Raw genomic sequence first — 57,671 nt, forward strand, 5'->3', positions numbered from 1 at the left:
GCCCGGCACACCGAGAGCACGCACCGAACGCCGCTCCTTCTCCCACGGAGATCCATCAGAAGCCCCCTAGACACCGCCTACGCGGTCGACGGCGGCGGATCGGGAACCGGCACTGAACCGGTCGGGCCGAGGCCGGGCAGCAGGTCGGCGATCCGGACGGGGCGTCCGGTGTCGAAGCAGCGGTTCGCGGCGAGTCCTGCGCCGAGGGCGAGCGCGCCGTCCCGTTCGGTGGCGGTGGCGGTGGCGGTGTTCGCAGCGCCGGTCCTGTCGGTGGCGAACAGCGCGTCCAGCATCCGGGCGTCTCCGCCGCCGTGCGCGTCGTGCCGTGTCTCCACCGGGATGTCGGCCGGCGGCCGCCACAGGGGGCGCAGCGTCAGCCGGACGCCGCCCTCGTGCGGCGCGCCGGTGTCGCAGACGGTCCGGGGGCGGGGCGACTGCCAGCGGCTCTCCTCGACCTCCAGCTCCAGGCGTCCGGCGCTGCCGTTCACCATCACCCGGTAGCCCTCCCACGGGGAGTATGCGGTGAGGTGGTAGGTCATCGTGGCGCCCCGGGTGTAACGCACCAGGACGGCCATGTCGTCCTCGATGGTGACGGGCCCGCCGAAGACGTTGCGGTCGCGGTGGTAGCCGTCGTCCCGCTCCGCGTCGAGGTAGAGCGCCCGCAGGGTGTCGTCGGCCGCGAGGTCCAGCGCGAAGGGGTCGTCGGCGGCCGCCTCGGCGCCGTGGGCGCGGTCGTACGGCCGGCGCAGACCGTGGCGGGCGCCGGCCCGGGGGCCGTAGAAGGCGAGGCGGCCGTAGCCGAAGACCTCCTCCGGCGCGTCGCCGAGCCACCAGTTGACGAGGTCGAAGTGGTGCGACGCCTTGTGCACCAGCAGCCCGCCGCTGTACCGCTTCTCCCGGTGCCAGCGGCGGAAGTAGTCCGCGCCGTGCCGGGTGTCGAGCAGCCATTCGAAGTGGACGGAGAGGATCTCCCCGACCGCGCCCTCGGCGAGCAGCCCCCGCACCCGCTCGTGGACGGGGTTGAAGCGGTAGTTGAAGGCGACGGTGAGGGAGTTCCCGGTCTCGCGGACGGCGTCCAGGATGCGGGCGCAGCGGACCGCGTCGACGGTCATCGGCTTCTCCGTCACCACGCGGCAGCCCGCCCGCAGCGCGGGCACGATGTAACGGTCGTGCTCGGCGTCGACGGTGGTGACGACGACCTGGTCGATGCCCTCCTTCACGAGTCGGTCGGCGAAGTGCTCCGGCTGCCATTCGGCGGCGGGCGGCTCCCCGGCCCGGGCGAGAAGCCGGTTGTGGAAGGCCATTCGGGTGCGGCTCGGATCGCAGAGGGCGGCGACCCGGTGGCCGGGGCGGGCGGCGAGGTCCCGGGTGAAGGTCTGGGCGCGGTGTCCGGTACCGACGACTGCCGTACGGAGAGGGGGAGTCGGGCTCATGGGGTGGGCCCTTCCCCGGAGCCGTGCGGTCAGTCCCCGTGACCGGTTTCTTGTCCTCCCCGGGCAGGGCCGAGCGACACAGGCAACCCACAGATCCCGTTTCGCTTCCTTCGGGGTGCGAGGGGCTCCCGGGACGGAGGGGGCTCCCGCGCTCCGAGTATTGAGGAGTGGACCTTGATCCGTGCCCGGCGAATAGGTGTCACCGCCGTGGCCGCGCTCGCGGCCCTGGCGGGAACACCGGGACTGGCACAAGCCCGACAGCCTTCCGAGACAATGCCGTTGACCGCCTCCGCCGACAGCGGGCTGCCCCCGGGGTGGCAGGTCGACGGAGCGGGCGCGGCACGTGAGCTGGTGTGGCGGTCGCCCACCCCCGTGCCCATGGGCGACGCCCGCGTGGAGTTCCATGCGGGCGACCGGCTGCTCGGCGTACCGAAGCCGGGGAAGGACGGACAGACGTTCCGGCTCTCCCTCGCCGACGCCGGCGACGCCCCGCTGAAGGACCTGCAAGTACGGGCGAGCGGACGGCGTCTGGACGCGGCCGGCGACGACTCCGCCACGGGTGAGCGGCGTTCGCTGAAGTCCGAGCAACCCCCGGCCTCGGCTGCGCAGTCCCCGGCCAACTCCGTCGACCCCGGCAAGCCGGGCTCGTACCGCACCACCACCGGCGAGTACGACCTCGACCCGATACGGCTGCCGGGCTACGCCGAGCCGGTCGAGATGCAGGCCGTGGTGGTCGCGCCCGAGGGAGCCACCGGCAAGCGGCCGCTCGCGCTGTTCCTGCACGGCCGCCACTCCACCTGCTACAAGCCGGGGGCCGAGGACGACGTGACCGGTCAGTGGCCCTGCCCGGCCGGCACCAAGGAGATCCCCAGCTACAAGGGCTATCTGAAGGACCAGCAACTGCTGGCCTCCCAGGGCTATGTCACGGTGTCGATCTCGGCCAACGGCATCAACGGCCAGGACTACCTGGCCGAGGACGCGGGCGCACAGGGCCGCTCCTCCCTGGTCCGCAACCACCTCGCCAAGTGGGCCGACTGGTCCGCCCACCCGAGCACCGCCCCGGCCGGGGTGCCCGACGCGACGAAGGCCGACCTCTCGCGTGTCCTGCTCGTGGGGCACTCGCGCGGCGGCGAGGGCGTCAACCGGGCCGCCCTGGACAGCCTCTACCCGGCTCCCGCCGACCAGGACGGCTACCGGGGCCCGGTCCGCTGGAAGATCCGCGGCACCGTGCTCGTCGGACCGACCGTCTTCGGCCAGAATCCGGTCGCCGACGTGCCTTCGGCGACGATCCTGCCCGGCTGCGACGGCGACGTCTCCGACCTCGAGGGCGAGACCTACCTCGACGGGACGCGCGGCATCGGCAACGGGACGGCGCTGCACAGCGCGGTGTACGTGGTCGGCGCCAACCACAACTTCTTCAACAGCGAGTGGACCCCGGGCCAGTCCGAGGCCCCGGCCTGGGACGACTTCTACGACGACCCGGACCAGCCGGACCAGGTCTGTTCGAAGGGCGCGGCGACCCGGCTGACCGCCGACCAGCAGCACCAGGCCGGCGCGACCTACATCGCCGCCGCGGCCCGGCTGTTCGTCGCCGGTGACGACCGGGTGCGCCCGCTGCTCGACGGCACCGGCACGCGCGCCCCCTCCGCCGACCCGGCCCGCGTCCTGACGCACGCGGTCGGCGCCCGTCGCACGGGCGGTTTCGTGCCCGACGGCGGGGTCACGGTGACCGGCGGCCGGGTGTGCTGGGCGGACCCCGACCCGGACAGGGCCTGCCTGGGCGCCGACGCCCTGGGACGGTCCCCGCACTTCGGCTGGTGGGACCTGGAGAAGGACAGCGGCAAGAGCGCGGTGGCCATGCGGTGGTCCGCGCCGGGCGCCCCGACGAGGATCACCTCCACCGCACCCGTCTCCCTCGCCGGCGCCAAGAGCCTGGCGCTGCGCGTGTTCGTACCGCCGAACACCACCGGCACCGCGCTGGACGTGTCCGTGACCGACTCCGCCGGCCGCCGCGCCGCGCTGGGCCGGGTCGAGGTCGACGGGCTGCCGGGCTCCGACCTCACCGCCTCCTACTGGGCCCGCGAGCTGCGCGTCCCGCTGACCGCCGCCACCCGCGCCGGACTCGACCTCAAGCACATCAAGTCCCTTGACCTGACCCCGCGTTCAGGTTCCGGGCAGGCCTGGTTCATGGACGCCTGGGGCTGGTCCCCCGGCACACCCGCGGTGCGGGCGGCGGCGCTGCCGCGCGTCGACATCGGCCGGGTCACGGTCAAGGAAGGCGACTCCGGCACCGCCACCTACCACATCCCGGTCAAGGTGTCCGGACACGGCAGCGGCACGGTCCGCTTCTACGTCGTCGACCAGGACACCGGCGAGGCCGAGGAGAAGGTGGTCCCGGTGCGGGCCGGCAGCACCCCGATCGACGTGCCGGTCGAGGTGAAGGGCGACACCCTCTTCAGCTACGACAAGCAGCACGACCTCCTCGCGAAGGCCGTGCGCGGCGCGGTCGTCGGCTCCTACCGGGGCGGGGTGACGGCGGAGAACGACGACCCGGAGCCGACGGCGACCATCACGCCCGTCGCCGACCGGGTGACCGAGGGCGAGTCGCTGACCTGGCGGATCTCCCTCTCCGAGGTCGCCGCCACGGACGTCCTGCAGCTGGTCCGGATCGTGCCGGTCGCCGAGGGCCCTGAGCTGTCCACCAAGGACGTGGACCCGCAGTGGCTGCTGGACAACACCGGTGAGGAGGCCGACCCGGAGCGTCCCCTGTCGGACGCGTTCGTGTGGCTGTGGATGGACGTCCCGGCCGGGGAGACGAGCATCGACTTCTCGGTGCCGACGGTGCGGGACCAGGTGACCGAGCCGGCCGAGTCGCTGAGCCTCGTGCCGACCGACCTGAACTCCGATCCGCTGCCGGGCCGGCCGGTGCTGACGGGGACCGTCGTGGACGCGCAGTAGCAGCGCGCCGAACCGCCGCTCCACAGCGGAACGGGGGCACGGACCGTACGGTCCGTGCCCCCGTGTCCTTCGTGCTCACAGCGTGATGCGGATCCCGACGGTTCCGTCCAGGCCCCGCCGCAGCCGGCTGCCGAAGAGCGTGAGGCGGCCCGTGACGCCGTATTTGCGGGCGAGGAGCGTGCGGTAGCGGGCCGTGGTCTGCGGGTCGCAGATCTCGGCGGTCGCCGGGACCTGCTCGCCGGTCGGGTTGCCGCGGACGTCGCAGGGGCCGACGAGGACGTCGCCGCGGGCGCGGATCCGCTTCACCTTCCAGGAGTCCACGACGGACCAGGCCCCCAGCGCGTCCCCGTCCCGCACCACCCACACGGGGGTGGCGACACCGGTCCCGTTCTTCCGATAGCTGGTGATCAGCAGATATTTCCCTGCCGCCAGCCGGTCGAGCGCCTTGTCATCCATTCCCGCAGTCTAGGCACCCGCGCACGCCTCACCACCTCGGCAGCAGCAGCTCGTAGTCCGGCTGGAAGCGCCGCATGTACCCGGTGTCGTCGCGGCCCCGCATCCCCGAGTCGAGGTAGCGGCGGTGCAGCCGGTCCAGGGCGTCGTGGTCCAGCTCGACGCCGAGGCCGGGGCCGGTCGGCACCTTCACCGCCCCCTCCTTCAGTTCCAGCACCCCGGGGACGATCACGTCGTCCGCGCTGTTCCACGGGTAGTGGGTGTCGCAGGAGTGGTCGAGGTTCGGGATGGCCGAGGCGACGTGGGTCATGGCGGCGAGGCTGATGCCCAGGTGCGAGTTGGAGTGCATGGACAGGGCGATCCCGAACGCCTCGCAGACGGCGGCCAGTTCACGGGTGCGGCGCAGCCCTCCCCAGTAGTGGTGGTCGGTGAGGAGGACCTGGATCGCGTCCCGCTCGATCGCCGGCCGGAGGTGCTCCCAGGCGATCACGCACATGTTGGTGGCGAGCGGCAGCGGCGAGTGCTCGGCGACCGCCGCCATGCCGTCGATGGTCGCGGTGGGATCCTCCAGGTACTCGAGCACGCCGTGGAGTCGACGGGCGACGTACTTCGAGGTCTCCACCGTCCAGGCGGTGTTGGGGTCCAGGCGCACGGGCTGTCCGGGGAACGCCTCGGCGAGCGCGCGGATCGCGGCGATCTCCTCGTCCGGCGGGAAGACTCCGCCCTTGAGCTTGAACGAGCTGAATCCGTACCGTTCTCGCATCAGCCGGGCCTGCTCGACGATCCCGGCCGGGTCGAGGGCCTCGGGCCAGTCGTCGCCGATGGCCGGGCGGCCGTCCAGCTCCGGGTGCTCGGCCCACTTGTAGAAGAGGTACGCGGCGAAGGGCACCGCGTCACGGACCCGGCCGCCGAGCAGATCGCTGACCGGGCGGCCGAGCAGCTTGCCCTGGGCGTCGAGGCAGGCGACCTCGACGGCCGAGACGGTCCAGCCGCGCTCGTGGGAGCTGGGCACGGTCGGCAGCAGGGCGGCGTCGATCGCGGCGCTGACGGCCGTCGGGTCGAAGACGTCCAGGCCCACGACGGTCCGGGCGGCGATCTCGAGTCGATCGAGCCGTACCGCGCCGCCCGTGGACTCGCCGAGGCCCACCGTGCCGTCCTCCAGGACGAGTTGGAGGATCACGCGGAGCGCGAGCGGTTCGTGGAGGCCGTTCGAGTTGAGCAGCGGCGGGTCGGAGAAGGCGATGGGGGTGACGATCAGTTCGCGGATACGGGTGGCGGGGGTGCTCATGCGGCGACCGCCTCCAGTCCCCGGTCGATGAGCTCGGCCAGTCGGGCGAGGTGTTCCGGGGTGGGGTCGAGCAGGGGCGCCCGGACGCCGCCCACGTCCAGTCCTCGGATCGTCACCCCGGCCTTGACCAGGGCCACGGCGTATCCCGGCACCTCGTCGCGGAGTTCGACGAGAGGGCCGTAGAACCCGTCGAGGAGCCGGGTGACCAGCGCCCGGTCGCCGTCGGCAAGGGCGCGGTGGAACGCGAGGGCGATCTCGGGGGCGAAGGCGAACACGGCCGATGAGTAGAGGTCGACGCCGATGCCCCGGTAGGCGGGGGCGGTCATCTCGGCGGTGGGCAGGCCGTTGAAGAACTGGAAGTCCTCCCCCTCCCCCGCCCGCACGGCCCGCACGATGCGGTGCATCCGCTCCAGGTCGCCGAGGCCGTCCTTGAGGCCGACGACCTTGGGCAGGGCGGCGATCTCGGCGGCCGTGGCCGCGCTGAGGCGGGCGGTGCCGCGCTGGTAGAAGACCACGGGCAGGTCGGTGGCGGCGGTGACCTCCTCGACGTAGCGGACCAGGCCCCGCTGGGGCGCCGTCACCAGGTACGGCGGCAGCAGCAGAAGGCCGTCGGCGCCGGCGCGGGCGACCCGTACGGCGTGGTCGCGGGCGACGGGCGCCGGGCCGCCGGCGGCCGCCAGGACGGGAACGCGTCCGGCGGTCGTCTCGACGGCGACCCGGGTGGCGCGTTCGAGCTCGTCCGGGGCGAGGGCGTGGAACTCGCCCGTCCCGCAGGCGACGAACACCCCGCCGGCCCCGGCGTCGACGCCCGACGCGATGTGCTGAGCGAGCAGTTCCTCGTCCAGTGAGCCGTCCGGAGCGAACGGCGTGACCGGGAAGAACAGCACTCCTTGGAACTTCATGTCTCCCTCGTAACTACGGTGTGGGGGCAGAGCCGCAGGCTCTCAGCCCTTGGTCGCGCCGGCGGCGATGCCGGTGACCAGCGAGCGCTGGAGAAGCAGGTGGACGATCTGCCACAGCATGCGGAACTCGCCGACGCCGTCCAGCCGGGCGGCCTCCTCGATCTCGACGGGGATGTCCTTCATGAACTCGGTCAGCAGCATGACCGAGAAGCCCCAGGCACCGAGCGGCAGGATGACGCCCCACGCCGTGCCCTCGAGGTCGACGCCCAGGACCGGGACGTGGCCGAGGACCAGGGACAACGGGATCGCGATGACCTCCTCGGGGAGCATCATCGTCAGCATGAACAGGGTCAGCACGAGGGCCTGGCCGCGGAACCGGTGCCGGGCCGGCGCGTAGGCGGCGAACACGGACACCGTGAGCTGGAGCAGCAGCGCGCCGCCCGCGATCACCAGCGAGTTGGTCGAACACCCGCTCGTAGGCGGCCGCGGGATCCGGGTTGCTCCGGGTCCAGACCTCCAGCGTGTTCGGGTCACCGCTCCCGGCGCCGTCCGAACCGGAGCCGCAGGCGGCCGTTGCGGACAGCAGTCCCGCGACGGCAAGCGCGGCGGCCGGGCGGCGACTTCGTCGGCGAACCCCCATGGGCACCCTCCGTTCATATCCGTGAACCTGCTTCACGAATCTAAATTGAGGCGCCCAAGCTACGAATCGTTTCGGTCGTATGTCAAGACATGGCCGGTACGGTGCGAGACCGTGACACGGGGTGGGTCGGACGCCCACGTGGCAAGCGGTCCGTGCTCAGCTCAGGGCAGCCGCCATCCGCCGCACGCCCTCGGTGAGGATCTCCGGCGAGGTGGCCAGATTCAGCCGCACGTGCCCGGCCCCGCCGGTACCGAAGGCGAGCCCGGAGTTGAGCGCCACCCGGCCGCGCTCCAGGAAGACCGCGGCCGGATCGTCGCCGAGGCCCAGCGCCCGGCAGTCGAGCCAGGCGAGGAAGGTGGCCCCGCCCGGCCGGTACCGGACGCCGGGCAGATGCTCGGCGAGGAGGGCGGCGAGCAGCCGTCTGTTGTCGTCGAGGCCCGCGAGCAGGGCGTCCAACCAGGGTGTGCCCTCGCGCAGCGCGGCCGTGTGGGCGAGGATCCCGACGTGGCTCGGTCCATGACCGACCTCCTCGGGCAGCAGGGCCAGGTCGGCGGCGGCCTCGGGGCCGGCGACGGCCAGCGCCGCCTTGAGCCCGGCCAGGTTCCACGCCTTGGAGGCCGACATCAGCGACAGCCCGCTCCCCCCGCCCGGAACGGCGAGGTACGGCACGAAGTCGGCCCCCGCGGCGGTGAGCGGCGCGTGGATCTCGTCGGCCACGACCCGGACGCCGTACCGCCCGGCGAGCGCTGCGACGGCCGACAGTTCCCGGGCCGTGTGCACGGTGCCGGTCGGGTTGTGCGGGCTGCACAGCAGGTGCGCGGCCCGGCCACCGCCCGCGACGACCCGCCGGTAGGTTTCCTCCAGCACATCGAGGTCGAGCCGTCCGTCCGCGCCGAGCGGGGCCTCGGCGATCCGCCGGTCCAGGTGCTCGACGAACTGGAAGAACGGCGGATACACGGGCGGATTGACGACCACCGGATCACCGGGCCCGGTCACCAGTTTCAGCATCTCGACGACGCCCAGCATCACATCGGGAACGATCGCCGTCCACTGGGCCTCGAGCCCGTCCCAGCCCCACCGCTTGGCGGCGAACGCGGCCAGCGCCTCGGCGTAGGCCGTGCCCGCCGGATATCCGGTGTCGCCGAGGGCGAGGGCCTCCGTCACCGTGCGGACGATCGGCTCGGCGAGGGGTACGTCCATCTCCGCGACCCACAGCGGCAGGACGTCGGCGGGATAGGCGCGCCACTTCATGCTCGTCCGACGTCGAAGCTCGTCGAGACCGAGGGCCTGCAGCGGGTTCGGCTCACCCGGCGTCTCGTGCGGGATGCTGGTCATGGGGCACAAGATAGGGGGCTGTGGTGTGACCTGGGATCACCTGAACGGGACATTCCTGGAAGTGGCGTGCGACGAGTCGGGATCCGACGGGGAGAACCTCACCGGCGGGAACACGGATGTCTTCGCACACGCCAGTGTCCGGCTGCCTGCGGATTACGCGGCCGCCCAGGTGCAGGAAATCCGCGATCGTATCCGTTCGCCCGCCGAGGAGTACAAGGCGAATCATCTGCTCCGGGAGAAACACCGGCCTGTCCTGGAATGGCTGCTCGCACCATCGGGTCCGCTGTACGGGCACGCCCATGTGCACCTCGTCGAGAAGGCCTTCTTCGTCGTGGACCGGGCCGTCGACCTGCTGCTGGACGATCCGGAGGCGGCCCTCTCCCTCTTTCGGCAGGGCAGGCGGACGTTCACCGCGGTTCAGTGGCGGACATTCCTGGAGGCGGCCAACCGATTGCTGTGGGTGCGGCTGGCAGATGCACCGGACGAGCCCGTCGAGTACTTCTTCCGGACGGTCGAGGAACTGCGGCAGCGATATTCGGGAAAACCCGTCGCCCAGACTCTCTCGCGCATCTCGGCGGAACGCTCCCGCGCGCTCGCCTATCGCACCGGAATTCAGGGCGGGCCCTTTGTGCTCAGCCCGGTCCTCAACCCCCTTCTCCCCTCGATCCTGCATACGGCGGCCCACTGGAGCGACGGCGGACGCCCGGTCCGGCTCGCGCACGACCGGCAGAACATGCTCACCCCGGAACGGATCGCCTGGATCGAGGAGACGGCCCGGCGGCGGGGCATCCGGCTCGCCGGGCTCCGGCTCGTGGTCTCGCGGCAGGACGCCCGGGTCCAGCTCGCCGACTTTCTCGCCGGCATCGCCCGCAGCATCGCCTCCGACGAGCTGGGCGACCGCGGCGACCCGGCGCTCACGGCGCTGCTGCGCCCCTACACCGGCGGGTCGGCGGTCTGGGGCGACGAGCGCAGCGGGGCGCGACTCGGCCAAGCGACGGCGGAAACCAGCGGTCCGGCACCTGACGTCAACTCCCCTGTCTAGATTGCTTGTTGACTGCCCACCTTGCCCTTTGGCCTTCCCGTTCCCTCCGCCTCTCCCGTTCCCTCTGACTTTCCCTTTCCCTCTGACTTTCCCGCCGGAGTCGACCCATGACAGAGCACACCCGTATCGACACCACCCAGCCGCACACCGCCCGCATCTGGAACTACTGGCTGGGCGGCAAGGACAACTACGAGGTCGACCGGGCAGCCGGCGACCGGATCCGTGAGTTACACCCCGGCATCGGCGAGTACGCCCGCGCCGACCGGCTCTTCCTGGGCCGTGCCGTGGAGCATCTGGTGACCGACGTCGGCATCCGCCAGTTCCTGGACATCGGGACCGGTCTGCCCACCGCGGACAACACGCACGAGGTCGCACAGCGGCTCGACCCGGAGGCCCGGGTCGTCTACGTCGACAACGACCCGCTGGTCCTGGCCCATGCCCGTGCCCTGCTCACCAGCACCCCCGAGGGCCGCACCGACTATCTCGACGAGGACCTGCGCAACGTCGACACGATCCTCGAACACGCGGCGAAGACCCTGGACTTCGACGAGCCCGTCGCGCTGATCCTGCTCGGCGTGGTCATCTTCATCGGCCCCGACGAGGACCCGTACGGTCTGGTCCGGCGGCTGGTCGACCGGCTGCCGGCGGGCAGCCACCTGGTGCTGTCGCACACCGTCACCAGCCCGGCGATGCCCGATGTGGACGAGGCCGTGGCGTTCTGGAACGAGCACGGCACGCCGAAGCTGACCCAGCGCGCCCCCGAGGATCTGGCCAGGTTCTTCGACGGTCTGGAGCTGCTGGAACCGGGCGTGGTGTCCTGCTCGCGCTGGCGTCCGCAGGACACCGGGGACGGAACCGAGCCGGCGGAGGTGGCGATGTTCGGCGGGGTGGCCCGCAGACCCTGAGGCGATCGCTCCCGGACTGAACGCTTGCGGGCCGGCGCACGTATGGAGGTCAGGGCGCTCAACGACCGGAGAGCCCCGCGGTGTTGAGTCCGCGCGTTCAGGGTTTCGGGAGCCATGCATGAGGCACGTACGACGACGGACCGTCCGGCGAGCGACACGGCTGGCGGCGGTCGGCGGACTCCTCCTGGGAGGGGCCATGGTCACGCAGGCGGCCATGGCGAGCGAAACGCCCGGCACGTCCGCGCTGCCACGCACCACGGCGGAGTCCGTCGTCACGAATCCGGGGACCGCTCTCGTTCAGAAGCTCGGCACCGCGCGCACGGCGGGCACCTGGCTCGACTCCGACGGGCGTCCGGTCGTCGCGGTCACCGACGAGGAGACGGCCGCGGCCGTCAAGGCGGCGGGCACCGAGGCGAAGGTGGTCCCGCACAGCATGAACGAGCTCAAGTCGGCCACGGCGACGCTGCGTTCGGCGCCCAAGGTGCCCGGCACGGCGTGGGTGATGGACTACCGGACGAACCAGGTGATCGTGCAGGCGGACAGCACCGTGTCGGCCTCGGACTGGGCGCGGCTGACGGACACGGCCGCCGGCATCGGCAGCTTCGTCCGCATGGAGCGCACCACCGGCGAGTTCACCACCCGGATCAACGGCGCGCTGCCGATCCTGTCCACCGCCGGACGCTGCTCGGCCGGCTTCAACGTGACCAACGGAACGAACGACTTCATCCTCACCGCCGGGCACTGCGGGCCGAACGGCTCGACCTGGTTCTCCGACAACCAGGCCAAGCAGCAGGTGGGCCAGACGGTCAACCAGAGCTTCCCCGTCAACGACTTCTCGCTGGTGCAGTACGCGAGCGGCAAGGCGGGCGCGGGCGCCGACGTGGTGGCGGTCGGCAACGGCAACGGGGTGCGCATCACGGGCACCGGTGACGCGGCCGTCGGCCAGCGGGTGTTCCGCAGCGGCAGCACCACCGGGCTGCGCGACGGCGAGGTCACCGGACTGGACGCGACGGTGAACTATCCGGAGGGCACGGTCAGCGGGCTCATCGAGACGACCGTGTGCGCCGAACCGGGCGACAGCGGCGGCCCGATGTTCTCCGAGGGGATCGCCCTCGGCATCACCTCGGGCGGCAGCGGCGACTGCACGTCGGGGGGCACGACGTTCTTCCAGCCGGTGCCGAAGGCGCTGGCCCAGCTCGGCGTCCAGCTGATCGTGGCGGCGCCGTCCGCCGGCGCGCAGGGCGGCGCGGCCACCTCGTCGACCGGTCCCGCGCCGTCCGCCTCCCCCACCCAGGCGGCGCTCGCCCCGGGGTCGGCGTCCCCGGGCTCGACCACGCCCGCGACGGGCGTCGGGGGCAGTGTGGACCTCGCCGCCCGGCTCACCGACCCCAAGAACATCGGCCCGGGTCTGCTGGTCATCGCCGGCAGCATGGTCGCGCTGGTCGCGACCCGGTACATCCGCGCCGAACAGGACCGCAAGGCCTACCAGCAGTACTACTCGGCGACGTGGAGCTGACCTGCGACGGCAGGAAGGGCACCCGGTCGGGGTGCCCTTTCGGCGGGGGAGGTTCGGGGAGCGTCAGGCCGCTTCGCCGGACTGCGGGGCGGCGGCCCACTCCAGGACGAGCCGCCGGTATTCCTCGCGCTGCTCGACGCTAAGTGTCCCGCCCGACCGGAGCCACAGGGCCCGGATCTCGTCGTTTACCTCTGCGGCCGATCGCTCGGAGAGAGATTCAACAGTGGTGGACATGGTGTGAATCTTACGGCGTCCGGGGTGAAGGCCGCGTGAGTCATCACGAATGAACCGGACATATCGGACGTGTTGCTGATCACGTCCATCTGTCGGCCCGCGAACGGGGGTTCACCCCTCCGTCGCCGCCCCCAGCACCAGCACCTGGATCGCCAGCACGGCGGCCCCGCGCGCCCAGTCGTGGAAGTCGGACACCTTGGTCTCCAGGGCCACCGGGGCGGCCAGCGGGTGCCGATGGGCACGGACGGTCGCCTCCACCGTCGCCCCTCCGACGTCCATCAGTCCGACCCCTTCACCGGCCAGCAGGATCTTCTGCGGCATGACGAAGTTGGCGATCTGCGCGACCAGCGCGCCCAGGGCGCGGGCCGCCTCGTCGACGACCCGGGCGGGCATGGGTTCCCCGGCGGCGGCCAGGGCGAGGATCTCCTCGTAGGTCCGCTCCCGGCCGGTGGCGGCCTGGACCTGGTAGCGGATGTTGGGGATGGTCAGCAGCGAGACGGCGCTGCCGCGCTCGCCGTCCGGGGTGAGGGGGCCGCTGGGGTTCAGGATCCAGTGCCGCCCGAAGTCGCGGTCCTCCTCGGCGCAGGGCACCCGCTTGCCCGCCAGGACCAGTCCGTATCCGATGCCCGCGCCGATGGTGAGGACGACGAAACGGTCGAGACCGCGGCCGGCCCCGAACCACGTCTCGGCCTCCACGAGCGCGGCGACGTCGTTCTCGACGACCACCGGCAGCCCTGTGCGCTCCTCGACCAGGGCGGCGAGCGGAACGTCGCGCCACCCCAGGAAGGCCGACTCGCCCACGACGGCACGATCCTGGACGAGCCCGCCCACGCCGATGCCGATCCCCGCGAGGCCGGGGTGCGCGCCGGCCAGCTCGTCCGCCATCTCGCCCAGCACGGCGACGACCTCGTCGGGGTCGTGCGAGGCGAGCGGACGGTCATGACGGGCGACGACCTCGCTCCTGAGGGTGGTGACGACGCCGTACACCATGTCCGCGGTGATCTTGAAGCCGATGAAGGAGCGGGACTCGGCGACCACGTCGAGCGGCTGCGAGGGGCGCCCCTGTCGAGCCTCCGCCGCGACGCCCCCCTCGGGCACCTCGACCAGCAGGCCCGACTCGATCAGCGGTTTGGTCAGCCGGGTGAGACTGCCCGCGGAGAGGTTCAGCCGCCGCGACAGGTCGGTGCGCGAGAGCGGGCCGTGGACGAGCACCTCGATCGCGACGGAGCGCTCCCCCGCGCTCAGCGGCAGCCAGCTGGCGGTACCTGTGGTCATGAGGGTCAGACTCCCACACGATTTCTTCTGCCCGGTTTCTTTTGCCATGGAAGTATCCAGGTCACTATAGGCACCCATCGGTCGACGGGAAAAGATGTTTCCCTACCTCTTGACGGCTGGATTCTTTCGCCTCAAAAGTAAGTGGCGTCGAGCACGAGCCGCCGCAGACGAGGGAGTCTCCCGATGACCATCGCGTCCAGCAGTCCCCCGGCGCGTCGAGAGGGCCAGGGCGACGGGTGGCTCGCCGCGCTGTTCCTGGCCCCGGCCGTGCTGGGGTTCCTGGTGTTCCTGCTCTGGCCGACGCTGCGCGGGATCTACCTGAGCTTCACCCGCTTCAACCTGCTGACGCCGGCCGAGTGGGTGGGACTCGACAACTACGACCGGATGATCCACGACCCCATCTTCTGGGACTCGCTCAAGGTCACCGTCGAGTACGTCGTCATCAACATCGGCATCCAGACCGTCGCGGCCCTCGCCATCGCGGTGCTGCTCCAGCGGCTCACGCAGTCGGCCCTGCTGCGCGGCGTCGTCCTCACCCCGTATCTGATGTCGAACGTCGTGGCCGGTCTCGTCTGGCTGTGGATCCTCGACACCCAGCTCGGCATCGGCAACGAGATCATCAGCGGCCTTGGCCTCGACCGCATCCCGTTCCTGGCCGACGAGACCTGGGCGATCCCCACCATCGCGCTGATCAACGTCTGGCGGCACGTCGGCTACACCGCACTGCTGCTGTTCGCCGGACTCCAGGCGATCCCGGGCGACATGTACGAGGCCGCCAAGGTCGACGGCGCCGGCGAGTGGCGGATGTTCTGGCGGATCACCATGCCGCTGCTGCGGCCGGTCCTGGCGGTGGTGCTGATCATGACCGTCATCGGCTCGTTCCAGGTCTTCGACACCGTCGCGGTGACCACCGCGGGCGGTCCGGCGAACGCCACCAACGTCCTGCAGTTCTACATCTACGGCTCCGCCTTCGGCCGCTTCCAGTTCGGCTACGCCTCGGCGATGTCCGTCGCCCTGCTGGTCGTGCTGAGCGCGATCACCATCCTCCAGTACCGGCTCACCCGGGCCGGCCGGACCGACCTCGGATGACGGAAGGAGTCACCGTGGCTGCCGTGACGACAGCGCCGACCACCCCGCCGACGACCAAGACCGGCATACCGCCGGCCCGGCGCAGGCTCACCCTCGGGCGGGCCGCCGCCTGGACCGTGATGGGCGCGATCACCCTCATCACCCTGCTGCCGTTCTACTGGATCCTGCGCACCGCGCTGTCCACCAACGCCGGACTGAGCGCCGACCCCACCAGCCCGCTGCCGGTCGGCCTCACCACCAGCGGCTTCGAGCGGGCCCTCGGGCTCCAGTCGGCCGAGGAGGCGATCGCGCAGGGCGGCGCGGGCGGCGGACTGGACTTCTGGCGCTATCTGCTCAACTCGGTGATCGTCTCCACACTGATCACCGGCTGCCAGATCTTCTTCTCGGCGATGGCCGCCTACGCCTTCGCCAGGCTGCGCTGGCGCGGCCGGGACCAGGTCTTCGGCCTGTTCCTGGCCGGGCTGATGGTGCCGACCATCTTCACCCTGCTGCCGAACTTCGTGCTCATCAAGCAACTCCACCTGGTGGACTCGCTGTTGGGCATCGCACTGCCCAGCCTCTTCATGACCCCGTTCGCGGTGTTCTTCCTGCGCCAGTTCTTCATGAACATCCCCCGCGAGGTGGAGGAGGCGGCGCTGCTCGACGGCGCCGGAAAGATCAAGATCTTCTTCCGGGTGATCCTGCCGATGGCGTCCACACCGGTCATCACGCTCTCCGTGCTGACGTACATCACCTCCTGGAACGACTACTTCTGGCCGCTGATGGTCTCCTACAGCGACAGTTCGCGGGTGCTGACGGTGGCGCTGGCCGTGTTCCGCGCTCAGACCCCGGCGACCGGCACCGACTGGTCGGGGCTGATGGCGGCCACCCTGATCGCCGCGCTCCCGATGCTGGTGCTCTTCGGACTCTTCGCGCGCCGCATCGTCAGCTCCATCGGCTTCACCGGGATCAAGTGAGGGAACCTTGATGCGACTTCGTACACTGACCGCGCCGGCCGGAGCGCTGGCGCTGTCCCTGTCCCTGGTGAGCGGCTGCGCGACCGGCGACTTGGCCGGATCGTCCTCGGACACGGTGACGTACTGGCTGTGGGACGCCAACCAGCTGCCCGCCTACCAGGCCTGCGCCAAGGGGTTCGAGAAGGCGAACCCCGGACTGAACGTGAAGATCACCCAGTTGGGCTGGAACGACTACTGGACCAAGCTGACCGCCGGTTTCATCGCGGGCACCCAGCCGGACGTGTTCACCGACCACATCCAGAAGTTCGGCCAGTTCGTCGATCTGAAGGTGCTGGAACCGCTCGACGACATCGGCATCGACGAGTCCGCCTACCAACCGGGGCTCGCCGCCAACTGGCTGGGCCAGGACGGCCACCGCTACGGCGCGCCCAAGGACTGGGACACGGTCGCGCTGTTCTACAACCAGAAGATGACCAAGGCGGCCGGTCTCACCGCCGAGCAGCTCAACGGCCTGTCGTGGAACCCCGAGGACGGCGGCACCTTCGAGAAGGCGATCGCCCGTCTCACCGTCGACAAGAACGGCAGGCGGGGCGACGAGCCGGGCTTCGACAAGGACAACGTCAAGGTCTACGGGCTGGCCACCAACGGCGGCGGCGACGCCGACGGCCAGACCCAGTGGAGCCCCTTCACCGGCTCGGCCGGCTGGAGCTACACGGACAAGGCGCGCTGGGGCACCGACTACCAGTTCGACAGCAAGACCTTCCAGTCCGTCGTGAAGTGGTACTTCGGCCTGGCGAAGAAGGGCTACATGGCGCCCTTCACCGACTACAACATCCAGTCGAACCAGTCGAACGTCCAGGTCGCCTCCGGCAAGGCGGCAGCCTCCTTCGACGGCGCCTGGATGATCTCCACGTACACCGGCTTCAAGGGCCGGGACGTCGCCACGGCGCTGACTCCGACCGGGCCGACCGGCAAGCGGGCCACCATGATGAACGGGCTCGCCGACTCCGTCACCAAGGGCGCCCACAACAAGGCGGGCGCCAAGAAGTGGGTGGCGTACCTCGCCTCCGACGCCTGCCAGACGGTCGTCGGGAAGTACGGCATCGTCTTCCCCGCCACCCCGGCCGGTACGCAGGCCGCCGTGGCCGCCTACGAGAAGAAGGGCCTCGACGTCTCGGCGTTCACCGAGCCCGTCGCGGACAAGAAGGCCTCTCGGACCTTCTCGTACCCGATCACCGACTACGCGGCGGACGTCTACGCCCTGATGCATCCCGCGATGGAGGACATCTACGGCAACGGCGCGCCGGTCAGCGGCCTCGACGAGGTCAACAGCCAGATCGACTTCATTCTCGACCAGTGACGACTCGACCAGTAAGAAGGGGCTCCACCCATATGACGTTCTCCCTCGGCATCGTCGGCGCCGGGCAGTTCTCCGGCCAGTTCGCCAAGCTGTTCCTCGCCCACCCGGGCGTCGGCGATGTCCACGTCACCGATCTCCTCCCGGAGCGCGCCGAACAGCTCGCGGCCGCCGAGGGACTGTCGGGAACCTTCCCCTCGTACGAGGCCATGCTGGAGTCGAAGGCGGTCGACGCCGTCGCGATCTTCACCCAGCGCTGGACCCACGGCCCGCTGGTGGTCCAGGGGCTGAACGCCGGCAAGCACGTCTACTCGGCGGTGCCCATGGCGATCACCCGGGACGAGATCGCGGCGATCATCGACGCGGTACGGTCCACCGGACTGACGTACATGATGGGCGAGACCAGCCAGTACAACCCGGCGACCGTGCACGCCCGCAACCAGATCGCCGAGGGCGCGTTCGGGCGGCTCTTCTACGCCGAGGGCGACTACGTCCATGACATGGACCTGGGGTTCTACGAGGCGTACCGGTACAGCGGCGGCGAGAACTGGAAGGCGACCGCCAGCTATCCCCCGCTGCTGTATCCCACGCACTCGGTGGGCGGGGTCCTCGGCGCCTGGCAGACGCACGCGGTGAGCGTGTCCGCGATCGGGGTGAAGGACGAGCGCGGGGACGGCGTCTTCGACAAGGACGTCAGCCAGTTCGGCAACGACTTCTCGAACGCGACCGCGCTGTTCGAGGTGGCGGGCGGCGGCTCGTTCCGGACGAACGAGTTCCGGCGGGTGGGCTATCCGTCGCACATCCGGGAGTCGCGGTTCCGGTTCTTCGGGACGGAGGCCAGCATGGAGCAGCTCGCCACGGTGGCGTTCTGGCAGGACAAGAAGGGGGTGAAGGACATCAGCGAACTCCTCGAGCCCAAGCCCACGATGTCGCCGGACGACCCGTCGCTCCAGCACATCGCGCCCGAGCTGCGGGCCGCCTTCACCTCCGGCTCGGCCCCGGTCCACGACCGCGCGCGGCTGCCGCGGGAGTTCGACCACCTGCACAACGGGCACGAGGGGAGCCACCACTTCCTGGTGGACGACTTCGTCACCGCCGTGAACACGCGCTCACTGCCGTCGGTGAACGCCTGGGCGGCCGCCCGCTACACCCTGCCGGGCATCGTCGCGCACGAGTCCGCGCGGCAGGGTGGGGCGAGGCTTGAGATCCCGGACTTCGGGGACGCGCCGCAGAGCTGAGCCCTGGCCGATGGGGCCGGGTGCCGTCAGGTGCCCGGCTTGCGGCCGTAGACGAAGACGTCGTCGCCGTTCTTCAGCAGCGACCAGTACTTCTTGGCGGCCGTCGAGGTCATGTTGACGCAGCCGTGCGAGCCCGGCGGGTTCCACATGCTGAGTCCGACCGAGTGGAAGGCCTGACCGCCGTCGAAGAACTGGCTGTAGGGCATCGGCACGTTGTAGATGGTCGACACGTGGTCGATGTTCCGCCAGTAGATCTTCTTCAGACCGGTGCGGGTCTCGTACCCGTTACGGCCGGTGCGGACCGGGACGGGGCCGTAGACGAGCTTGCTGCCGTCCTGGATCCAGCTCAGCTGGAGGGTGAGGTTGACGCAGGCGATGCGGCCCTTGTTGGTCGGGCACTTGCCGGCCTTGTTGGGCTTGTTGCCCACCGCCTTCTGCTTGTTCATGAGGTCCATCACGCCCCAGGTGACGGGCCCGGCGTAGCCGATGTTCGGGGTGATGCCGTGCTTGTTCTGGAAGGCCCGGATGGCCTTGCAGTCGGTGGTCGACTGCTTGCCGTCGACGGGCCGGCCGAGGAACTTCTCGACCTGCTTCTGGTACGGCCCGGCCGTCGTCGTACAGCTCGCGGCCTGCGCCGGTGACGCACCCATCACGAGCGTCAGCGGCGCGACCAGGCCGGTGACGCCGAGCAGGACGGCTCCTCGTCTGCGTATGTCCCCCATGGCTGCCCTCTCCCTGGCACAAGTGGTGGCGATCTCGTCCTTACTAGACCGTCCTGTACGGGCATCGGTTGTAGACAGACTCAAGCTGTGACGAAACAGTGAACTATCTGTTCGTCCGGCCCTCGGCCCGGGCACTGTCACCCGTCCGGATCACGGCGGGTCCGGGGAGGCGGTGGGACTCCTGGGGCGGGAGTTCACGGCGGGTGCGGACCGGCGAGAGGAAGACGGGCAGGAAGTTCGCCGTCAGCAGCGCGCCGCCCACCCAGAGCGTGGCCCGTACGCCGGCCAGCTCGCCGATCAGACCGGAGACGGCGGCGCCGACGGCCAGCGCCCCGGTCAGCATGAAGCGGAACGTGGCGTTCATCCGGCCGAGCAGGGCGTCCGGCGTCATCCGCTGGCGCAGGCTCACACCGAGGACGTTGTCCACGCCGGTCTTGAACAGGGTCAGCACCCAGGCCGCCCCGGCGAGCCAGAGCCAGGGCCCTCGGTCGATCAGGGGCACGAGCAGGGCCGCCGGCGCCAGGACCGGGCCGACGAGGCCGAGCGCCCGCCCGTGCCCGAGGCGCCCGGCCAGCGGGCGGGCGCACCAGGCGCCGAGCAGCAGACCGAGCCCGCCCGCTCCCCAGAACAGGCCCAACACACCTGCGGAGAGGTGGAGTTCGCGGACGAAGAGGATCGGCAGCATGGTGGTGACGATCTGCGAGCCGAAGTTGGTGAGGGCTGCGGTGAGCGCGAGCGCGCGCAGTTCCGCGTTGCCCAGGACGTGCCGGACGCCCTGAGCGATCTGGGCGTGCAGCCTGGCCCCGGGCGGCGGGTGGGGGGTGTCGTCGCCCCGGCGGAGCGCGAAGAGCTGGAGCGCCGAGGCGAGGTACGCGCCCGCCGCGCAGATCACGGCCACGGGCGCGGTGAGCAGTTGGACGAGTCCGCCGCCCGCCCCGCGTCCCGCGATGTTGCCCACCGCCTGGAGGCTGACGACGGCCGAGTTGGCCCGCACGAGGGCGGCGGGGCCGACGAGTTGGGGCAGCGCGCTCTGCGAGCCGACGTCGAAGAACACGGTCGCGCACCCGTTGAGCAGGACCACCGCGTACAGGTGGCCGAGGGTGAGCGCGTCGAGCTGCCAGGCGACGGGCACGGACGAGAACAGCGCGGCCCGGGACAGGTCGGCGACGGTCAGGATGCGGCGGTGCCGTAACCGGTCCACCCAGACCCCGGCCGGCAGCCCGATGAACAGGAACGCCACCGTGCTCAGCGTGGCCAGGGCGCCGACCTGCCCGGGGCTCGCGTCGAGCGCGCCCACCGCGACGAGGGGCACCGCGACATAGCTCACGTTCGTGCCGAGCTGGCTCAGTGCGGTGGCCGAGAACAGGACGCGGAAGTCGCGGACGCGCCAGGGCGAGGCGGTGGGCTCGACGGGGGTCGGTTCGGTGGGCGTCGGTTCGGTGGGGGTCTGCACGGTTGAACGCTGCCCGACGAGCTCCGCGCACGACAAGTGAAAAGATCTACACGGACTGTTAAGCGCGCCTACGCGTACGGCTCAGCGGTACCCGGCGGTGTTCGCCGGCTTTCCCGGGTCCTGGACCTCGACCATGTAACGCCAGGCGTCGGGGCGGCTGCCGTCGAGGTCGGTGAAGCCGTACACCGGGGCGAGACCGCCGCTGGAGAGGGACTGCCCGTTGTAGCGGGCCACTTCGGGGTCGGCGGCGAGCGCGGCGACGGCCCGGCCGACATAGCGGGGCGTCTCGGAGATGGCGAAATGCGGGATGCGCTCGACGGCGTCGCGCCAGTTGTCCTCGCGGACGCCGAAATGTTCGAGCATCATCTCCGAGCGCAGCCAGCCCGGGGTGAGCGCCACGGCGGCGGCCCCGCGCGGACCGAGTTCATGGCCGAGGGCGAAGGCCATCCGCAGCACCGAGGACTTGGCGAGGTCGTAGAAGAAGTTCACGCGGTAGGTGTCACGGTTGTAGTCGTTCGTGCCGTCGGTCATCTCGACGACCAGGCCGCCCGGCCGGCGCAGCAGGAGCGGCAGGGCGTGGTGGCTGGTGACGGCGTGGGTCTCCACGGCGAGCCGGAGCAGCCGCAGCCCGTTGTCGAGGTCGTGCTCCCACACGGGGGTGTCCCACTCGAAGAGGTTCTCGCCGCCCCAGACGTCGTTGACCAGGACGTCGAGGCGGCCCTGTTCCTCGGCGATGCGGTCGACGAGGGCGCGGACCTGTGCGGGGTCGAGGTGGTCGGTGGGGACGGCGACGCCGCGGCCGCCCGCCTCGGTGACGAGGTCCGCGGTGTCCTCGATCGTCTCGGGACGGTCGTACTCGGAGCGTCGGTCGCGGGTGCTGCGTCCGGTCACATAGACGGTCGCGCCGGCCGCGCCCAGTTCCACGGCGATGCCCCGGCCCGCTCCCCGGGTCGCCCCCGCGACGAGTGCGACCTTGCCTTGCAGCCTGCCTTCCAGCCTGGCTTGCGGCGTGCCTTCCGACGGCGCTGACATGTCCGGCCTCCTTCGCGTAGTCCCTCGGTGCCTGTTCTCATCGAGGGTCGCGCGCAAGCCGGACATCTACTGTCGCCATTCCCGGGAAATCACCCGGTGGGGCGCAGCCGGTCGTCGAGTTCGCCGTCGTCGGCCACGAACCAGAGCTGGCGGCCGTGGTTCGACTCGTGCACGAAGTCCCGCAGGGCGGAGCTCTCGGCGAGGTGAGCGGAGATGTCTCCGACGACGGCCAGCCGGATCCGGTAGTTCGCGAACTTCTGGACGACCGCGCCCGCGACCCCGGACCGGAGCCGGAAGAACTCCTCCCCGCAGCGCTCCGCGGGGACCACGACGAGTCCCGCGTCGTGTCCCATGGCGTCGCCGATGAGATCGAGCGCGGCGCGCTCGCCGTCGAGCGCCGGTCCCTCGGGGGCGCAGCGCAGGACGCGGGTGTCGTGCAGGGTCACGAGTGTGGTGGTCATGCCCGTAAGACTACGGCCGACCGCAGGCGCGGTGCCTCCCGGTTTCCCGCCCCGCGCCTGCCGGTTCCGGGTCAGTGCCCCCGGGCGATCCATTCCTCCAGGTGGGGCGCCTCCGCGCCGATGGTCGTCGCTTCGCCGTGTCCGGTCAGCACCTTCGTCTCGGGCGGCAGGGCGAGCAGCCGGTCCTTGATGGAGGTGATGATCGTCGGGAAGTGGGAGTAGGAGCGGCCGGTGGCGCCGGGGCCGCCCTGGAAGAGGGTGTCGCCGGTGAAGAGCACCCCGAGCCCGGGCTCGTACAGGCAGACCGCGCCGGGCGCGTGCCCGGGGGTGTGCAGGACGGTGAGGTCGGCGCCGGCGGCCTCGATGACCTGGCCGTCGGCCAGATGGGCATCGGGCTCCCGGTCCGGGTGGGTGAGTTGCCACAGCGGCAGGTCGTCGGGGTGCAGCCAGATCGTGGCGCCGGTCGCGTCGGCGAGGGCGGGCGCGGCGGAGACATGGTCGTTGTGGGCGTGGGTGCAGACGATGCCCGTCAGCCGGCGGTCCCCCACGGCGGCGAGGATGGCGTCGGCGTCGTGGGCGGCGTCGATGACGATCACCTCGTGGTCGTCGCCGACGATCCACACGTTGTTGTCGACGTCCCAGGTGCCGCCGTCGAGGGTGAACCGGCCCGAGGTGACGAGGTGTTCGATGCGCGCGGTCATCACAGCACCACCACCGAGCGCAGGACGTCTCCGTGGTGCATCCGCTCGAACGCCTTCTCCACCTCGTCGAGTCGGATGGTCTCGGTCACGAACGCGCCCAGGTCCAGGCGGCCTTGGAGGTGCAGGTCGATGAGCATCGGGAAGTCGCGGGAGGGCAGGCAGTCGCCGTACCAGGACGACTTGAGCGAACCGCCGCGTCCGAACACGTCCAGGAGGGGAAGTTCGAGCTTCATCTCCGGCGTCGGCACGCCGACCAGGACGACCGTGCCCGCGAGGTCACGACCGTAGAAGGCCTGCTTGTAGGTCTCCGGGCGGCCGACGGCCTCGATGACGACGTCCGCGCCGAACCCGCCGGTCAGTTCACGGATCGCCTCGACGGCGTCCGTGTCCTTGGAGTTGACCGTGTGCGTGGCGCCCATCGAGCGGGCCGTCTCCAGCTTGCGGTCGTCGATGTCGACGGCGATGATCTTCGCCGCGCCCGCCAGGCGCGAGCCCGCGATCGCCGCGTCGCCCACCCCGCCGCAGCCGATCACCGCGACCGTGTCACCGCGGCCCACGTTGCCGGTGTTGATCGCGGCACCGATGCCGGCCATCACCCCGCAGCCCAGCAGCCCGGCCACCTCAGCCGACACCGACGCGTCGACCTTCGTGCACTGCCCGGCCGCCACCAGCGTCTTCTCCGCGAAAGCGCCGATCCCGAGCGCCGGGGACAGCTCGGTGCCGTCGGTGAGGGTCATCCGCTGCTTCGCGTTGTGGGTGTCGAAGCAGTACCAGGGGCGGCCGCGCTGACACGCCCGGCACTGCCCGCACACCGCACGCCAGTTCAGGATCACGAAGTCACCCGGCGCCACGTCCGTGACGCCCTCGCCGACCGACTCCACGACGCCCGCCGCCTCATGCCCGAGCAGGAAGGGGAACTCGTCGTTGATCCCGCCCTGCTTGTAGTGCAGGTCCGTGTGGCACACCCCACAGGCCTGGATCTTCACCACGGCCTCACCGGGACCGGGGTCGGGGATCACGATCGTCTCCACCCGCACCGGCTCGTTCTTCCCCGGCGCGATCACTCCGCGTACTTCCTGCGGCATGGGGCTGCCCCTTTCATCGGCGTCGTCCGTCCCAGGTCCGACCCTACGCGTGACTGATCGGTAAGGGCACGGCGGACAGTCCCGGAAGCCCTCCTTCCGGCCGGCCGGCCAGGCCGTCGACGTAGCCTGGGGGCTCCGACGCACTCCCCGAGGAGCCCCGTGGCCATCGCACAGACCGCCGACGACCGACCCCCGTGGCGGCTGCTCCTCGACTACGTGCGGCCGCACCGCTGGACCCTGCTCGCGGGCGCGGTGCTCTCGCTCGTCACCGGCGCGACCGGGCTGCTGCTGCCGCTCGTGGCCCGGGAGTTGATCGACGACCTGGGCCACGACCGCACGATAACCGGTGCGTTGGTCGCGCTGTCGGCGCTGGTCGTCGCCAACGCGACGGTGGGCGCGCTGGGTTCGTACGTGCTGCGGCGCACGGCGGAGTCGGTGGTACTCGGTGCGCGGCGGGCGCTGTCCTCGTATCTGCTGCGGCTGCGGATCACGGCCGTCGACCGGAGCGAGCCCGGCGATCTGATGGCCCGCATCACCTCCGACACGACGCTGTTGCGCGAGGTCACCACGGACTCGCTGGTGGGTCTCGGCACCGGCGGGCTCACGCTGGCCGCCACGGTCGTGATGATGGGCCTGGTGGACCCGGTGCTGCTGGGGGTCACGCTGGCCGTGATCCTGTGCGCGGGCACGGTCCTCGGGGTGATCGTGCCGCGCATCAACCGGGCGAGCCGGCGCGCGCAGGACGCGGTGGGCGTGATGGGGGCCTCGCTGGAGCGGGTGCTGGGCGCGCTGCGCACGGTGAAGGCGTCGGGCGCCGAGCACCGTGAGGAGGCGACGCTGCACGCGGCGGCCGAGGAGTCCTGGCGGCAGAGCGTGCGGGCCGCCAAGTGGGCGGCCGCGGCGGGCAACACGGCCGGGCTGGCGATGCAGACCGCCTTCATCACCGTCCTCGCGGTGGGCGGGGCGCGGGTCGCCACGGGCGCGATCGAGATCGGCACGCTGGTGGCGTTCCTGCTGTACGTCTTCTATCTGATGTCGCCGATCCAGCAGGTCGTCGGGGCGATCACCCAGTACCAGACGGGTTCCGCGGCGCTGAGCCGGATCCAGGAGGCGCTGCGGCTGCCCGCCGAGCCCGTGTCCCGGCCCGCGCCGCTCCCGTCGCCCGCCGCCGAGCCGGCCTCGCTCGCCTTCGCCGACGTCCGCTTCCGGTACGCGGACGATCTGCCGTACGTCCACCACGGGGTGACGTTCGCCGTGCCCGCCCGGGGCATGACCGCGTTCGTCGGACCGTCGGGCGCGGGCAAGACCACGGTGTTCTCGCTGATCGAGCGGTTCTACGAGCCCGAGTCCGGCACGATCTGCGTCGACGGCCGCGATCTCGTCGACTGGGATCTGTCGCAGCTGCGCTCCTCCATCGGCTATGTGGAGCAGGACGCCCCCGTGCTGTCCGGCTCGCTCCTCGACAACCTGCTGCTGGGGAACGCGGAGGCGGACGACGACACGGTGGGGCGCGTGCTGAAGACGACCCGGCTCGACGGCCTGGTCGCGCGGCTGCCGCAGGGTCTCGACACTCTGGTCGGACACCGCGGGACGAAGCTGTCCGGCGGTGAGCGGCAGCGGGTGGCCATCGCCCGCGCCCTGCTGCGCCACCCCCGGCTGCTGCTGCTCGACGAGGCGACCTCGCAGTTGGACGCGGTGAACGAGGCGGCGCTGCGCGACACCGTCGCCGACGTCGCCCGGACGACGACCGTCCTCGTCGTGGCCCACCGGTTGTCGACGGTCACGATGGCCGACCGGATCGTCGTGATGGACGCGGGCCGAGTCCGTGCGACGGGCACGCACCGTGAGCTCGTGGCGGGCGATCCGCTCTACGCGGAGCTTGCGGCGACCCAGTTCCTGGCGACGGTCGACTGAACCGGCCCGGGCCGCGGTTCGCGGCTGCGCATCGCGCGGCCGCGGGCGGCCGGGGCAACTCCTGGGCGAGTCGGCGCAGGCGTTCGGCGTCGCCGGTGCGCGGGCAGGTTCCGCAGGCCTCGGCCGGCTCGATGGCGTAGTACATGCAGCAGTCGGCGCGGGCGCGTGTCGTGTGCCGACGTCCGTCCCGGTCCGTGAGGTGCCGGAAGCCGGCGCCCGTCGGGTACGGCGTCAGGCCGTGCGGGAGCACCTCGGTGGCCGCGCGCACCCGGCCTCCTCGCTGCCGAGGACCCGGCCCAGGCACCACAGGCCGGAGCCGAGGTCGTCGCCGACCAGGCCCCACAGGGGCGGCGGGTCGCCGTGCTGCCGCGCGTCGACCCGCCGGTGGGGCAAGGGTCGTCGGCGGGCAGCTCGCTCGCGATGGGCGGCCGTCCGACGCCGTCCGGCGTGGACCCCGCCGACGCCGAACGACTGATCCGCGTGCTCGCCGCCGGGACGACGTATCCACACCTCGAACTGCGCGGTGTGCACGCCCACTTGGCGAGCGTGCTGGAGGCCGCCGAGCAACTGGCGGCGGCGGAGGCGGTGGGCTGGGCCACGGGCTCGGGGTGCGGCTCGCGGAGGTGAACGCCGGCGGCGGCATGACCGTCGACTGCGCGCGTCCGGAGCGGCGCTTCGACCGGGCGGCCTACGGCGCGGGGCCGGCACGACCGACCGAGGCGCACCCGGGGCTCACCCCGCGCATGGAGCCGGGGCGGGCGCTGACCGGGTACTGCGGCTGGTACGTCACCGAGGTGCTGGAGGTGAAGGAGAGCCACGGGGAGGATTCGCGGTGGTCCGGGGGCGGGACGCATCATCTGCGGACCCCGGCGACGAGGGCCACGACCAGCCGTGCGCCGTGCCGCCGGTGGAGGACTGGCCGCACCCCGTGGCCCCGGCCCGCCGCGCGCGGAGGCGAGGTCACGCTCGCCGGTCGGCTGTGCACGCCCAAGGACACCCTGGCCCGGCGGGCGCCGGCGCCCGGACTGCGGGCGGGTGACCGGGTGGCGTTCTCGCCGGCGGGGGCATACGCGTGGAACATCTCCCACCACGACTTCCTGATGCACCCGAGGCCCGGCTTCCGCTTCTTGGACGAAGCCCTCGGGGAGACCGGCGAGGGCTGAACGTCGGCGGGGGCCGCCCGGTCGTCCGGACGGCCCCCGCGAGGAATGGCGCCGAGCTCACTGGATCGCAGGCAGCAGCCCGGTGACGGGGGCGGCGAGGTCGGTGACCTGGTGCAGCTCGTTCAGCTTTTCCAGCTGGCTCACGTTCTTGAGCTCGCGCAGCTGACGGGAGACCGGCGGCAGGTCGGCCCGGTGCGCCGCGGGAATCTGGCTCGCGGCGAGCGTGTCCAGCGTGGTGATCGGGTTGAACCGGCCGGCGTCCGGGGCTTCGGCCGCGCTCGCCATGGGCGCCGCGAGGCCGGTGACCCCGGCGGCGAGTGCGGCGATGGCGGCGATGCGTCGAGTGGAGATCATGCCCTCAGCAACGCGGCGGGCACTCCCGTGGACACGGGCGGGCGGCCGCGCTCACCCGACGGGTGGAGCGGGCCCGCTGCGCTTGCCGAGCCCGGCGGGCCGGAGGAGCCTCGAAGGTGAGGGTCCGGCGGCTCCTCCTCCCCTGGGCCGCGACCCTCGGAGGAGGTCACCATGGGCACCACGGCAGGCTCCGCTTTCGACACCGAGACCCTGCGCAGGGGCGTCGAGGGACAGACCCCGACGGCACTGCTGTCGCTCTACGCCGACGACGCCGAACTGCGCGTCATCGACCACAACACCCAGCCCAGCCGCCCCAGGGTGCTGCACGGCCGGGACGAGATCGCTCAGTTGCTCGACGACGTCTACAGCCGGGACATGACCCACAAACTGGAGGAGTGCGTCGTCCAGGGCGACCATGCCGCCTTCAGCGAGTCCTGCCGGTACGCGGACGGTGTGCGCGTGCTCTCCGAGTCGATGATCACACTGCGGGACGGCAAGATCGTCGACCAGACGTTGATCCAGGCATGGGACGAGTAAGGAGGAAGACCGCGGGGATCCAGGTCACCTCCCGGCTGACCTGGACCTTCGCGGTGCGGGCGGGGCTGGGGCGGTCCCGTCCGGCCCGGTCTGCGCTGCCAGCACCAGTGTTCGCAGCAGGTCGGCGAGTGTCTCTCGCTCTGCTGCGGACAGCGCTGAGAGCAGCGCGCTCTCACCCGCCTCCTCCGACGCCGCGTGCCGTTCGAACGCGGTGCGGCCGGCATCGGTGAGCCGTACCCGCACGCGTCGGCGGTCGCCGCGCTCGTGGGTGCGGACGATCAGGCCCGCGTCCTCGAGGGGGCCGAGCCGGGCGGAGAGCGCTCCGCGGGTCAGGCCGAGCAGGTCGGCGAGGTGTGACGGACCGGTCTCGTAGGGCGGGCCCTGGCGGCGCAGCATCAGCAGGATCTTGAACTGGCCGTGGGCCAGCCCGCCCGAGTCGAGGGCGTCCCGGCGGGTCTGCTGCAGGTACCGGCCCAGTACGGCCAGCCGCGCGACGATCTGCTCCTTGACCGGGTCCATCCAGTCGAGTTCCTTCGCCCACACCGCGACCTGCCGGTCGATCGAGTCCTCCATGCGCTGCCCCTCGCTGTTCGCCACAGTAGTTTTCTTGTGGATGGTTTTCCTCCTGACTACCGTCCCCCGCATGCCGATTGCCACCGCTTATCTTCCTGTCGCCGAACTCCTTTCCGCCTCACGCGAGTTGAGCAGCGCGGGCCGTTGGGAGACGGCCGTACGTCTCCTCGACTCGCTGTCGGTCACCGATCCGGACACGCGTGCGCGCGTCGCGGTGACCGCCGCCGAAGTCGCCCTGGAACGGGACTGGTTCAGCGGGACGGACACGGCGGCGGAACGGATCGCCGCTGCGGTCACGGTCGCAGCCGCGGCCGCGATCACGGCCGGGGAGAAGGAGACGCACGCGGCTCCGGGCCGCACCGCCTGGGATCTGGAGTTCGTACGGCTGCGGCACGACTACGCCCGGCTGCTGCTCGTCGACGGCAAGCTGCGGTTCGGGCCCGACGGCAAGGATCCCGAGGCGCTCGACGCGCTGCGCGGCAGGGCGCGCGCCCTGCGCGACGGCGCGCCGGACGGCCTGCGGTGCGGCTGGGCGGCCCTGTACCTCGGCCTGATCACCGACAACCACTTCGCCGAGCGCACGGCCGCGCCCGCCCACTACGCGGCCGCGCTGCGGGCGGCCGAGGCGGGCCCGGACGATCTGCTGGCCCGGGAGGCCCTGCGTCACCTCGGCGACCACGACTGCGGGGACCACGCCCACGCCCTGGACCGCTGGCGCCGGGCCACCGCCCTGGGCGCCCGGGCGGGCGCCGTCCCCGGCACCCTCTCCCAGCAGTTGCTGCTGGCGGTCCTGGCCCGGGACACCGACGACGAACCGGCCGCCCGAGCACTGGCCACGGAGGTGACCCGCTGGGCGGAGGCGATCGGCGCGACCCGGCTCGCGCAGCAGGCGAGCGCGTTCCTGGGCGGCACGGACCCGACGGCCCCGCCGCAGGACAGGTGACGGTCAGGCCTGCGCCAGGGTGTCGGCGCCGCCGGGGGCGTCCTCGGTCGGGGTGCGGGCGTGGCGGCGGATCACCGCGCCCAGCAGGACCAGCGCCACCGTCGCTCCGGCGCCGACGGGGAAGGCCGGCCAGTACGCGGGGACGTCTGCGAAGGCCGTGCGCATGAGGAGCGCGAGGAGCACGAACACGCCGACCGCCCAGCCGAGCGCACAGGGGCCGAAACGATCGTCCCGGCCCAGCCGGACCCGGCCGGCCCGGGCCGTGAGGAAGGCGGCGGCGGACACGGCGAGGGAGACGAGGTAGCCGGTGATCAACGGCATCAGCACGACCAGCGTGACGTCCAGCGCTCCGAAGTGCCAGCCCCGCCAGACGTTTCGGCCCTCGATCTCCACGACCCGCCCGTGCCACAGGCCGACCTGGACCCGTCTGCCCTCCCAGAGATCCCGCCCGGCCCGCTCCTCGACCTTGTCGACCGTCTTGTGCCCATCGCCCAGGGCGAGTCGGACCGTGAAGTCGGTGTGGCTGAAGAACGCGCCGCCGCCGCCCGCCCGGCCGCCGCCCGAGTATCCGGAGACCGTGTGCGAGGTCACCTCCGTCACGGTCGCCACGGCGGTGTCCAGGGACCCGTTCGACCGGGCCAGCGCGACGGCCGTCTCCTCGTAGGTGCGTCCGGCGAGCAGCAGGATCAGGACGGCCATGACGAGCCGGAACACCGCCCGCCGGACCCGTCTGCCCATGGCCGGGACCGTCTCGGCGCTCGCCCCCACACCCGCCCCGGCCTCACTCGTGTCCGACATGGTCCCCCCTGATCCCGCACGTCGACAGGGAGAAGGGATGCCCGGTCGGATCAGCTCTGACACGCGATCCGGGCAGGCACGCGCGCACGTGCCCGCCCGGACGCGACGGACCGGACCGTCAGGTCAGCGTCCACTTCTGGTTGTCGGCGGTGCCGCAGGTCCACAGGACGATCGGGGTGCGGTTGGCCGTGCCCGCGCCGTTGGCGTCGAGGCAGAGACCCGCGTTGACGTTGGTGATCGTGCCGTCGCCGTTGACGTTCCACTTCTGGTTGTTCTGGCCGTTGCAGTCCCAGATCACGACCTTGGTGCCGTTGGTCGTGCCGAGGTTGTGGGCGTCCAGGCACTTGTTGCCGTACACCACGAGTTCCTTGCGGGAGGTGTACGTCCAGGCCTGGTTGGAGCCGCCGTTGCAGTCCCACAGCTCGGCCTGGGTGCCGTTGGTGATGGTGCTGTTGTACATGTCCAGGCAGCGGCCGGACTGTGTGCCGACGACGAGGTTGCCGTTCGCGCCCGGTAGCGGTTTGACCGTGATGTCGGCGAGGGTCGGGGCGTTCGTGAAGGTCAGCGTGTTGGCCGAGCCCTTCGACAGGGCGACCTGGAGGGTGATCGTGCCCTGCGCGGAACCGGTCGGCGGGAAGGAGACGGTCGTCGTGGTCTGGCCGTTGACCTTCAGCGTCGCGGTACGGGCGGTCGAGCCGGTGTTGGTGTAGGCGACGTCGACGACCTTCAGGCCGGTGCTGCCGGCGACCACGCCGGAGAAGCTCGACGTGCCGGTGTAGGTGCTGCCCGAGGCCTCGGTGCCGCCGGTCACGGTGAGCATGACCGAGCCGCCCGCCGGAACGCTCGCCGTGTAGCTCGTGGCGTACGTGCCGACGTCGGCGCGCGCCCACAGGTCACGGACGGTCGCGGAGGCGTCGGTGAGACCCAGGTCCGACCAGCGGACGGTGATGTTCTGCGCGGAGGAGGTGCGGTTGAGCAGGACGGCGGCGCGCCTGCCGGTGCCGGCGAGGACCTTGCCGTAGACCTGCGCCCCGGTGGTGTCCTCGGCGACCTTGACGCCCTGGAGGCCGCGCGCGTCCTGGTCGACGGCGATGACCTCGGGGTTCTTGAGGGTGTTCGCCGTCTCGGTCGTCATCGTGGTGAGGTCGTTGCCGGCCAGGAGGGGGGCGCCGGAGATGGCCCACAGGTTCATGTGGGTGCGGTTCTGGGCGGCGGTGAAGCCGGTCATGCCGACCATCAGCATGTCCGGGTCGTTGTAGTAGCCGGTGTGCTGGGCCGTGGGGTGCAGGCCCTGGTCGAAGTTGGACAGCAGGTTCGTCATCGACGGCGAGTTGCCGTAGTAGACGATGTCGGTGCTGGTCCGGAACATCGGGGCGAGGCCGGGGGCCCAGTTCCAGGTGTTCTGGTAGCCCCAGTTGCAGATGGAGAGGGTGAGCGGGCGGCCGGTGGCGGCCGTCGCCTTCGTCACCGCCGAGCTGATCGCGGTGTACGTCGTCGCCGCGTCGAGGCCCTCGGCGTCGCCGCCGCACCAGTCGACCTTCACGAAGTCGAAGCCCCACTGCGAGAACTGGAGCATGTCCTGGTCGTAGTGGCCCTCGCTGCCGCTGCCCGGGGCGGCGGGGCGCCCGGTCGGGTAGTAGTAGCCGCAGCCGTCCTTGCCGGCGTCGGTGTAGATGCCGGCCTTGAGGCCCTTGCTGTGGATGTAGTCGGCGATGGCGCTCATGCCGCCGGGCCACTCGGACTCGTCGACGGTGATGTTGCCCGCGCTGTCGCGGGTGCCCTGCCACCAGCCCTCGTCGATGTTGATGTACTGGTAGCCGGCCGCCGGCAGGCCCGCGGCGACGAACGCGTCGACCTGCTGCTTGACGACGCTGTAGTCGATCTTCGCGGCGAAGCTGTTCCAGGAGGCCCAGCCCATCGGGGCGGTGGGCACGGAGATCTGGCGCGTGGTCGCGGCCCGGGCCGTGCCGGGCTGGACGAAGAGCAGGGCGGCGGTGGCCGTCAGTAGGAGGGCGAGGGCCCGTGCGGCGGCTGATCTCCAGCGCCGGGCGGGGCCCGAGCGGGGGGAGGGTGGGGGAAACATGCGGCGGCTCCGGGATACGAAATATCGAACGAGGGTCGATGAATCGAACGTATTGCGCGCCGAAAGTAGAACCGCCGGAGAGTGAAGTCAACGGCTGGGACAGAAGTGATGTGACCGCTCTCAAAGATGAAGTGGCCGCTTTCGTAGGGTCGTTCACCCTCACGGGGCTCCCCGCCGCCATACTGTCCGTCGTGCGAGTGGCGATCATGACGGCAGGCTCCCGGGGCGATGTCGCCCCCTTCACCGGACTGGGGCACGCGCTCGTGCGCGCGGGCCACGAGGTCACCCTGGTCACGCACGAGCGGTTCGCCCCGCTCGTGGCGGGTTCGGGGGTGGGCTTCCACGCGCTGCCGGTCGATCCGCGGGCCGAGCTGGAGTCCGAGCAGGGCCGGGGGCTGCATCGCAGCAGCACCGGCCCGGGAAAGCTGCTGCGGGTGGCCCGGATGGCGCGGACGTTGGTCGGGCAGATGACCGACGACCTCGTGAGCGCCGCCCGCGAAGCCGACGCGCTCCTGCTGGCGGCCTCGGTGGCGCCGCTGGGCCACACCATCGCCGCCGGGCTGTCCCTGCCGAGCCTCGGCCTCGCCCTCCAACCGGTCGCCCCCACCCGGGAGTTCGCGCCGCCGTTGCTGGGCGGCGGCTCCTGGGGAGCGGTCGGCAACCGGCTCGCCGGGCACGGCGTCGAGGCGGCCGTCGAGCAGATCTTCGCCCCCGTCCTGCCGGCCGTGCGGGCCCGGCTGGGCCTGCCCGCCGTCCGCCGTCCGGTCGCCGGCCTGCGGGCCCGGGAACGGCGCGGCCGGCCGGTGCTGCACGGCTTCAGCCCCCTGGTGGTGCCCCGGCCCCGGGACTGGCGGGCGGAACTGGGCGTCACCGGGTACTGGTGGCCCTACGACCGCGAGAGCCGACTCCCGCCCGCCCTGCGGGAGTTCCTCGACGCGGGGCCGCCGCCGGTCTTCGTGGGCCTGGGCAGCGCGACCGTGCCCGACCCGCGGCGGCTCAGCGCCGAGGTCGTCCGGGCGCTGCGGCGGGCGGGGCTGCGCGGGGTGATCCAGCGCGGCTGGGCGGGCCTCGCGGCCGACGGGGACGACATGCTGACCGTCGACGACGTGCCGCACTCGCTGCTCTTCCCGGAGACGGCCGCGGTGGTCCACCACTGCGGGGCGGGCACGACGGCGGCCGGGGTGCGGGCCGGGGTGCCCGCGGTGCCGGTGCCGATCCAGTTCGACGAGGGTTTCTGGGCGGACCGCCTGGTCGCCCTCGGAGTGGCCCCGGCCTCGGTGCCGCTGCGCCGGCTCACCGCCGACACCCTCGCCGACGCGCTCGCGCGGGTCACCCGGGAGACCGAATTCGCCTGGCGGGCCCAGGAGTTGGGCGTGCGGGTGCGAGAGGAGGACGGAACGGCACCGGTCGTGGAAGTGGTGGGGCGGCTCGCAGAGAGGTGACCGGCAGCCTCACTCGGCGTAGTGCGGGCAGGACCTGCGCGTGGTCTCGACGATCTCCCGCAGCTCGGGAGCGGGCACGTGCGGCAGCCCCCATGCCGCCCTGGTGTCGTCGAGGAGACGACGGGCACTGTGCGGCGAGAGGGAGAGTTCCCCCCGCACGACCGCCAGCCGCTCGAGACTTCCGTCCGGTCTGTACACGTGCGCCTGCGTACGGCGACGCTCGAACCCCGGCGCCGCGAACACATCGAGGAGAGTGACGCAGAAGTACGCGTAGGCGGCGGCCTCCTCCAGACGCTCCAGGGTGTCGGCGGGCAGGTCTGCCCGCAGTTCGGCGCCGCCAGGACCGTCCGCCCACCGCGCGAACCGGCCGATGTGCCCTCTCATCCTGTCGAGTTCGCACAGGCAGTCGGCGTGCAGGAATTCCGCCAGCCGCCTGGTCGAACCGAAGACCATGTCCGCGCTCCGGGTGGGCAGGGCGCCCTCCTTCACCCCGACTCTGAAGGCGTCGACCGTGTCCCGCATTGCGCGGGTGACGAGCCAGGCGGCGATGTTCCGCAATTCGACCTCCCCCCTGCTCTCGCGCAGCGACACCATCTCGCGGGAGTACCGGATCAGGTCCCGCGGCACACCACCGGCCAGGGCGTGGGCGAGCGCCACGAAGGGCTCCGAGAGACCGGCGGCGCGCTGGGCCAGGATCCGCTTCGACTCCTCCAACGAGCAGGGCCGCACATGGACGACGTCGTCGAACGTGCTGTCCGCGACATCGCGTCCGGGCAGTCCCCGCCGGACGAAGGACGCCCCCACGTCCTCCGAGACCGAGATCAGGAAGTGCACGCCGGTGACGCCCAGGATGGCCTTGATCTCCCCGAGGAACTCCAGCGCCTTGGCGGTGGTTCCGAGCCGGTCGATCTCGTCGATGGTGACCACCACGCGGCGTCTCTGCGGCCGCAGTTCCCCAGCCACCTCGGCCAGTGTGCGCCTCAACTGCTGGACGAGTTCGGGCAGGGTGAGAGGGGACGCGGTGAACGAGGTGCCGTAGGTGGATCCCAGGCTGAGCAGCCCACCTGCCGGGGCCCCGCTCGCCCCGTACGTCACGCTCTGGACCGTCTGGAGCCGATAGAGGTGCTCCCGGCACCGGCTGGCCAGGGTCGGCTCCCGCTTTCCGCGCTTCCACCGGGACGTGCTGATCATGACGGCACCCAGGGAGACCAGCGCCACTCGTTGCGACAGGTCCCATCCGAAGGCCGCATGCCGGATCCGGTCGTCGTTGAACGCCCCTACGAGCCCGAGGAGGAAGACCAGGACCGCGGCCCGCTCAGTGATGCCGTGCGCGTCTTCCCAGAAAGGCATGACCGCCACCCAGACCGCGATGAGGACGAGTGCCGCCACAACCGTCATCGTCGCGTAGTAGACGGCCGGTTCGTTGTGCCTCCACTCCTCGAACCAGGCGATCACCGGCCTCGGCGACCACGTGGTCACCAGACCCAGCACTGTCAGCAACCGGCCGACCGGGGCGAGAAGGGTCTTGCGCAGCACGTTCGTGAAGCCGCTGAACCGAAGCCTCCTGACATACTTCCAGACCAGGAAGCCGAGGACGACGGCCGCCAGGGCCCACCACGGCCGCCTGCCCTCCAAGACTGCCGCCAGACCGTCCCGCAGCCGCTCCGCCGCGTTGTCGCCCGCTCGCGCGACCGCTCCGAAATCGTGCACGACGAACTCGTGCACGGCAGCGAAGACACCCGTGACGAACAGCCCGAGTGCCAGCAGGCCGACGAAGAAACGCTGAGTGAGCGCCTGCACGGCTGCACCGAGCCTGCGCAGCCCTGAGCGCAGCGGGCTGAGGCGCCGGAACTCCGGAAAGCGGTACCCGTGGTCCCTCATGTACGTCTCGCACAGTTCGACGAAGAGCGCGGTGAGGAACTCCAGCGGGGCGTAGGAGGCGGGCGCCTGGACGGCGACCTTCAGGTCGTGCACGTCCGCGCACGAGGCGAGCAAGGTCGACTTCCCCGAACCACGCGGTCCGCACACGGCGATGGTGCCGTCGACCAGAGCGTCGAGCTTCCGCCGGATCTCCGCCGCCGCCTGGTTGTCGACCACATAACGCTGGTCCCGGTGGTCTCTGATGCCCTCGTACTCCGTGGCGACCAGCAGACACTCGGGATCCTCGCCGAGGAGATCCGAGACGACGTTGTGCACCACCGAGGGCAGGACGTCCCGCGCCGCGACGCGGGTGAACTCGGCGGTCTCCTGCCGCACCTCAAGCACCCGTCCGGCCCTGGCCGTCATCGCGAGGACGCATCCCAGGAAAGCCCGCACCCGGCCGCGGGACTCCGGCCGCCACAGGCTCCAGCCCAGAGCGCTCAGGGCGGCGCCGAGCCCGGCAGGCCACCAGCCGCTCCCGGTCGCGCACAGGACGACCAGAGCCGTCCCAGACAGGGCAGCCAAGACCAGAGGCAGGTCCCAGGTCAGACGGGGCAGCAGTCGCAGAACGCGGTCCTCAGCCCGGTCCCGCCCGGTGCACGCGTCCTCGTAGCGCCGCAGGGCTTCCCGGTACAGAGGCGCCGCACGGACCCGGGCGACGTTCTCCGGCAGCCGCATCGCCCGCCTGACGTCCTTCCGGAACGCGCCGGGGCGCCGGTCCAGGCGGCTCGCCACCCCAGCAGACGTCAGGGTCTCCTCCAGCGCCTGCGCGTAGGCCGCCCACTCCCCCTCGCCCTGAAGACCGGCCGCCGACAGTTCACGGTCCCCGTCGCCTTCACCGTCAGGGTCGGCCAGCGGCAGTTCCAGGTCCCCGTCGAACGCGCGCTCCCACTCGTCGTCCCCCGGTACCGGTTCAGGAGGAATGCCGTTCCCACCCTTCCGGCCGCAGTATCCCCAGCAGCTGTCGCACCAACTCGTCGACCACCTCGTCCAGAGTGGCCTCCACCCAGCCGGCGGTCCAGTCGTGCAGGAGGCCGTTGACGCTGCCGATGAACGCCGTGGCGGGGAGGCGGTAGTCGCGGGCGGCCGCCTCGCCGCGGTCCGCCGCGGCCATCGCCTCGCCGCAGATCAGCTCGATCCAGCGGGCGCGGCGGGCCAGGCGCTGTTCCTCCAGGCGGGGGCTGACGCCGACGATCTCGACGAAGGTGATGCGGATACGGCGGGGGTCGACGGTGACGTTGGCCGCGTAGGCGCGGAAGATCGCGGTGACGCGTTCGGCCAGCGGCAGTCCCTGCGCGCACGCGATGCCCGCCACGACCGCCGCCTCCGCCCAGTCGTTGACCCGGAGGTGCAGCGCCGCCAGGACGTCCTCGAGGCTGCAGAACTCCTCGTAGAACTGGCGGGTCGACAGGCCGGCCGCCTCGCTCAGCGAAGCGACCGTGGTGCCGCGGTAGCCGGGGGCGCCCCCGAACATCTCCAGCGCCGCGTCCAGGAACCTCCCGCGCCGCTCGGCCTGCCGCTGTTCGGCCGTCTTGCCGCCGTACCGGCCGGTAGGCGCCCTGAGCCTGCCCGTCACTGACCCTCCCTCGTCGCTCCGTGCTCCCCCGCCCCCGATTTTGTCGTGTACGGAATCTTGTCGCGCAGGGCACCCCTTCCTTACTCTCCAGTAAGGAAGGTCTGAACGCGAGCGTGTTCAGATTGGGGCAGGCGTGCGCGCGACCCTCCACGCTGCCCTCACACCCGCCACCCCCAAAGGAGAGAGCAGCCATGCCTGCCTTCAGATCCAGGCACCTTCGCTCCGTAGCCGCCGCCCTCGTCCTGACCGTCACCGCCCCCGCGACCGCCGCCACCGCCGCCACCGACTCCTCCAGCGCCGCCGCACTGCGCGAGGTGCTCTTCGTCGGCAACAACTGGGAGGGCACCGCGGACGTCATCAAGTCCAGCGGGGACTTCGCCAAGGTCGGCCGGATCAACGTGATCCCCGACAAGAGCGCCCGGATGGCGGAGATCAACGCCGACCCGATCAAGTGGATCTACTTCCAGGCCATCCGCAACGGTGTCGGCGAGGGCCACGACCAGTTCGTCGACGACATGTACACCACGCCGGACGGCGCGTCGGTCGTCGTCTCCCGGCCCAGTTTCGCCGACGTCGTCTCGATCGACCTGGCCACCGGGAACATCAACTGGCGTTTCCCGGTGTCCGGTTACCGCTCCGACCACATGGCCGTCTCACCGGACGGACTCCGGGTCGCGGTCTCCGCGTCGATCTCGAACACCGTGCACGTCCTGAACATCAACACCGGTAAACAGTTGGGCTCGTTCAAGACCGGCGACAAGCCGCACGAGAACATCTTCACCAAGGACGGCAAGTACATCTACAACATGTCGATCGGCGACGTGAACACCTCGCAGGACGCCCCGTGGCAGGACTTCACGAAGGGCGACCGGCGCATCACCGTCGTCGACGCGACCACCTACCAGCAGGTCAGAATCATCGACATGCGGGCGCGACTGAACGCGATCGGCCTCACGGACTACTCCGACGCCGTGCGCCCGGCGGTCTTCTCACCGGACGAGTCCAAGCTGTACTTCCAGGTCTCGTTCTTCAACGGCTTCTTCGAGTACGACCTCGCCACGGACCGGATCACCCGGACGAAGACCCTGCCGAAGAACCCGGCGACCAGCGACGACCGCACCACCTTCGTCAACGACTCGCGCCACCACGGCATCTCGATGAGTCCCGACGGCAGCAAGCTGTGCGTCGCGGGCACCATGGACGACTACGCGACGGTCGTCGACCGCACCACCCTCCAGGAAGGCCCGCTGGTCACCGCCTCCAAGCCCTACTGGGCCACGGTCAGCGGCGACGGGAAGAGCTGCGTCATCTCCGAGAGCGGCGCCGACCAGGTCACCGCGATCGACTTCGGCACCGGGCAGAAGGTCGTGTCGGTGCCGGTGGGCGACCATCCGCAGCGGGTCCGGATCGGCCATGTCGCGACCGACTGGACCGGTATGACCTCGAACTGACGGGTCCTCATGTGATCGGGGCGGGTGGCGGTCACCGCCGCCCGCCCCTGTGCCGTGCCCGGTGCGGCTACCCCACCTTCTGGGCCACCCAGGCCGCCAGCTCCGTGCGGGCCGCCGCCAGCAGGGTCGCGGACGGGGCGGTCGCGCCGTTGGTGACCAGGGCGTAGTGCACGGTCCCCGTGTCGGACGTGCTGAGCAGCAGGCGCCGGCTGCCGGTGCCGCCCGGTTCGACGGCGGCGGCGATCTTCGTGGTGGACGAGTAGGCGGGCGGGCCGTACACCGTGCCCAGGTCGGAGACGACCGTGGTGGCAGCGGTCGGGAAGGACGCGGGCAGGTGCAGCTCGGTGGGCGCGGCGCCGCCGCCGGAGCGCCACACGAGCACGCTGTACTGCCCGGAGCCGACCAGCGAGGCCACGTTCGGCAGGGTGCTGGGGACGGGGTTCCAGGTGAGGGTGGTGGAGCCGTCGCGGGAACGGTCCTCGTAGGTGAAGGCGACGGTCGTGCCGGAGGTCGCGCTCGGGTAGACCCGGTCGAGGAGCCGGGCGTCCTGACGGAGGGTCGCCGTGCCGCTGTCGTCCAGGCGGACGGCGGAAAGGTCCTCGTCGTTCCACGCGTCGCCCGTGGTAAGCAGTTTGTCGGCGTTGCCGTTCATCAGCTCGTGGTGGCGGCCGTTGTAGATGTCCCACTGCCACTGACTGCCGGAGAGGACCGAGCCGGAGGCAGCCGGGGTGGTCCACCAGGTCACGCCCTTCACCCGGGAGTCGAGAGCCTGGTACATCGCCTTCAGGACGGTCGGCGCCTTGCCCGCGGTGTTGCCGTTCAGCGGGTGGCCGAACTCGCTGACGACGGCCGTCGTCCCGGCCGCCGCGGCCCGGTCGCGGACGGTGCCGAAGTCGGTGACGTACTGGCCGTTCTCCGCGTTGCCCCACATCAGGATCCCGGAGATCGCCTTCTGGTCGTAGAAGTGGGTGTTGAAGACGTAGCGGGAGCCGAGCGTGCCCGCGTCGAGGAGACCGCCCTCCTCCTTGCTGACGTTGCCGTTCCAGAAGAGGTTCGGCTCGACGAAGGCGGGCTTGTCCGTCCAGCCGGCCGCGTCCATCCGGGCCCGGAACCTCACGTAGAACGGCCACAGGACGTCGCGTTCCCACGTGCGGCTGGCCTGGCCGGAGTCATAGGTGCCGGCGTACGGCTCGTTGTAGGGGTCGAAGCCGACGACGCCCGCGAACTGCTCGGCGGTCAGGTTCTGCTTGACGTATGCCATGGTCTGCTGCGCCATGGCGAGGAACGAGTCCTGGAGGCCGTAGGCGTTGTGCCAGAAGTCGTACTGGGCCTTCTTCACCGCGCCGTTCTGGGTGATGTTCTGGCCCCAGAGGAAGCAGATGCCGCAGGACTCGGCGGGGTAGCCGCCCAGGTCCACCGCCCACTGGGGAGCGCCGTCGCCGGTGTACCAACTGCCCTCGTTGAACAGGTAGCGGGAGTAGAGGTCCTGGTGGAAGTCGGGGTAGACCCGGATGCCGGCGTCGAGGAAGGCGCGCATCTGGGCGGTGGCGGCGGCCAGGTAGGTGGTGTCGTACTGGCCGCGCACCGGTTCGGCGTAGGCCCAGGAGAGCAGGAAGCGGACGGAGTTGCCGCCGCCGAGGGCGCGCAGGGCGGTCGCCGACTTCTTGGCGTCGGCGACCGAGGCGAAGGGCAGCCCGTTGTTCTCGGCGAGTTTGGTCTCGCCGGAGACGTTGTAGCCGCGCAGCACGACCTCGCGGCCGTTGCCGTCGACGAAGCGGCCGCCGGACACGGTGAGCGCCGTGCCGTCGAAGGAGAGGGAACCGGGGAGCGTGGCGGCGGTGGCGGCCGGGGAGCCCGCCACCGTGAGGAAGCCACAGAGTCCGCAGAGGACCACCAGGACAGCGAGCAGACGTGCCCGGATATTCGGCATGTCCACTACAGTCCGGTGATTTCCAGACACCGTCAATACCTTCTGACCCCCGAGTAAGTTCATGCTCCGTCAGCCACCGGGCCCGTCCCGTTCAACAGGACTCCTCACTGGTCAACGGATTACCGTTCAATCGTGCGCGAGATTCTCCCGGTGTTGAGTGGGTGGTACGCCGCTGGTGAGCCGTTCGGGCTCGCCACCGTCGTCGCCGTCAGCCGCAGCGCGCCGCGCGATCCGGGCGCGGCGATGGCTGTGGGGCCGGCCGACGAGGTGGTGGGCGGTGTCTCCGGGGGCTGTGTGGAGGGCGCGGTGTTCGAGCTGGCCCAGGAGGTGGTGGCCGACGGGGCGGCCCGGCTGGAGACCTTCGGGTACAGCGCCGAGGACGCCTTCGCCGTCGGTCTGACCTGCGGCGGCGAGATCACGGTGCTCGTGCGTCCCGTCACGCCCGGCCTCGACCCGTCCTTCGGCGCCGTCGCGGAGTCGGTGGCCGCGGGCGAACCGGTGACCGTGGCCACGGTCACCGACGGGCCCGCACCGCGCGGGGCCGCTCTCGCCGTCTGGCCGGACCGGACCTCGGGCACCCTGGGCGCGGACGGGCTGGACGCCGCCGTCACGGCCGACGCGCGCGGCGAACTCGCCCTCGGCGTCACCGGCCTTCGGCACTACGGGCCGCGCGGTGAGCGGCGGGAGGACGCCGTCTCGGTGTTCCTGCACTCCTTCGCGCCGCCGCCGCGGATGCTGGTGTTCGGCGCGATCGACTACGCGGCCGCCGTGGCCCGCATCGGCGACTTCCTCGGCTACCGGGTCACCGTGTGCGACGCCCGCCCGGTCTTCGCCACCCCCGAACGCTTCCCGCCGGGCGTCGAGGTGATCGTCGACTGGCCGCACCGGTATCTGCGGGGCACGGACACCGACGGGCGCACGGTGATCTGCGCCCTCACCCACGACCCGAAGTTCGACGTGCCGCTGCTGGAGGTGGCGCTGCGCGGGCCCGCCGCGTACATCGGGGCCATGGGCAGCCGCCGCACCCACGACGAACGGCGGGCGCGACTCGTCGAGGCCGGGCTGACCGACCGTGAGCTGTCCCGGCTGCGCTCACCGGTCGGGCTGGACCTCGGGGCCCGCACGCCCGAGGAGGTCGCCGTGTCGGTGGCCGCCGAGATCGTCGCGCTGCGCTGGGGCGGCAGCGGCGCCCCGCTGACGGCCACGGCGGGGACCATCCACCACTGACGGAGAAGTCTCGTCGGGGACCGGCAGCGACCCGGCCGGCGCCCAGCCCCGGGCGCGCGCCCAGGTGGCGTCGTCGGCGCCGACCGCCTCCCGGAACACCGTGCACGGCGGGAAAGACTTCCGGGCGAGCTGGAGATCCACGGTCGGGTCGGCCACCGCCAGGGCGCCGAAGCGAGCGGCGTCGAGTTCCACCGAATCAAGCGGGTGTAGGACGCGTGGAGAGGGGTAGGCGGCCAGATGGACAGGCATGCATGTCCTCCCTTCGTCTCGCAAGGGAAGGAGGTCTGTGGAAGCAACGCACACTCGCAAGTTCCGGGCCGCCCCCGAGCCCACTCGGCCGGGGCGGCCCGGTCCTCGAGTCCGCCGTCCTGTGTCCGCAGTCCTGTGTCCGCAGTCCTATGACAGCCGGTGCAGGACGACGTCCGTGAGCCGGCCGTCGGCGGCGGTGGCGGTCAGGTAGGTGCGGTGCGGCTGACGGCGGCGGTCGGTCGGGGAGCCCGGGTTGAGCAGCCGCAGTCCGCCCGGGGCCGTGGTGTCCCAGGGGATGTGGCTGTGGCCGAAGACGAGGACGTCCAGGTCGGGGAAGCGGGCGGCGCACCGGGCCTCCCGGCCCTGGGCGGGGCCGGTCTCGTGGACGACGCCGAAGCGCAGCCCGCCCGGTTCGGCGTAGGCGATCTCGGGCAGTCGGGCGCGCAGGTCGGGCCCGTCGTTGTTGCCGTACACGCCGAGGACCGCCCGGCTGCGGCTCTCCAGCAGGTCGAGGGTGGCCGTGTCGACCCAGTCCCCCGCGTGGATCACGAGGTCCGCGCGCGGCAGCTCGTCGAGGAGCGGGTCGGGGAGCGCCTTGGCGCGCCGGGGGAGGTGGGTGTCGGACATCAGAAGAAGGCGCACGGCGTCAGACTACGGACAGGTGAGGGGCCGTCGGCGGGGTTAGCATCGGGCCACGCGCACCCGCCGCCCCGCGCACGGCAGAGCGATCCAGCAAGGGGGCCAGGAGCCCGATGCCGGTCAAGGTCAGCGTCATCGTCCCCGTCCACAACCCCGGTCCCGGTCTCGAGGACTGCGTCGCCTCGCTGCTGCGGCAGTCGCTCCCGCCGGACGAGTACGAGATCGTCTTCGTCGACGACGGCTCCACCGACGCCACCCCGGCCCGGCTCGACGCGCTCGCCGCCGAACACCCCCGGGTCCGGGTGATCCACGAGGAGTACTCCGGCTGGGCGGGCAAGCCGCGCAACGTCGGCATCGACGCCGCCCGCGGCGAGTACGTCATGTTCGTCGACACCGACGACCATCTCGGCGACGAGGCCCTGGAGCGGATGTACGGCTACGGGGTCGCCAACGACGCGGACGTGGTCGTCGGTAAGACGGCCGGCCGGGGGCGCAGGGTGCCGGTGGAGCTGTTCCGCACGAACCGGCCGCACGCGACCGTCGAGAACGCGCCGCTCATCGACAGTCTCACCCCGCACAAGATGGTCCGCCGGGCGTTCCTGGTGCGCACCGGGCTGCGCTTCCCCGAGGGGCGGCGCCGGCTGGAGGACCATGTCTTCGTCACCGAGGCCTATCTGCGCGCGGACAACGTCTCCGTGCTCGCCGACTACGTCTGCTACTACCACGTCAGACGGGACGACGCCGGGACCGCGAGCCCGCGGCCGTTCGACCCGGCGGGGTACTTCAAGAACCTGCGGGAGGCCCTCGACGTCGTCGAGCGGTACACCGAGCCGGGGCCGCTGCGCGATCGGCTGTTCCGGCGGTGGCTGCGCGTGGAGATGGTCGAGCGGCTGCGCGGGAGGCGCTTCCTGGACCTGCCCGAGGACTACCGCAGGGAGCTGTTCGAGGAGATCCACTCGGTGGTCGTCGAGCGGTTCGGGCCCGGTGTCGCGGCGCCGCTGCAACCGACCCGGCGGGTGGTCGCCGCGCTGGCCGCCGAGGCGCGCTACGACGACGTCGTCGCGTTCGCGCAATGGGAGTCGGGCGTCGCGCTCGCCGTCGACCCGCAGGACGTCGAGTGGCGCGACGGCGTGCTGCGGATCTCCTTCACCGCCGAGCTGATGCACGACGGCGGGCCGATGACGTTCCCGTCGGCCGGGGGCTCCCCGCGGTGGCCGCCGCACGACGTCGCCGAGGCGGTGCGATGGCTCGGCGCGGACACCGTGGGCCGGTTCGACCGGGCCGTGCCCGACCTGCTGCTGCGCGAGCGGGCCAGCTCGGCGCAGTACTTCCAGCCGGCGGAGGTGGTCCGGGAGACGGTTCCGGCCGGGGACGGCAGCCGGGTGCGGCTCGTGCTGCGGGCGACGGCCACGGTCGACCCCGCCACCGCGGTCAGCGGCAGCCCGGCCGGCGAGGGCCTGTGGGACGTGTGGGTCCGCATGGGCCTCGGCGGCTGGACCAAGGAGCTGCGGCTGGGACCGGCGCCCCGCCACGGCCACGGCCGTCCCGCCCCGCCCGCCGGGGTCGTCGGGGGCCGCGTGGTGCTGCCCTACTGGACCGACCGGCACGCGAGCCTCGCGCTGGACGTCGGTCACGCGAGCGGGCGGCTGGGCCTCGGCCGCGTCTCGGCCGGGGACGTCACCGTCGCCGAGGACCGGCTCCGGATCGTCCTGCCCCTGCACGTGCCCGAGGCCGGCGCCGCGCTGCTGCGGCTGACGGGGGCGCGGTCCGGCGACTCCCGCGAGATCTTCGGGACGCTCGCGCCGGGCGGACGGTTCGCGGCCGTCCTGCCGCTCGACGACCTGACCGGCGGGACCTGGCTGACGACGGTGTGCCTCACCCCGGGCGCGCCCGGGACGCGCTTCCATCCGCTGCCCTTCGCACTGCACGTCGACGCGGACGGCGTCCTGGTGGTGCCGGCGCCCCAGCCCGGCAGCGCCCGGCGAACGGCCCGCCGGGTACGTCGGGCGCTGTACCGGGCGCTCGGCAGGATCACGGCACGAGGGAGGTGACCGGTCGTCTCACGGCGTCCGCGTGCCTCGGTTCAGGGGTTCCCACCGATGAAGCCGGCGGCCCCGGTGACGAGGAGGCTCATGAGGGGATCCGTGCCCTGCCGTGGTCATCGGGGTCCAGCGGCAGTTCGCTCCACACCTGTTTGCCGCCGCTGACCGGCACCGTCCCCCAGGTGTCGGACATGGCCTCCACGAGGAGGATGCCGCGGCCGCCGGTGGCCTCCCAGCCCAGGTCGGTCGGCTTCACGGGGCTGCGGGGCGAGGCGTCGGTCACGGCGACGCGCAGCCGTCGGCCGATCAGGGTGAGGTCGAGGCGGACCGGGCCGTCGGTGTGCACCAGGGCGTTGGTGACCAGTTCGGAGACGACGAGGAGGGCCGCGTCCATCGCCGTGTCGGTGATGCCCCAGGCGCGCAGGGTGCGGCGGGAGAAGCGGCGGGCGTGCCGGGCCGCCTCGGGCACGCGCCACACCGTCCAGCCCTCGCGCAGGGGTTTGACGGCCATGCCGTCGTAGCGGATCAGGAGCAGGGCGACGTCGTCGCCGCGGTGGGCGTGGCCGAGGAGGTTGTCCGCGACGAGGCCGAGGTGGGCGGGGTCGGCGGCGGACAGGGCGCGGGCCAGGCGGTCCAGGCCGGTGTCGATGTCCAGGTCGGCGGACTCCACCAGCCCGTCCGTGGTCAGCGCGATGACGGTGCCCGGGGCCAGCCGCAGCGGGGTCATCGGGAACTCGGCCTGGGTCAGGACGCCGAGGGGCGGGCCGCCGTCGGTCTCGGCGATGTCGGTCGAGCCGTCGGGGTGGCGCAGTACGGGCGGCGGATGACCGGCCCGTACGCACCAGGCGGTGCCCTCCTCCATGTCGACGTCGACGAAGCAGCAGGTGACGAACAGGTCGGTCTCCAGCTCCAGCAGGAGCCGGTTGGCGTGCGAGACGACGACGTCCGGCGGGTGGCCCTCGGCGGCGTAGGCGCGCAGGGCCGTGCGCATCTGGCCCATGAGGGTGGCGGCGGCCGCGCTGTGTCCCTGGACGTCGCCGATGACGAGCGCGACATGGTGGTCGGGCAGCGGGATCACGTCGTACCAGTCGCCGCCGACGTCGAGTCCGGCGGTGGCCGGCAGGTAACGGGCGACCGCGACCGCGCCGGCGAGTCTGGGCAGTCGGCGCGGGAGCAGCTGGCGCTGGAGCATGCCGACGAGCTCGTGCTCGGCGTCGAAGGCGTGGGCACGCATCAGGGCCTGTCCGGTGAGTGCGGCGGAGGCGGTGAGCAGGGCGCGTTCGTCGGGGCCGAACTCGTGCGGCTCGTCCCAGCCGATGAGACAGGCGCCCGCCATGCGTCCCCCGGCGGACAGCGGGAGCACGGCGAGGCCGCCCGGTCCGACCTCGGCGAGGGCCGGTTCCAGGGCGGTGCCGGCGGGCCAGATCCGGGCCCGGCCCTCGCGCAGGGCGGCGGCGAGGGTGGGCATGGCCCGCACGGGCGCGTCGGGCCACTCGGAGCGCCACTCCTGCTGCCACAGCTCGGGCCAGGACTCGGGTTCGGGCGGGTCGAGGACGGTGACCACGAGCCGTTCGTTCTCCAGTTCGGCCAGCGCGATGCGGTCGGCCCGCAGCGGCCCCCGCAGCGAGGCGACGACGGCCTGGCTGACGTCGCGGACCGTGCCGGCGGTGGCGAGCGCGGCGGCCAGCCGCTGGACCCGGGCGACGTCGGTGACCTCGTCGCGCAGGGTGGCGGCGTCGGCGACGGTGCCGACGAGCCGTGCCGGGCGGCCGTCGCGGCCGGGCAGCAGCCGGCCGCGCAGCCTGAGCCACTTCGGCGGCCCGGTGGGCTGGAGCACCCGGAACTCCAGCTCGCGTTCGCCGATCGACATGTGGTCGGCCTCGACGACGGACATCAGCGAGGGCAGGTCCTCCGGGACGGCGAGCCCGAGCAGGGTCTCCACCCGGCCGTCGAACTCGGCCCGGGTCAGCGGGAACAGTTCCAGGATCTCGTCGCCGACCTCGACGCGGCCGGTGTCCATGGCCAGGCTGAAGGCGTTGGCGCGCAGTTCCTCCCCCTCCACGGGAGCGGCGGCCGGGGCGGGCAGCACGACGGCCTCGGCGACGAGTTCCAGACACAAGCGGTCGTCGGCGTCGAACCCGCCGGGCCGCTCGCCGACCGCGAGCAGACAGCCGCTCGCACCGCCCCGGACGGGCAGGGCGGCGAGGTGGACGTCACGGGCGGGCATCCGCCGCGACTCCGCGCAGTCGGCGAGCTCCGCCGGGCCGAGCCACACCGGCCGCCCGGTGCGACAGGCGTCGGCGGCGGGCGAACGGCCGTCCAGCGGATAGCTCTCGCGCAGCCCGTACAGGGTCCTGGGGACTCCGGCCGACTCGACGATACGGAGCAGTTCGCCGTCCTCGCCCGGCGTGTAGACGGCGACGAGGGCCGCGCCCGCGAAGACGAGCGCCTGTTCGAGCGTACGGCGCACCCGTTCGGGCGAGGCGGGATCGGCGGTGATCGTCTTGAGGGCGATCTCGGCACGCCGAGGTCCCGTTCCGCGCTCCCCGGCACCCTCACTGACCACGTCCGCAATTACAGCGCCAAAGGGGCCTGTGCGCAGCCCCTGCGCCGGTTTCGCGGAGGTCGGCGGGAGGGGGCGCGCGGCACGTTGCGGGCGGGCGGACCGCTCGCCGTGCGCGCCGGGCCGCAAGGGGGCAGATTTGGAGCCCGGGACCCGCGCTGCGCCGGGCGAGGAGGTGGTCACCGTGCCGGAGGAGCCGTCCGGGCAGGCCCCGGCGGCCGTATGGGCGCCGGTCGGCCGCCCGCTGCTCTCCCTGGCACTGACGTCGATGATGGACGACGTCGGGGCCCACTCCGGTGCCGTCTACCTGCGGCGGGGCGAGGAGCCGGTGCTGGAGATGGCGGTGGTGGCGGGGCTCCCGCGGTCCTTCGCCGCGCCCTGGGAGCGGGTGGGGCTGAGCGCGCCGATCCCCGTCGCCGAGGCGGCGCGCGAACGCCGGCTGGTGTGGGTGGGCGGCGAGGAGGACATGGCCCGCCGCTATCCGCGGATCGCCGTCGTCCTGCCGTATCCGTTCGCGCTGGCCGCGCTGCCGGTGGCGACCGGCTCCCGGGTGTACGGGTCCGTCTTCGTCACCTGGCCGGGCTCCCACCCCACGGAGCTGTCCGAGCGGGAGCGTCAGGAGCTGACGGCGGCCTGCGACCGGCTCGCGCTGCGGCTGGAGCGCGCGGCGGCGCAGAACCTGTCGCTGCGCGCCGAGGCCGATGTGGTGGACGCGGGGCCGCTGAGCGGGATCGCCGACACGCTCGGCACGCTGGAGGCGGCGCGGATGGTGGCCCGGCTGCCGTACGGGCTGTGCTCGCTGGATCTGAGCGGGCGGGTGGGCTTCGCCAACGCGGCCGCCGCCGATCTGCTCGGCGTCCCGGTGAGCCGGCTGCTGGGCTCGCAGCTGTGGGCGACCCTGCCGTGGCTCAACGACCCCATGTACGAGGAGCGCTACCGGGCCGCGCTGATCAGCCAGAACGCCACCTCGTTCGTGGCGCTGCGCCCGCCCTCGCAGTGGCTGTCGTTCCGGATGTATCCGAGCACCACCGGGCTCAGCGTGCGGATCAGCCGGGCCCGGGCCGTGTCGGAGATGGGCCCGGCCGATCCCCGGTCGGGGGACGCGCCGACCCGGCTGGTGTCGATGTCGCAGGCGCTGAGCCTGGCCGGGGCGCTCACCGAGACGGTGAGCGTGCAGGACGTGGTGGCGCTGGTCGCGGACGAGATCGCGCCGGCGGTGGGCAGTCAGGCCCTGGCGCTGCTCGGTGCGCGGGCCGGCCGGCTGCATGTGCTCGGGCACCACGGGTATCCCGATCCGCACACGGTGGAGCAGTTCGACGGAATGCCGCTGAGCGAGCCGAACCCGGGCGGACACGCCGTCACCCACGGCGTCCCGGCGTTCTTCGAGTCCTGGGAGCAGCTGAAGCACCTGTATCCGGCCCGGCACGCCGGCCGGGACGGCTTCGCCGCCTGGGCGTTCCTGCCGCTGATCGCCTCCGGCCGGCCGGTCGGCGCCTGTGTGCTGGCCTACACCGAACCGCACGCGTTCTCCACGCACGAGCGCGCGGTGCTCACCAGCCTGGCCGGGCTGATCGCGCAGGCCCTGGACCGGGCCCTGCTGTACGACGTCAAGCACAAGCTGGCGCACGGGCTGCAGGCGGCGCTGCTGCCGCACTCGCTGCCGTCGCTGCCCGGCATCGAGGCGACCGCCCGCTATCTGCCGGCCACCCGGGGGATGGAGATCGGCGGGGACTTCTACGACCTGGTGCCCTCGCCGCCGCTGCCGACGGCCGTGATCGGGGACGTCCAGGGGCACAACGTGACCGCGGCCGGGCTGATGGGGCAGATCCGCACGGCCGTGCGCGCGTACACGACGGTGGGTCAGGAGCCCGCGGAGGTGATGCGCAGCACCAACCGGCTGCTGATCGACCTCGGTTCGGAGCTGTTCGCCAGCTGCCTCTACCTGCGGCTCGACCCGGCCCGCGGGCGGGCGGTCATGGCCCGGGCCGGGCATCCGCCACCGCTGTTGCGCCGGGCGGACGGCCGGGTGCGCGTCCTGGATCTCGCAGGCGGCCCGCTGCTGGGCATCGACGAGTCGGCGACGTATCCGACGACGGAGGTCGAGCTCTCCCCCGGCTGTGTCCTCGCCCTCTACACGGACGGGCTCATCGAGACGCCGGGGGTGGACATCGAGGACGCGGTCGCCCAGCTGGGCACGCGGCTCGGCGAGGCCGGGGACCGTCCGCTGGAGGAGCTGGCCGACGAGCTGGTGGGGCACTACGCGGCGGCGGAGGAACGGATCGACGACGTGGCACTGCTGTTGCTGCGGGCGTCGCCGCCCGGGGGGTGAGGCGGAAAGCACGACGGTCCGGCCCTCCCGCCGGAGGGCCGGACCGTTCGACCGTGCATCTGATCAGTGGTGGTGATCAGTCGGTGATCAGTCGGTGATCAGCGATCAGTGGGTCTCGGTGCCCTGGGCGCCCTCTTCGAGGCCCGACTGCTCCTCGTTGCCGGCACCCTGCTGGTCGCCCGCGCCCGCCTTCTCGCCGCCGGCGTCCTGGCCGTTGTCCTGGCCGTTGTCCTGGCCGTTGTTCTGACCGTTGTTCTGACCGTTGTCCTGGCCGTTGTTCTGGTCGCCCGCGCCCGCTTCCTCGCCGCCGACCGCGTCACCGCCGGCGCCCGCTTCCTCGCCGCCGCCGACAATGGCCTCGCCCGTGTTGTCGTCGATGCCGTCACCGTTCTCGTCCACGGCACCGGCGCCCGCCTCTTCGCCGCCGACCTCGTCACCGGCGCCGAGTCCGCCGTCGCCGAGGGTCGCGCCGACCGCCTCCAGGGCGGTGGTCACCGGCTGGAAGAACGTCTCGCCGCCGACGGTGCAGTCGCCGCTGCCGCCCGAGGTCAGACCGATCGCCTGGCCCTCCTGGGTGAAGAGCGAGCCGCCGCTGTCGCCGGGCTCGGCGCAGACGTCCGTCTGGATGAGGCCCGTGACGGTGCCCTCGGGGTAGTTGACGGTGGCGTCGAGGGCCAGAACCTGACCGTCCTTGAGACCGGTGGTGCTGCCCATGCGGAAGACCTGGGTGCCGACGGTCGCCTCGGCGGCCTCCGTGATCTGGACGGTCTGGTCGCCGAGGTTGACCTCGCTCGCGGCCACCGTGGCCGGGTCGTCGTACTTCACAAGCGCGAAGTCTCCGTCGCCGGGGAAGGTCGCCTGGTCGACGGTGGCGATGGGCTCGCCGTCCTCCGTGTCGGACCACTGCTCGGCCGCGACACCGCAGTGACCGGCCGTCAGGAAGGCCGGGGAACCGTCGCCCGCCGTCACGTTGAAGCCGAGGGAGCAGCGCGCTCCGCCGCCGAATATCGCGTCGCCGCCGGCCACCTTGGTGGTGAGGGTGCCGGCCGACTTCTGGATCGTCGCCATGCCCGAACCGAGGGTCTTCACGGTCGACTCGAGCTGGTCCCACTTGGTGCCGGTGACCGTGGAGTCGGCGGTGACGAGGATCTTGTTCGTCTTGGGATCGACACCCCAGGCGGTGCCCGGAATGGTCGCGTCCTTCTTCAGCGTCGCCGCGGCCGCCTCGAGTTCGGCCGTGCTGTTGTCGACCTGGCGGATCTTGGCGCCGGCCTTCTTGGCCTGCACGATGACCTGGTTCTCGTCACCGTCGATGTTGATGTCGTCGCCCTCGACGTTGATGACGTTGACGACCAGTTGCTGGCCCTCGCTGTCGTAGTACGAACCGGCGAAGGCGTCACCGAGCAGCTCGGCGAGCTGCGAGGCCAGGTCCGAGGCGTCGCCCGCCTTCAGGGTCTTCACCGCGGCGGCGTTGTTGGAACCGCCGTCCTGGGAGGCGTTGGCCTGGGGAAGCAGGATGGCCGCCGCTCCGAGCGCCGCCACACCGCCTGCCGCGATGATGACCTTGCGCTTCGTAACTCGCTTGTGACTCAAAAAACTCGACCTCCTGGGGGACGGGGTCTGCTGCCGGCGTCCGGCAGCTCCGTACAGCGGCGCCTGGTTGGTCATGGGTACGCAGGAGGCGTGTGGTGCGTTCAATCGCGTTTGCCAACTTCCTTTGCGAAACGCTGAATCGGCCATGACCCGCGCCCGACCCGGCGACCGGGCGGACAACCGCCCAAATGGCGATGACGGCCCCCTAAACCTCTTGCCTGCGAGCCTTCGAACTGAGGAAGACGGTCCGGCAGCCGACCTCGTTCCCGCGTGTGGTGATCGATTCGGATGGCCGGATCTCGCCCATGATCACTCGGCACTCGCTCGGCAATCGCTCGGCAATCGCTCGGTACTCACGTCGGCGGTCACGGACTTCGGCCGTCGGACGGCGGCGCCGAGCACTCCCGAACCCACACCGTCCGTAGCCGGTCGGCGACGATCCGTTCAGATCACGGCGTCGAATCCGTGTTTCAGAGAATCTGCACATCGAATGCCCAAGCAGGTCACTGCAAGCGGGGGTTCTGCACAACTCGGCGACGCCTGCCACGCCATTGGGGCGGGAGTGTCGGATTCGCCGCGAGGGCGCAGCACGCTCATCCGAGCGAATCCGTCCCGAGGTGTGAAGAAGTCGCCGACAAGCCGTGGTCGGGCCTGCACGGTTTAACACTCCTGTGACGCAAGTGCCCAGGTGGGACAGGGGTTTGATTGGAAGCCCCGGCCGCGGACCTGCTTTGATCCATCGCACCGCAGGGCCGTCGGGGCCTCCCGGAAACGGGTGTCCGGCGCTCTCGGCCGCGGCCGTCGTCTGTCCCCAGAGGGGGCCGCTCCCCCCTTATGAGATATCCATGTGAAGGGAAGTTCCACCATGAACTCCACCCCCCAGGTTGAGACCGTCGAGATCTCCGACGCCGAGCTGGACAACGTCTCCGGCGGTCTGTCCCTGAACGCCCTCGGCACCGTCACCGGCCTGGTGGACGGCATCGCCCCGGTCTCCGGCCTGGTCGACACGGTCGTCGGCACCGTCACGGGTGTCACCGGCCTGAACACCGCCCCGGTCACCAACCTGGTCGCCGGTCTCTGATCGCGCCCTTTGTGACTCCTTGAGTCCCGGAGCCGTCACCCGGCTCCGGGACTCATCGGTGCTCTGAAACTCCCGAGGGAAGTCCCGTGCAGTTCCGCCAACAGGCCCTCGCCAAGCTCCAGTCGCCGGAGGAACTCGACCTGCCGGTGCGGTTCGCGCGCCCGCAGGGCTGGCTGGTGCTGTCCGTGACCGTGGTCGTCATGGCGGCCGCGTCCGTGTGGGCGGTGACCGGTTCGGTCGCGTCCACGGTGAGCGCGCCCGCCGTCCTCACCCACGGCGAGGGCAGTTACGTCCTCCAGAGCCCGGCCGCGGGCCAGGTCACGGCGGTCCTCGCCAAGGAGGGCCAACGGCTGCCCGCCGACTCCCCCGTGCTGAAGGTGCGCACGGCCGACGGCGACGCCGTGGTGCGGACGGTCGCCGCGGGCCGGATCACCGCGCTCGCCGCCACGATCGGGCAGATCATCGCCACCGGAGCGAACGTGGCCGCCGTGGAGAAGGTCGCGGACGCCGACGACCCGCTGTACGCGACGGTGTACGTGCCCGCGGAGAACGCCGCGTCGATCCCCGAGGACGCGGCCGTCGATCTGACCGTGCAGACCGTGCCGTCCCAGGAGTACGGGGTGCTGCGCGGCCATGTGAAGTCCGTGGACCGCACGGCCCAGTCGGCGCAGCAGATCGCCGCGTTCCTCGGCGACAGCCAGCTGGGCGGGCAGTTCACGAAGGACGGCCGCCCGGTCGCGGTCCTGGTCCGCCTGGACAAGTCGTCCGGGACGAAGAGCGGCTACAAGTGGTCGTCGGCGGAGGGACCGCCGTTCGCGCTCACCTCCATGACCATGGCCACCGGTTCGATCCGGCTGGCCGACCAGCGTCCCGTCGATTGGCTGCTCCCGTGACGACGACCGAGCAGACCCGCAGTCGCCGGAAGGCCGCGCCGCCCCGGCGCACCGTGCCCAAGAGCCGGGTGAAGACGGTCCGCACGCCCACCGTGCTCCAGATGGAGGCCGTGGAGTGCGGGGCCGCGTCCCTCGCCATGGTCCTCGGCCACTACGGCCGGCACATCCCGCTGGAGGAGCTGCGCATCGCGTGCGGTGTCTCCCGCGACGGCTCGCGCGCCAGCAACCTGCTCAAGGCGGCCCGCAGTTACGGCCTGACGGCCAAGGGCATGCAGATGGACCTCGCGGCCCTCGCGCAGGTGAAGTCGCCCGCGATCCTCTTCTGGGAGTTCAACCACTACGTCGTCTACGAGGGCCTCGGCCGGCGCTTCGGCCGCCGGGGCGTGTACATCAACGACCCCGGCAAGGGCCGGCGGTTCGTGCCGATGGAGGACTTCGACGGCAGCTTCACCGGGGTCGTGCTGGTGCTGGAGCCGGGCGAGGCCTTCGAGCGGGGCGGGCGCAAGCCGGGGGTGCTGGGCGCGATGCCGGCCCGGCTGCGCGGCACCGCGGGCACCATGCCGGCGGCCGTGCTGGCGAGTCTGCTGCTGGTCCTGGTGGGCGCGGCCGTGCCGGCGCTGAGCCGGACCTACATCGACATGTTCCTGATCGGCGGACAGACCTCGCTGCTGGAGGTGCTGTTCGTGTCGATGGGCACCTGTGTGGCGCTCACGGTCGCCCTGACCTGGCTCCAGCAGGCCAACCTGCACCACGGCCGGATCATCTCCTCGACCCTGTCCAGCGCCCGCTTCCTGCGGCATCTGCTGCGGCTGCCGGTGACCTTCTTCTCCCAGCGCAGCCCGGCCGACCTGGTCCAGCGGCTCCAGTCGAACGACGCGGTCGCCGAGACCCTGTCCCGCGACCTCGCCTCGGCCGGCGTGGACGCGGTGGTCGTCGTCCTCTACGCGGTCCTCCTCTACACCTACGACCCGCAGTTGACGTATGTCGGCATCGGTGTGGCCCTGCTCAACATCGTCGCCATGCGGATCGTCATCCGGATGCGCGCGACCCGTACGGCGAAGCTGCGCGCGGACAACGCGCGGCTGACCAACACGGCCTACACCGGGCTGCAGTTGATCGAGACGATGAAGGCGACCGGCGGCGAGGACGGCTACTTCCGCAAGTGGGCCGGGCAGCACGCCACCACGCTGGAGGAGCAGCAGCGGCTCGGGGTGCCGAGCGCCTGGCTGGGCGTGGTCGCGCCGACGCTCGCCTCGCTCAACAGCGCGCTGATCCTGTGGATCGGCGGCATGCGGGCGATCGAGGGCCATGTCTCGGTCGGTCTGCTGGTCGCCTTCCAGGCCCTGGTCACCCGCTTCACCGCGCCGCTGACCCGGCTGAACGGCGTCGCGGGCCGGATCCAGGACTTCGCGGCGGACGTGGCCCGGCTGAAGGACGTGGAGAACTTCCGCGCCGACCCGCTCTACGACCGTCGCGGCGGCGCCGACTCCACCCGCCGGCTCCAGGGGCATGTCGAGCTGGAGAACATCGCCTTCGGCTACAGCCCGCTGGACAAACCGCTGCTGACCGGCTTCGACCTGACCGTGGGCCCGGGTCAGCAGGTGGCGCTGGTCGGCGGCTCGGGCAGCGGCAAGTCGACGGTGTCCCGGCTGATCTCGGGCCTGTACGCGCCGTGGGAGGGCGTGATCCGCATCGACGGGCAGCGGCTGGAGGACATCCCGCGCGGGGCCCTCGCCTCCTCGGTCTCCTTCGTCGACCAGGAGGTGTTCCTCTTCGAGGGCTCGGTCCGCGACAACGTGGCGCTGTGGGATCCGTCGATCCCGGACGACGCGGTCGTCGAGGCGTTGCGCGACGCGGCGCTCTACGACGCCGTCCTGCGGCGGCCCGGCGGCATCCACAGCAAGGTGGAGCAGGACGGCCGCAACTTCTCCGGCGGGCAGCGCCAACGCCTGGAGATCGCCCGGGCGTTGGTGCGTCGGCCGAGCATCCTGGTGCTGGACGAGGTGACCAGCGCGCTGGACGCGGAGACCGAGCAGGCGGTGATGGACAACCTGCGCCGGCGCGGCTGCGCGTGTGTGGTGATCGCGCACCGGCTGAGCACGGTACGGGACAGCGACGAGATCGTCGTGCTCCAGCACGGCACGGTCGTGGAGCGCGGGCGGCACGAGGAACTGGTGGCGCGCGGCGGCTCGTACGCGGCCCTGGTCAGGGAGCGTTGAGATGACGACCGTGGACGAAGGCGGCGTCGACGTCGTGCTCGCCGCACTGGGTCAGCTGGGCTCGCGGATCGACTGCGCGGGCTTCGGCCGCCTCGATCTGGCGGGCCCGCAGGTGCTGTGGCTGGTCGCGTCGGGCGCGCTGGACCTGTTCGCGGTGGACGCCGAACAGCAGGGCCACTGGCACCACTTGGGCCGTCTGGAGGCGGGCGCGCTGCTGCTCGGTCCGGTCACCGGCCCGCAACACACGCTGGTGGCACGTCCGTTGCGGGACTGTGTCGTGCACCGCATCGGCCTGCGCGAGCTGTACCAGCCCGCGAACACCCAGACCTGGTCCTACGACGAGTACGGCAACCCCCAGTACGTGCCGCCGACTTCGAGCCCCCTGGAGTACGCGCTCGCCCTCGGGGTCGGCCGCGGTCTGTCCATCCTGTTCCAGGCGCCGATGGCCACCGAGCGGGCGGCGGAGGTCACGGACGACGATGTGTTCTGGATGCAGGTGCCGCCGGGCAGCGTGCAGTACGGCTCGCTGTACGGGGCCGAGGCGGCCGCCGACCTGCTGATGGACCCCTCGGTGTGGCAGAGCATGGTCGACCAGCAGTACCGGCTGCTGACCACGCTGGACCGCTGGATCGAGCAGGTGGAGCGCACCCACGAGACGCGCACGGCCGCCGGCATCAAGGCGGGCGAGGCGGTGCGCGCCCAGGCCGACCGGACGCTGCTGGCGTCGATCGGAGGGAAGTCGGGGCAGCGCACGACGGCCGCCGACGCCGACGCCACCTTCGCCGCCTGCAAGCTCGTCGCCCGGGCCGCCGGGATCACCCTCGCCGAGCCCTCGCAGATGGGCGCCGACAGCGACCGGCTGGACCCGGTCGAACGGGTCGCGCTGGCCTCCCGGGTGCGCGCCCGGGCCGTACGGCTCGACGGCCGCTGGTGGCGGGACGACGTGGGCCCGCTGGTCGGGCACCGGGCGCTGTCCGGGGCGCCGGTCGCGCTGCTGTGGCGGCGCGGCGGCTATGTCGCCGTCCATCCCGCGACCGGGCGGGAGACGCCGGTCGAGAAGGCCAACGCGGCGGAGTTCGAGCCGCGGGCCGTCATGTTCTACCGGCCGCTGCCGGAACGCCGGCCGAGCCCGCTCGGGCTGCTGCGGTTCAGCATGCGGGGCACCGGCGGCGACCTGACGAACCTGCTGCTCAGCGGGCTGGTGACGGTGGTGATCGGGGCGCTGGTGCCGATCGCCACCGGCAAGGTGCTCGGCGAGTACGTGCCACGGGCGCAGCAGGGGCTGATCGTGCAGGTGTGTCTGGCGGTGATGGTGAGCAGCGTGGTCGCGGCGGCGTTCATGCTGTTGCAGAACCTGACCATCCTGCGTCTGGAGGGCCGGATCGAGGCGACGCTGCAACCGGCCGTCTGGGACCGGCTGTTGCGGCTGCCGACCAAGTTCTTCGCCGAGCGGTCGACGGGCGAGCTGGCGAGCGCCGCCATGGGCATCAGCGCGATCCGCCGGCTGCTGGCGGGACTCGGCCCGTCGGTGGCGCAGTCCGTCACCATCGGGGCCATGAACCTGGGGCTGCTGCTCTGGTACAGCGTGCCGATGGCGCTGGCGGCGATCGGCATGCTGGTCGTCATCGCCGCCGTGTTCCTTGGCCTCGGGCTGTGGCAGGTGCGCTGGCAGCGGCGGCTGGTGGTGCTCTCCAACAAGCTCAACAACCAGGCGTTCCAGACGCTGCGGGGACTGCCGAAGCTGCGGGTGGCGGCGGCCGAGAACTACGCGTACGCGGCCTGGGCGGCGCAGTTCGCGCGCAGCCGCGAGCTCCAGCAGGGCCTGGGCCGGATCAAGAACCTCAACACGGTGCTGGGCGCGGTGTACCTGCCGCTGTGCTCCCTGCTGATGTTCATGCTGCTGGCCGGTCCGGCCCGGGGCGCGCTGTCGGCGGCCGACTTCCTCACCTTCAACACGTCGATGACGATGCTGCTCACCTCGGTGACCTCGCTGACCGGCGCCTTCGTCTCGGCGGTGGCCGCGCTGCCGCTGTTCGAGGAGATCCGGCCGGTGCTGGAGGCGACGCCCGAGGTCCGC

General features: G+C 71.8%; 46 protein-coding genes and 1 pseudogene (1 of these 47 cut by a window edge). 22 read left to right on the plus strand and 25 right to left on the minus strand.

Going from position 1 to position 57,671, the window contains the following annotated elements; genetic code table 11:
• Positions 1-77: 77 nt before the first annotated feature.
• Positions 78-1,433 carry a Gfo/Idh/MocA family oxidoreductase gene (locus tag AB0J04_RS10520; protein ID WP_363167969.1) on the minus strand — a complete coding sequence of 452 codons (1,356 nt, stop codon included), beginning with the start codon at positions 1,431-1,433 and terminating at the stop codon, positions 78-80.
• A gap of 174 nt (positions 1,434-1,607) precedes the next feature.
• Between AB0J04_RS10520 and AB0J04_RS10525 the strand changes: the two genes are divergently transcribed.
• Positions 1,608-4,391 (plus strand): hypothetical protein, encoded by a 2,784-nt coding sequence (locus AB0J04_RS10525; RefSeq protein WP_363167970.1) that lies wholly within the window; start codon positions 1,608-1,610, stop codon positions 4,389-4,391.
• A gap of 75 nt (positions 4,392-4,466) precedes the next feature.
• On the opposite strand, the gene AB0J04_RS10530 is transcribed toward AB0J04_RS10525, so the two are convergent.
• From AB0J04_RS10530 to AB0J04_RS10550, 5 genes are all read right to left on the minus strand, one after another.
• Entirely contained in the window at positions 4,467-4,847 is a 381-nt protein-coding gene (locus AB0J04_RS10530) for a PPOX class F420-dependent oxidoreductase (protein WP_363167971.1), read from the minus strand.
• 28 nt (positions 4,848-4,875) lie between these two features.
• Positions 4,876-6,132, minus strand: coding sequence for a glucarate dehydratase family protein (locus AB0J04_RS10535; RefSeq protein WP_363167972.1), 1,257 nt, complete (start codon positions 6,130-6,132; stop codon positions 4,876-4,878).
• Positions 6,129-7,034 (minus strand): 5-dehydro-4-deoxyglucarate dehydratase, encoded by a 906-nt coding sequence (locus AB0J04_RS10540; protein ID WP_363167973.1) that lies wholly within the window; start codon positions 7,032-7,034, stop codon positions 6,129-6,131. The genes AB0J04_RS10535 and AB0J04_RS10540 overlap by 4 nt, the downstream gene beginning before the upstream one ends.
• Before the next feature lie 42 nt (positions 7,035-7,076).
• On the minus strand, positions 7,077-7,484 hold the full coding sequence (locus AB0J04_RS10545; protein WP_363167974.1) for an ABC transporter permease subunit: 408 nt from the start codon (positions 7,482-7,484) through the stop codon (positions 7,077-7,079).
• Between the two features lie 346 nt (positions 7,485-7,830).
• Entirely contained in the window at positions 7,831-9,009 is a 1,179-nt protein-coding gene (locus tag AB0J04_RS10550) for an aminotransferase class I/II-fold pyridoxal phosphate-dependent enzyme (protein ID WP_363167975.1), read from the minus strand.
• A 25-nt stretch (positions 9,010-9,034) separates the two neighbouring features.
• Here AB0J04_RS10550 and AB0J04_RS10555 point away from each other — a divergent pair, with 25 nt between their 5' ends.
• From AB0J04_RS10555 to AB0J04_RS10565, 3 genes are all read left to right on the plus strand, one after another.
• Positions 9,035-10,051: a hypothetical protein gene (locus AB0J04_RS10555; protein WP_363167976.1), complete on the plus strand. Its 1,017-nt coding sequence runs from the start codon at positions 9,035-9,037 to the stop codon at positions 10,049-10,051.
• Between the two features lie 107 nt (positions 10,052-10,158).
• On the plus strand, positions 10,159-10,956 hold the full coding sequence (locus AB0J04_RS10560; RefSeq protein ID WP_363167977.1) for an SAM-dependent methyltransferase: 798 nt from the start codon (positions 10,159-10,161) through the stop codon (positions 10,954-10,956).
• Between the two features lie 118 nt (positions 10,957-11,074).
• Complete coding sequence (locus AB0J04_RS10565) at positions 11,075-12,472, plus strand: S1 family peptidase (protein ID WP_363167978.1); 1,398 nt, start codon at positions 11,075-11,077, stop codon at positions 12,470-12,472.
• A 63-nt stretch (positions 12,473-12,535) separates the two neighbouring features.
• Here AB0J04_RS10565 and AB0J04_RS10570 read toward each other — a convergent pair whose 3' ends face one another.
• Both AB0J04_RS10570 and AB0J04_RS10575 read right to left on the minus strand, forming a co-directional pair.
• Positions 12,536-12,706, minus strand: coding sequence for a hypothetical protein (locus AB0J04_RS10570; RefSeq protein ID WP_363167979.1), 171 nt, complete (start codon positions 12,704-12,706; stop codon positions 12,536-12,538).
• Positions 12,707-12,817: 111 nt separating this feature from the next.
• The gene (locus AB0J04_RS10575; protein WP_363167980.1) at positions 12,818-13,981 is read right to left on the minus strand and encodes an ROK family transcriptional regulator; all 1,164 of its coding nucleotides are present in this window, start codon (positions 13,979-13,981) and stop codon (positions 12,818-12,820) included.
• Positions 13,982-14,164: 183 nt separating this feature from the next.
• On the opposite strand from AB0J04_RS10575, the gene AB0J04_RS10580 reads away from it, so the two are divergent.
• From AB0J04_RS10580 to AB0J04_RS10595, 4 genes are read left to right on the plus strand one after another with little or no spacing between them, the layout of a single operon-like run.
• The gene (locus AB0J04_RS10580; RefSeq protein WP_363167981.1) at positions 14,165-15,070 is read left to right on the plus strand and encodes a sugar ABC transporter permease; all 906 of its coding nucleotides are present in this window, start codon (positions 14,165-14,167) and stop codon (positions 15,068-15,070) included.
• Between the two features lie 14 nt (positions 15,071-15,084).
• Positions 15,085-16,026 (plus strand): carbohydrate ABC transporter permease, encoded by a 942-nt coding sequence (locus AB0J04_RS10585; RefSeq protein WP_363167982.1) that lies wholly within the window; start codon positions 15,085-15,087, stop codon positions 16,024-16,026.
• 10 nt (positions 16,027-16,036) lie between these two features.
• Entirely contained in the window at positions 16,037-17,386 is a 1,350-nt protein-coding gene (locus AB0J04_RS10590) for a sugar ABC transporter substrate-binding protein (protein ID WP_363167983.1), read from the plus strand.
• Between the two features lie 32 nt (positions 17,387-17,418).
• Positions 17,419-18,621, plus strand: coding sequence for a Gfo/Idh/MocA family oxidoreductase (locus tag AB0J04_RS10595; RefSeq protein WP_363167984.1), 1,203 nt, complete (start codon positions 17,419-17,421; stop codon positions 18,619-18,621).
• Between the two features lie 26 nt (positions 18,622-18,647).
• On the opposite strand, the gene AB0J04_RS10600 is transcribed toward AB0J04_RS10595, so the two are convergent.
• The 6 genes from AB0J04_RS10600 to AB0J04_RS10625 all read right to left on the minus strand — a co-directional run bounded on the left by AB0J04_RS10600 (position 18,648) and on the right by AB0J04_RS10625 (position 24,075).
• A complete protein-coding gene (locus AB0J04_RS10600; RefSeq protein ID WP_363167985.1) occupies positions 18,648-19,343 on the minus strand; it encodes a L,D-transpeptidase family protein in 696 nt (231 codons plus the stop codon).
• Positions 19,344-19,446: 103 nt separating this feature from the next.
• Positions 19,447-20,796, minus strand: a complete 1,350-nt coding sequence (locus AB0J04_RS10605; RefSeq protein WP_363167986.1) for an MFS transporter — start codon at positions 20,794-20,796, stop codon at positions 19,447-19,449.
• An 81-nt stretch (positions 20,797-20,877) separates the two neighbouring features.
• Entirely contained in the window at positions 20,878-21,828 is a 951-nt protein-coding gene (locus AB0J04_RS10610) for an SDR family oxidoreductase (protein WP_363167987.1), read from the minus strand.
• Between the two features lie 89 nt (positions 21,829-21,917).
• Positions 21,918-22,289: a DUF4180 domain-containing protein gene (locus AB0J04_RS10615; protein ID WP_363167988.1), complete on the minus strand. Its 372-nt coding sequence runs from the start codon at positions 22,287-22,289 to the stop codon at positions 21,918-21,920.
• Positions 22,290-22,360: 71 nt separating this feature from the next.
• A complete protein-coding gene (locus AB0J04_RS10620) occupies positions 22,361-22,990 on the minus strand; it encodes an MBL fold metallo-hydrolase (protein WP_363167989.1) in 630 nt (209 codons plus the stop codon).
• Complete coding sequence (locus AB0J04_RS10625) at positions 22,990-24,075, minus strand: S-(hydroxymethyl)mycothiol dehydrogenase (protein WP_363167990.1); 1,086 nt, start codon at positions 24,073-24,075, stop codon at positions 22,990-22,992. Before AB0J04_RS10625 ends, AB0J04_RS10620 begins: the two co-directional genes overlap by 1 nt.
• Positions 24,076-24,234: 159 nt before the next feature.
• On the opposite strand from AB0J04_RS10625, the gene AB0J04_RS10630 reads away from it, so the two are divergent.
• Positions 24,235-25,989, plus strand: a complete 1,755-nt coding sequence (locus tag AB0J04_RS10630; RefSeq protein WP_363167991.1) for an ABC transporter ATP-binding protein — start codon at positions 24,235-24,237, stop codon at positions 25,987-25,989.
• 67 nt (positions 25,990-26,056) lie between these two features.
• Here the strand turns inward: AB0J04_RS10630 and AB0J04_RS10635 are convergent.
• Positions 26,057-26,334 (minus strand): annotated as a pseudogene (locus AB0J04_RS10635) ((2Fe-2S)-binding protein); the annotation flags it as partial.
• Positions 26,335-26,349: 15 nt separating this feature from the next.
• Between AB0J04_RS10635 and AB0J04_RS10640 the strand changes: the two are divergent.
• Both AB0J04_RS10640 and AB0J04_RS10645 read left to right on the plus strand, forming a co-directional pair.
• Entirely contained in the window at positions 26,350-26,616 is a 267-nt protein-coding gene (locus AB0J04_RS10640; RefSeq protein WP_363168019.1) for a hypothetical protein, read from the plus strand.
• Positions 26,598-27,152 carry a hypothetical protein gene (locus AB0J04_RS10645; RefSeq protein WP_363167992.1) on the plus strand — a complete coding sequence of 185 codons (555 nt, stop codon included), beginning with the start codon at positions 26,598-26,600 and terminating at the stop codon, positions 27,150-27,152. The genes AB0J04_RS10640 and AB0J04_RS10645 overlap by 19 nt, the downstream gene beginning before the upstream one ends.
• 57 nt (positions 27,153-27,209) lie before the next feature.
• Here the strand turns inward: AB0J04_RS10645 and AB0J04_RS10650 are convergent, their stop codons facing one another.
• Positions 27,210-27,506: a hypothetical protein gene (locus AB0J04_RS10650; RefSeq protein ID WP_363167993.1), complete on the minus strand. Its 297-nt coding sequence runs from the start codon at positions 27,504-27,506 to the stop codon at positions 27,210-27,212.
• 171 nt (positions 27,507-27,677) lie between these two features.
• Between AB0J04_RS10650 and AB0J04_RS10655 the strand changes: the two genes are divergently transcribed.
• Positions 27,678-28,043 carry a nuclear transport factor 2 family protein gene (locus AB0J04_RS10655; RefSeq protein ID WP_363167994.1) on the plus strand — a complete coding sequence of 122 codons (366 nt, stop codon included), beginning with the start codon at positions 27,678-27,680 and terminating at the stop codon, positions 28,041-28,043.
• A gap of 24 nt (positions 28,044-28,067) precedes the next feature.
• Here AB0J04_RS10655 and AB0J04_RS10660 read toward each other — a convergent pair whose 3' ends face one another.
• A complete protein-coding gene (locus tag AB0J04_RS10660) occupies positions 28,068-28,640 on the minus strand; it encodes a MarR family winged helix-turn-helix transcriptional regulator (protein ID WP_363167995.1) in 573 nt (190 codons plus the stop codon).
• 46 nt (positions 28,641-28,686) lie between these two features.
• Here AB0J04_RS10660 and AB0J04_RS10665 point away from each other — a divergent pair, with 46 nt between their 5' ends.
• The gene (locus AB0J04_RS10665; protein WP_363167996.1) at positions 28,687-29,559 is read left to right on the plus strand and encodes a hypothetical protein; all 873 of its coding nucleotides are present in this window, start codon (positions 28,687-28,689) and stop codon (positions 29,557-29,559) included.
• Positions 29,560-29,562: 3 nt separating this feature from the next.
• Here the strand turns inward: AB0J04_RS10665 and AB0J04_RS10670 are convergent, their stop codons facing one another.
• On the minus strand, positions 29,563-30,357 hold the full coding sequence (locus tag AB0J04_RS10670; protein ID WP_363167997.1) for a hypothetical protein: 795 nt from the start codon (positions 30,355-30,357) through the stop codon (positions 29,563-29,565).
• A gap of 118 nt (positions 30,358-30,475) precedes the next feature.
• The gene (locus tag AB0J04_RS10675; RefSeq protein ID WP_363167998.1) at positions 30,476-32,440 is read right to left on the minus strand and encodes a ricin-type beta-trefoil lectin domain protein; all 1,965 of its coding nucleotides are present in this window, start codon (positions 32,438-32,440) and stop codon (positions 30,476-30,478) included.
• A 206-nt stretch (positions 32,441-32,646) separates the two neighbouring features.
• On the opposite strand from AB0J04_RS10675, the gene AB0J04_RS10680 reads away from it, so the two are divergent.
• Positions 32,647-33,882, plus strand: coding sequence for a glycosyltransferase (locus AB0J04_RS10680; RefSeq protein ID WP_363168017.1), 1,236 nt, complete (start codon positions 32,647-32,649; stop codon positions 33,880-33,882).
• 9 nt (positions 33,883-33,891) lie between these two features.
• Here AB0J04_RS10680 and AB0J04_RS10685 read toward each other — a convergent pair whose 3' ends face one another.
• Complete coding sequence (locus tag AB0J04_RS10685) at positions 33,892-36,537, minus strand: P-loop NTPase fold protein (RefSeq protein ID WP_363167999.1); 2,646 nt, start codon at positions 36,535-36,537, stop codon at positions 33,892-33,894.
• 178 nt (positions 36,538-36,715) lie between these two features.
• Positions 36,716-37,378, minus strand: a complete 663-nt coding sequence (locus AB0J04_RS10690; protein WP_363168000.1) for a TetR/AcrR family transcriptional regulator — start codon at positions 37,376-37,378, stop codon at positions 36,716-36,718.
• 191 nt (positions 37,379-37,569) lie between these two features.
• Between AB0J04_RS10690 and AB0J04_RS10695 the strand changes: the two genes are divergently transcribed.
• Positions 37,570-38,829, plus strand: a complete 1,260-nt coding sequence (locus AB0J04_RS10695; protein ID WP_363168001.1) for a YncE family protein — start codon at positions 37,570-37,572, stop codon at positions 38,827-38,829.
• Positions 38,830-38,896: 67 nt separating this feature from the next.
• Here AB0J04_RS10695 and AB0J04_RS10700 read toward each other — a convergent pair whose 3' ends face one another.
• Positions 38,897-40,759: an endoglycosylceramidase gene (locus AB0J04_RS10700; protein ID WP_363168002.1), complete on the minus strand. Its 1,863-nt coding sequence runs from the start codon at positions 40,757-40,759 to the stop codon at positions 38,897-38,899.
• Positions 40,760-40,891: 132 nt separating this feature from the next.
• Between AB0J04_RS10700 and AB0J04_RS10705 the strand changes: the two genes are divergently transcribed.
• On the plus strand, positions 40,892-41,986 hold the full coding sequence (locus tag AB0J04_RS10705) for an XdhC/CoxI family protein (RefSeq protein ID WP_363168003.1): 1,095 nt from the start codon (positions 40,892-40,894) through the stop codon (positions 41,984-41,986).
• Between the two features lie 396 nt (positions 41,987-42,382).
• Here the strand turns inward: AB0J04_RS10705 and AB0J04_RS10710 are convergent, their stop codons facing one another.
• Positions 42,383-42,877, minus strand: coding sequence for a metallophosphoesterase (locus AB0J04_RS10710; RefSeq protein ID WP_363168004.1), 495 nt, complete (start codon positions 42,875-42,877; stop codon positions 42,383-42,385).
• Between the two features lie 110 nt (positions 42,878-42,987).
• Here AB0J04_RS10710 and AB0J04_RS10715 point away from each other — a divergent pair, with 110 nt between their 5' ends.
• The gene (locus tag AB0J04_RS10715) at positions 42,988-44,925 is read left to right on the plus strand and encodes a glycosyltransferase family 2 protein (protein WP_363168005.1); all 1,938 of its coding nucleotides are present in this window, start codon (positions 42,988-42,990) and stop codon (positions 44,923-44,925) included.
• 79 nt (positions 44,926-45,004) lie between these two features.
• On the opposite strand, the gene AB0J04_RS10720 is transcribed toward AB0J04_RS10715, so the two are convergent.
• Complete coding sequence (locus tag AB0J04_RS10720) at positions 45,005-47,482, minus strand: SpoIIE family protein phosphatase (RefSeq protein WP_363168006.1); 2,478 nt, start codon at positions 47,480-47,482, stop codon at positions 45,005-45,007.
• A gap of 172 nt (positions 47,483-47,654) precedes the next feature.
• Here AB0J04_RS10720 and AB0J04_RS10725 point away from each other — a divergent pair, with 172 nt between their 5' ends.
• On the plus strand, positions 47,655-49,808 hold the full coding sequence (locus AB0J04_RS10725; RefSeq protein ID WP_363168018.1) for a SpoIIE family protein phosphatase: 2,154 nt from the start codon (positions 47,655-47,657) through the stop codon (positions 49,806-49,808).
• A 105-nt stretch (positions 49,809-49,913) separates the two neighbouring features.
• On the opposite strand, the gene AB0J04_RS10730 is transcribed toward AB0J04_RS10725, so the two are convergent.
• Positions 49,914-51,401, minus strand: coding sequence for a S1 family peptidase (locus AB0J04_RS10730; protein ID WP_363168007.1), 1,488 nt, complete (start codon positions 51,399-51,401; stop codon positions 49,914-49,916).
• Between the two features lie 865 nt (positions 51,402-52,266).
• On the opposite strand from AB0J04_RS10730, the gene AB0J04_RS10735 reads away from it, so the two are divergent.
• The 4 genes from AB0J04_RS10735 to AB0J04_RS10750 form a co-directional block, all read left to right on the plus strand.
• Entirely contained in the window at positions 52,267-52,482 is a 216-nt protein-coding gene (locus AB0J04_RS10735; protein ID WP_351917495.1) for a type A2 lantipeptide, read from the plus strand.
• A gap of 86 nt (positions 52,483-52,568) precedes the next feature.
• Positions 52,569-53,375 (plus strand): HlyD family efflux transporter periplasmic adaptor subunit, encoded by an 807-nt coding sequence (locus AB0J04_RS10740; RefSeq protein ID WP_363168008.1) that lies wholly within the window; start codon positions 52,569-52,571, stop codon positions 53,373-53,375.
• Positions 53,372-55,594, plus strand: a complete 2,223-nt coding sequence (locus AB0J04_RS10745; RefSeq protein WP_363168009.1) for an NHLP family bacteriocin export ABC transporter peptidase/permease/ATPase subunit — start codon at positions 53,372-53,374, stop codon at positions 55,592-55,594. Before AB0J04_RS10740 ends, AB0J04_RS10745 begins: the two co-directional genes overlap by 4 nt.
• Position 55,595: 1 nt before the next feature.
• Positions 55,596-57,671 carry the 5' portion of an NHLP bacteriocin export ABC transporter permease/ATPase subunit gene (locus tag AB0J04_RS10750; RefSeq protein ID WP_363168010.1) on the plus strand. It continues 747 nt past the right edge of the window, so only the first 2,076 of its 2,823 coding nucleotides appear in the window; the start codon lies at positions 55,596-55,598; its stop codon lies beyond the right edge, outside the window.

Source organism: Streptomyces sp. NPDC050263 (assembly GCF_040655955.1).
Taxonomy (GTDB): Bacteria; Actinomycetota; Actinomycetes; order Streptomycetales; family Streptomycetaceae; genus Streptomyces.

What these genes read in the sequence shown, in the direction of transcription:
- AB0J04_RS10735 (WP_351917495.1), top strand. Translation starts at nt 52,267, where the DNA reads ATGAACTCCACCCCCCAGGTTGAGACCGTCGAGATCTCCGACGCCGAG.
- AB0J04_RS10565 (WP_363167978.1), top strand. Translation starts at nt 11,075, where the DNA reads ATGAGGCACGTACGACGACGGACCGTCCGGCGAGCGACACGGCTGGCG.
- AB0J04_RS10615 (WP_363167988.1), bottom strand. Translation starts at nt 22,289, where the DNA reads ATGACCACCACACTCGTGACCCTGCACGACACCCGCGTCCTGCGCTGC.
- AB0J04_RS10680 (WP_363168017.1), top strand. Translation starts at nt 32,647, where the DNA reads ATGACGGCAGGCTCCCGGGGCGATGTCGCCCCCTTCACCGGACTGGGG.
- AB0J04_RS10580 (WP_363167981.1), top strand. Translation starts at nt 14,165, where the DNA reads ATGACCATCGCGTCCAGCAGTCCCCCGGCGCGTCGAGAGGGCCAGGGC.
- AB0J04_RS10665 (WP_363167996.1), top strand. Translation starts at nt 28,687, where the DNA reads ATGCCGATTGCCACCGCTTATCTTCCTGTCGCCGAACTCCTTTCCGCC.
- AB0J04_RS10620 (WP_363167989.1), bottom strand. Translation starts at nt 22,990, where the DNA reads ATGACCGCGCGCATCGAACACCTCGTCACCTCGGGCCGGTTCACCCTC.
- AB0J04_RS10655 (WP_363167994.1), top strand. Translation starts at nt 27,678, where the DNA reads ATGGGCACCACGGCAGGCTCCGCTTTCGACACCGAGACCCTGCGCAGG.
- AB0J04_RS10650 (WP_363167993.1), bottom strand. Translation starts at nt 27,506, where the DNA reads ATGATCTCCACTCGACGCATCGCCGCCATCGCCGCACTCGCCGCCGGG.
- AB0J04_RS10600 (WP_363167985.1), bottom strand. Translation starts at nt 19,343, where the DNA reads ATGGGGGACATACGCAGACGAGGAGCCGTCCTGCTCGGCGTCACCGGC.
- AB0J04_RS10540 (WP_363167973.1), bottom strand. Translation starts at nt 7,034, where the DNA reads ATGAAGTTCCAAGGAGTGCTGTTCTTCCCGGTCACGCCGTTCGCTCCG.
- AB0J04_RS10570 (WP_363167979.1), bottom strand. Translation starts at nt 12,706, where the DNA reads ATGTCCACCACTGTTGAATCTCTCTCCGAGCGATCGGCCGCAGAGGTA.
- AB0J04_RS10530 (WP_363167971.1), bottom strand. Translation starts at nt 4,847, where the DNA reads ATGGATGACAAGGCGCTCGACCGGCTGGCGGCAGGGAAATATCTGCTG.
- AB0J04_RS10595 (WP_363167984.1), top strand. Translation starts at nt 17,419, where the DNA reads ATGACGTTCTCCCTCGGCATCGTCGGCGCCGGGCAGTTCTCCGGCCAG.
- AB0J04_RS10715 (WP_363168005.1), top strand. Translation starts at nt 42,988, where the DNA reads ATGCCGGTCAAGGTCAGCGTCATCGTCCCCGTCCACAACCCCGGTCCC.
- AB0J04_RS10535 (WP_363167972.1), bottom strand. Translation starts at nt 6,132, where the DNA reads ATGAGCACCCCCGCCACCCGTATCCGCGAACTGATCGTCACCCCCATC.
- AB0J04_RS10670 (WP_363167997.1), bottom strand. Translation starts at nt 30,357, where the DNA reads ATGTCGGACACGAGTGAGGCCGGGGCGGGTGTGGGGGCGAGCGCCGAG.
- AB0J04_RS10625 (WP_363167990.1), bottom strand. Translation starts at nt 24,075, where the DNA reads ATGCCGCAGGAAGTACGCGGAGTGATCGCGCCGGGGAAGAACGAGCCG.
- AB0J04_RS10520 (WP_363167969.1), bottom strand. Translation starts at nt 1,433, where the DNA reads ATGAGCCCGACTCCCCCTCTCCGTACGGCAGTCGTCGGTACCGGACAC.
- AB0J04_RS10700 (WP_363168002.1), bottom strand. Translation starts at nt 40,759, where the DNA reads ATGCCGAATATCCGGGCACGTCTGCTCGCTGTCCTGGTGGTCCTCTGC.
- AB0J04_RS10590 (WP_363167983.1), top strand. Translation starts at nt 16,037, where the DNA reads ATGCGACTTCGTACACTGACCGCGCCGGCCGGAGCGCTGGCGCTGTCC.
- AB0J04_RS10550 (WP_363167975.1), bottom strand. Translation starts at nt 9,009, where the DNA reads ATGACCAGCATCCCGCACGAGACGCCGGGTGAGCCGAACCCGCTGCAG.
- AB0J04_RS10695 (WP_363168001.1), top strand. Translation starts at nt 37,570, where the DNA reads ATGCCTGCCTTCAGATCCAGGCACCTTCGCTCCGTAGCCGCCGCCCTC.
- AB0J04_RS10575 (WP_363167980.1), bottom strand. Translation starts at nt 13,981, where the DNA reads ATGACCACAGGTACCGCCAGCTGGCTGCCGCTGAGCGCGGGGGAGCGC.
- AB0J04_RS10560 (WP_363167977.1), top strand. Translation starts at nt 10,159, where the DNA reads ATGACAGAGCACACCCGTATCGACACCACCCAGCCGCACACCGCCCGC.
- AB0J04_RS10675 (WP_363167998.1), bottom strand. Translation starts at nt 32,440, where the DNA reads ATGTTTCCCCCACCCTCCCCCCGCTCGGGCCCCGCCCGGCGCTGGAGA.
- AB0J04_RS10610 (WP_363167987.1), bottom strand. Translation starts at nt 21,828, where the DNA reads ATGTCAGCGCCGTCGGAAGGCACGCCGCAAGCCAGGCTGGAAGGCAGG.